The organism is Allosaccharopolyspora coralli, from assembly GCF_009664835.1.
GTDB classification, from domain to species: domain Bacteria; phylum Actinomycetota; class Actinomycetes; order Mycobacteriales; family Pseudonocardiaceae; genus Allosaccharopolyspora; species Allosaccharopolyspora coralli.
On the sequence record NZ_CP045929.1, the window covers coordinates 966,407 to 1,024,077 of the forward strand.

At 68.1% G+C, this 57,671-nt stretch carries 46 protein-coding genes, 1 tRNA gene and 1 pseudogene (2 of these 48 running past the window's edge); 34 read left to right on the forward strand and 14 right to left on the reverse strand.

Annotated elements, in window-relative coordinates; genetic code table 11:
* A protein-coding gene (locus GIY23_RS04585; protein WP_154075513.1) for a TetR/AcrR family transcriptional regulator crosses the window boundary here: on the reverse strand, positions 1–82 show its 5' portion. Its footprint begins 554 nt before the window's first position; only the first 82 of its 636 coding nucleotides appear in the window; its start codon is at positions 80–82; its stop codon lies beyond the left edge, outside the window.
* A 148-nt stretch (positions 83–230) separates the two neighbouring features.
* Between GIY23_RS04585 and GIY23_RS04590 the strand changes: the two genes are divergently transcribed.
* The 10 genes from GIY23_RS04590 to GIY23_RS04635 all read left to right on the forward strand — a co-directional run bounded on the left by GIY23_RS04590 (position 231) and on the right by GIY23_RS04635 (position 13,483).
* The gene (locus tag GIY23_RS04590) at positions 231–1,253 is read left to right on the forward strand and encodes an alpha/beta fold hydrolase (protein ID WP_228717546.1); all 1,023 of its coding nucleotides are present in this window, start codon (positions 231–233) and stop codon (positions 1,251–1,253) included.
* A gap of 87 nt (positions 1,254–1,340) precedes the next feature.
* Positions 1,341–2,369: a DUF3152 domain-containing protein gene (locus GIY23_RS04595; protein ID WP_228717547.1), complete on the forward strand. Its 1,029-nt coding sequence runs from the start codon at positions 1,341–1,343 to the stop codon at positions 2,367–2,369.
* A gap of 196 nt (positions 2,370–2,565) precedes the next feature.
* On the forward strand, positions 2,566–3,744 hold the full coding sequence (moeZ, locus tag GIY23_RS04600; RefSeq protein WP_154075514.1) for an adenylyltransferase/sulfurtransferase MoeZ: 1,179 nt from the start codon (positions 2,566–2,568) through the stop codon (positions 3,742–3,744).
* 177 nt (positions 3,745–3,921) lie between these two features.
* On the forward strand, positions 3,922–4,722 hold the full coding sequence (locus GIY23_RS04605) for a TIGR02569 family protein (RefSeq protein WP_154075515.1): 801 nt from the start codon (positions 3,922–3,924) through the stop codon (positions 4,720–4,722).
* A 102-nt stretch (positions 4,723–4,824) separates the two neighbouring features.
* The gene (locus GIY23_RS04610) at positions 4,825–5,646 is read left to right on the forward strand and encodes a uroporphyrinogen-III synthase (protein ID WP_154075516.1); all 822 of its coding nucleotides are present in this window, start codon (positions 4,825–4,827) and stop codon (positions 5,644–5,646) included.
* A gap of 20 nt (positions 5,647–5,666) precedes the next feature.
* Positions 5,667–5,960 (forward strand): MGMT family protein, encoded by a 294-nt coding sequence (locus GIY23_RS04615; protein ID WP_154075517.1) that lies wholly within the window; start codon positions 5,667–5,669, stop codon positions 5,958–5,960.
* Positions 5,961–6,346: 386 nt separating this feature from the next.
* Positions 6,347–9,508: an ATP-dependent helicase gene (locus tag GIY23_RS04620; RefSeq protein ID WP_407646861.1), complete on the forward strand. Its 3,162-nt coding sequence runs from the start codon at positions 6,347–6,349 to the stop codon at positions 9,506–9,508.
* A complete protein-coding gene (locus GIY23_RS04625; RefSeq protein ID WP_228717548.1) occupies positions 9,505–12,843 on the forward strand; it encodes an ATP-dependent helicase in 3,339 nt (1,112 codons plus the stop codon). The genes GIY23_RS04620 and GIY23_RS04625 overlap by 4 nt, the downstream gene beginning before the upstream one ends.
* A 40-nt stretch (positions 12,844–12,883) precedes the next feature.
* Complete coding sequence (locus GIY23_RS04630) at positions 12,884–13,153, forward strand: ribbon-helix-helix protein, CopG family (protein ID WP_154075519.1); 270 nt, start codon at positions 12,884–12,886, stop codon at positions 13,151–13,153.
* Positions 13,154–13,159: 6 nt separating this feature from the next.
* The gene (locus GIY23_RS04635; RefSeq protein WP_154075520.1) at positions 13,160–13,483 is read left to right on the forward strand and encodes a type II toxin-antitoxin system PemK/MazF family toxin; all 324 of its coding nucleotides are present in this window, start codon (positions 13,160–13,162) and stop codon (positions 13,481–13,483) included.
* Positions 13,484–13,647: 164 nt separating this feature from the next.
* Here GIY23_RS04635 and GIY23_RS04640 read toward each other — a convergent pair whose 3' ends face one another.
* Positions 13,648–15,030 carry a hypothetical protein gene (locus GIY23_RS04640; RefSeq protein WP_154075521.1) on the reverse strand — a complete coding sequence of 461 codons (1,383 nt, stop codon included), beginning with the start codon at positions 15,028–15,030 and terminating at the stop codon, positions 13,648–13,650.
* A 62-nt stretch (positions 15,031–15,092) separates the two neighbouring features.
* Entirely contained in the window at positions 15,093–17,210 is a 2,118-nt protein-coding gene (locus GIY23_RS04645; RefSeq protein ID WP_154075522.1) for a UvrD-helicase domain-containing protein, read from the reverse strand.
* Between the two features lie 135 nt (positions 17,211–17,345).
* Here GIY23_RS04645 and GIY23_RS04650 point away from each other — a divergent pair, with 135 nt between their 5' ends.
* From GIY23_RS04650 to GIY23_RS04685, 8 genes are all read left to right on the forward strand, one after another.
* Positions 17,346–19,199, forward strand: coding sequence for an N-6 DNA methylase (locus GIY23_RS04650; protein ID WP_154075523.1), 1,854 nt, complete (start codon positions 17,346–17,348; stop codon positions 19,197–19,199).
* Positions 19,200–19,266: 67 nt separating this feature from the next.
* Complete coding sequence (locus GIY23_RS04655; protein ID WP_154075524.1) at positions 19,267–21,273, forward strand: type I restriction-modification system subunit M; 2,007 nt, start codon at positions 19,267–19,269, stop codon at positions 21,271–21,273.
* On the forward strand, positions 21,270–22,499 hold the full coding sequence (locus GIY23_RS04660; protein ID WP_154075525.1) for a restriction endonuclease subunit S: 1,230 nt from the start codon (positions 21,270–21,272) through the stop codon (positions 22,497–22,499). The genes GIY23_RS04655 and GIY23_RS04660 overlap by 4 nt, the downstream gene beginning before the upstream one ends.
* A gap of 80 nt (positions 22,500–22,579) precedes the next feature.
* Entirely contained in the window at positions 22,580–24,793 is a 2,214-nt protein-coding gene (locus GIY23_RS04665; protein WP_154075526.1) for a DEAD/DEAH box helicase, read from the forward strand.
* A 24-nt stretch (positions 24,794–24,817) separates the two neighbouring features.
* Positions 24,818–25,717 carry a restriction endonuclease gene (locus tag GIY23_RS04670; protein ID WP_154075527.1) on the forward strand — a complete coding sequence of 300 codons (900 nt, stop codon included), beginning with the start codon at positions 24,818–24,820 and terminating at the stop codon, positions 25,715–25,717.
* 30 nt (positions 25,718–25,747) lie between these two features.
* Positions 25,748–28,837, forward strand: coding sequence for a type I restriction endonuclease subunit R (locus GIY23_RS04675; protein ID WP_154075528.1), 3,090 nt, complete (start codon positions 25,748–25,750; stop codon positions 28,835–28,837).
* A gap of 65 nt (positions 28,838–28,902) precedes the next feature.
* Positions 28,903–30,417 carry a serine/threonine-protein kinase gene (locus tag GIY23_RS04680; RefSeq protein WP_154075529.1) on the forward strand — a complete coding sequence of 505 codons (1,515 nt, stop codon included), beginning with the start codon at positions 28,903–28,905 and terminating at the stop codon, positions 30,415–30,417.
* Positions 30,418–30,573: 156 nt separating this feature from the next.
* Positions 30,574–31,188 carry a hypothetical protein gene (locus GIY23_RS04685; RefSeq protein ID WP_154075530.1) on the forward strand — a complete coding sequence of 205 codons (615 nt, stop codon included), beginning with the start codon at positions 30,574–30,576 and terminating at the stop codon, positions 31,186–31,188.
* Between the two features lie 4 nt (positions 31,189–31,192).
* On the opposite strand, the gene GIY23_RS04690 is transcribed toward GIY23_RS04685, so the two are convergent.
* Positions 31,193–31,729 (reverse strand): hypothetical protein, encoded by a 537-nt coding sequence (locus GIY23_RS04690; protein WP_154075531.1) that lies wholly within the window; start codon positions 31,727–31,729, stop codon positions 31,193–31,195.
* Positions 31,730–31,805: 76 nt separating this feature from the next.
* Positions 31,806–32,183 (reverse strand): DoxX family protein, encoded by a 378-nt coding sequence (locus GIY23_RS04695; protein WP_154075532.1) that lies wholly within the window; start codon positions 32,181–32,183, stop codon positions 31,806–31,808.
* 209 nt (positions 32,184–32,392) lie between these two features.
* Between GIY23_RS04695 and GIY23_RS04700 the strand changes: the two genes are divergently transcribed.
* Positions 32,393–32,833 (forward strand): hypothetical protein, encoded by a 441-nt coding sequence (locus tag GIY23_RS04700; protein WP_187352025.1) that lies wholly within the window; start codon positions 32,393–32,395, stop codon positions 32,831–32,833.
* On the opposite strand, the gene GIY23_RS04705 is transcribed toward GIY23_RS04700, so the two are convergent.
* Positions 32,826–33,866 (reverse strand): neutral zinc metallopeptidase, encoded by a 1,041-nt coding sequence (locus GIY23_RS04705; protein WP_228717549.1) that lies wholly within the window; start codon positions 33,864–33,866, stop codon positions 32,826–32,828. The two genes, GIY23_RS04700 and GIY23_RS04705, sit on opposite strands and share 8 nt — an antisense overlap.
* A gap of 355 nt (positions 33,867–34,221) precedes the next feature.
* Positions 34,222–35,229, reverse strand: a complete 1,008-nt coding sequence (locus GIY23_RS04710; protein WP_154075534.1) for a neutral zinc metallopeptidase — start codon at positions 35,227–35,229, stop codon at positions 34,222–34,224.
* A 71-nt stretch (positions 35,230–35,300) separates the two neighbouring features.
* Between GIY23_RS04710 and GIY23_RS04715 the strand changes: the two genes are divergently transcribed.
* The 4 genes from GIY23_RS04715 to nudC all read left to right on the forward strand — a co-directional run bounded on the left by GIY23_RS04715 (position 35,301) and on the right by nudC (position 40,987).
* Positions 35,301–36,989: a DUF2207 domain-containing protein gene (locus tag GIY23_RS04715; RefSeq protein ID WP_154075535.1), complete on the forward strand. Its 1,689-nt coding sequence runs from the start codon at positions 35,301–35,303 to the stop codon at positions 36,987–36,989.
* A gap of 62 nt (positions 36,990–37,051) precedes the next feature.
* Positions 37,052–38,371, forward strand: a complete 1,320-nt coding sequence (locus tag GIY23_RS04720; protein WP_154075536.1) for a M16 family metallopeptidase — start codon at positions 37,052–37,054, stop codon at positions 38,369–38,371.
* The gene (locus GIY23_RS04725; protein ID WP_154075537.1) at positions 38,368–39,732 is read left to right on the forward strand and encodes a M16 family metallopeptidase; all 1,365 of its coding nucleotides are present in this window, start codon (positions 38,368–38,370) and stop codon (positions 39,730–39,732) included. Before GIY23_RS04720 ends, GIY23_RS04725 begins: the two co-directional genes overlap by 4 nt.
* A 331-nt stretch (positions 39,733–40,063) precedes the next feature.
* The gene (gene nudC, locus GIY23_RS04730) at positions 40,064–40,987 is read left to right on the forward strand and encodes an NAD(+) diphosphatase (RefSeq protein WP_154075538.1); all 924 of its coding nucleotides are present in this window, start codon (positions 40,064–40,066) and stop codon (positions 40,985–40,987) included.
* 217 nt (positions 40,988–41,204) lie between these two features.
* Here the strand turns inward: nudC and GIY23_RS04735 are convergent, their stop codons facing one another.
* From GIY23_RS04735 to GIY23_RS23195, 3 genes and pseudogenes are all read right to left on the reverse strand, one after another.
* Complete coding sequence (locus GIY23_RS04735; RefSeq protein WP_154075539.1) at positions 41,205–41,525, reverse strand: XRE family transcriptional regulator; 321 nt, start codon at positions 41,523–41,525, stop codon at positions 41,205–41,207.
* 46 nt (positions 41,526–41,571) lie between these two features.
* Entirely contained in the window at positions 41,572–41,679 is a 108-nt protein-coding gene (locus GIY23_RS23190) for a hypothetical protein (RefSeq protein ID WP_267313235.1), read from the reverse strand.
* Between the two features lie 112 nt (positions 41,680–41,791).
* Positions 41,792–41,929 (reverse strand): annotated as a pseudogene (locus tag GIY23_RS23195) (type II toxin-antitoxin system RelE/ParE family toxin); the annotation flags it as partial.
* Between the two features lie 159 nt (positions 41,930–42,088).
* Here GIY23_RS23195 and GIY23_RS04745 point away from each other — a divergent pair.
* From GIY23_RS04745 to GIY23_RS04765, 5 genes are all read left to right on the forward strand, one after another.
* Entirely contained in the window at positions 42,089–44,191 is a 2,103-nt protein-coding gene (locus GIY23_RS04745; RefSeq protein ID WP_154075540.1) for an ATP-dependent DNA helicase UvrD2, read from the forward strand.
* A gap of 160 nt (positions 44,192–44,351) precedes the next feature.
* Positions 44,352–44,525, forward strand: coding sequence for a hypothetical protein (locus tag GIY23_RS04750; protein ID WP_154075541.1), 174 nt, complete (start codon positions 44,352–44,354; stop codon positions 44,523–44,525).
* Between the two features lie 117 nt (positions 44,526–44,642).
* Positions 44,643–44,993, forward strand: coding sequence for a WhiB family transcriptional regulator (locus GIY23_RS04755; RefSeq protein WP_154075542.1), 351 nt, complete (start codon positions 44,643–44,645; stop codon positions 44,991–44,993).
* On the forward strand, positions 44,990–45,214 hold the full coding sequence (locus GIY23_RS04760) for a hypothetical protein (RefSeq protein WP_154075543.1): 225 nt from the start codon (positions 44,990–44,992) through the stop codon (positions 45,212–45,214). Before GIY23_RS04755 ends, GIY23_RS04760 begins: the two co-directional genes overlap by 4 nt.
* Before the next feature lie 81 nt (positions 45,215–45,295).
* Positions 45,296–46,192, forward strand: a complete 897-nt coding sequence (locus tag GIY23_RS04765; RefSeq protein WP_228717550.1) for a class I SAM-dependent methyltransferase — start codon at positions 45,296–45,298, stop codon at positions 46,190–46,192.
* Positions 46,193–46,389: 197 nt separating this feature from the next.
* Here GIY23_RS04765 and GIY23_RS04770 read toward each other — a convergent pair whose 3' ends face one another.
* Both GIY23_RS04770 and GIY23_RS22605 read right to left on the reverse strand, forming a co-directional pair.
* Positions 46,390–47,703 carry an ABC1 kinase family protein gene (locus GIY23_RS04770; RefSeq protein ID WP_154075544.1) on the reverse strand — a complete coding sequence of 438 codons (1,314 nt, stop codon included), beginning with the start codon at positions 47,701–47,703 and terminating at the stop codon, positions 46,390–46,392.
* Positions 47,704–47,944: 241 nt separating this feature from the next.
* Entirely contained in the window at positions 47,945–48,094 is a 150-nt protein-coding gene (locus GIY23_RS22605) for a DUF5679 domain-containing protein (protein ID WP_187352026.1), read from the reverse strand.
* Positions 48,095–48,322: 228 nt separating this feature from the next.
* Between GIY23_RS22605 and GIY23_RS04775 the strand changes: the two genes are divergently transcribed.
* Positions 48,323–48,859 carry a M48 metallopeptidase family protein gene (locus GIY23_RS04775; protein WP_154075545.1) on the forward strand — a complete coding sequence of 179 codons (537 nt, stop codon included), beginning with the start codon at positions 48,323–48,325 and terminating at the stop codon, positions 48,857–48,859.
* A gap of 627 nt (positions 48,860–49,486) precedes the next feature.
* Here the strand turns inward: GIY23_RS04775 and GIY23_RS04780 are convergent.
* Positions 49,487–50,989, reverse strand: a complete 1,503-nt coding sequence (locus tag GIY23_RS04780; protein ID WP_154075546.1) for a zinc-dependent metalloprotease — start codon at positions 50,987–50,989, stop codon at positions 49,487–49,489.
* A 174-nt stretch (positions 50,990–51,163) separates the two neighbouring features.
* Here GIY23_RS04780 and GIY23_RS04785 point away from each other — a divergent pair, with 174 nt between their 5' ends.
* Positions 51,164–52,189: a YlbL family protein gene (locus GIY23_RS04785; protein WP_154075547.1), complete on the forward strand. Its 1,026-nt coding sequence runs from the start codon at positions 51,164–51,166 to the stop codon at positions 52,187–52,189.
* Between the two features lie 226 nt (positions 52,190–52,415).
* On the opposite strand, the gene GIY23_RS04790 is transcribed toward GIY23_RS04785, so the two are convergent.
* Complete coding sequence (locus tag GIY23_RS04790; protein WP_154075548.1) at positions 52,416–52,958, reverse strand: PPA1309 family protein; 543 nt, start codon at positions 52,956–52,958, stop codon at positions 52,416–52,418.
* Positions 52,959–53,168: 210 nt separating this feature from the next.
* On the opposite strand from GIY23_RS04790, the gene GIY23_RS04795 reads away from it, so the two are divergent.
* The 4 genes from GIY23_RS04795 to GIY23_RS04810 form a co-directional block, all read left to right on the forward strand.
* Positions 53,169–56,096 (forward strand): UPF0182 family protein, encoded by a 2,928-nt coding sequence (locus GIY23_RS04795; RefSeq protein ID WP_154075549.1) that lies wholly within the window; start codon positions 53,169–53,171, stop codon positions 56,094–56,096.
* 111 nt (positions 56,097–56,207) lie between these two features.
* Positions 56,208–56,284, forward strand: a tRNA-Met gene (locus GIY23_RS04800).
* A 63-nt stretch (positions 56,285–56,347) separates the two neighbouring features.
* The gene (locus GIY23_RS04805; protein ID WP_267313252.1) at positions 56,348–56,761 is read left to right on the forward strand and encodes a maleylpyruvate isomerase N-terminal domain-containing protein; all 414 of its coding nucleotides are present in this window, start codon (positions 56,348–56,350) and stop codon (positions 56,759–56,761) included.
* 474 nt (positions 56,762–57,235) lie between these two features.
* Positions 57,236–57,671, forward strand: partial view of a PadR family transcriptional regulator gene (locus GIY23_RS04810; RefSeq protein WP_154075551.1) — the 5' portion only. The gene runs 62 nt beyond the window's last position; the window shows 436 of its 498 coding nt (coding positions 1–436); the start codon lies at positions 57,236–57,238; its stop codon lies off the right edge, out of view.

The window sequence follows — 57,671 nt, forward strand, 5'->3', positions numbered from 1 at the left end:
GGAGTTGAGCTCTGCGTGCGGTCCGTGGGAGGCGGACGCCTCGGGCCGACTGGTCAACACCTTGCGCTGCAGCTTCCGTCATGCTCGCCTCCACCCGGTTCTCGACGCGAAGCCGGCAAGGGTGGCCGACTTCGAGCGCCCCTCACCTTACTCGCCGGTAGAGCCGATGCAGCGGGGACGGTTCCGATCGTCGGCATCGTCTCGCGGCCGATTTCCGGCATGCTGTCGGGGTGAGCACGAGACCACATCCCGATGTCCTTCCGGTGAACGGCGGCGGTCGAAATCTGACCCGGGTTCCGCTGCGCTGGGAGGACGTGCCGTCCGCGGTGGAGGCGGTCGCGCCCGCTCCGTTGCGCACGGTCGAACTCGACACGACCGTCGGACCGGTTCACCTCGGCATCCGGGACACGGCGGGCGATTCGGGGGCCGACGCGGTCGCGGTGCACCTGCACGGGCTGGCCGCCTCGTCGACGCACTGGACCGACCTCACTCGCATGCTCACCTCGCGGACGCGCTCGATCGCCGTGGATCTGCCCGGGTTCGGCTGGTCCGAGCCCCCGAACGGATTCGACTACCGGCGGCGGTCGCACGCCGACGTCGTGATCGCGCTGCTCGAGTCGCTCGGTGTGGGTGCGGTACACCTGTTCGGCAATTCCTTCGGCGGCGCGGTGGCGATCGAGGTCGCCGCACGCAGACCCGACCTCGTCCGCAGTCTGACCCTCGTCTCGCCCGCGGTGCCCGATCTCCGTCCGGACCCGCGCCGCGTGTCGGACCGGCGCATGCTGTTCACCTCGGTGCCGGTCCTCGGCAGGCGGATGCGGCGGCAACTCGCGGCCGCGTCGGCCAGGGAGCGGGCCGACAAGCTGATCCGGCTCTGCGTCTCCGACTCGTCGCTATTATCACCCGATCGTGTTGGCGACGTGGTGCGCGAACTCGAAGATCGCGCAGCGTTGCCTTGGGCCGCGACCGCGCTGGCGACCACCACGCGCGAGCTCGTCCGCTCCTGGATGGTGCGGCCGTCCGAGTCCCTCTGGTCCCTGCTGCACCAGGTCCAGGCGCCCGCGCTCGTCGTGTGGGGCACCGATGATCGCCTGGTCAGCGTCCGGAAAGCACCCCGAACGGCACGCCAGTTGCGTCGCGGCAGGTTGCTCGTGCTGCCTCGCACCGGGCACGTCGCGCAGATGGAGCGGCCCCGCCTGCTGGCGGCCGCCGCACTCGGCATGGTCGACGAGGTCGCGGCCGGCCGGTGGTGACTCGCGCGGACGTCGCCACGAGGGCATGATCACACCGGGTGTTCAGCCTGTCCGGGCGTGAATATCGGTTGTGGCACCCTGGGGCGCGTGCAACGGCCGACGTCCGGATCCCCCGACTCCAACGCGCGCCGCCGGGAGGCGGCGTCCGGAGGCGACCCCGGGTCCCGTGGCACCACCGCCGTTCGGGACGGCCGCGACCAAGCCGAGCCGCTCGCGGCCGCCCGCAACCCCGAGCCCGAGCGGCCGGCGCCGCCCCGCCGCCGCGGCCTGGCGTCGCGCTACGGGTGGCGCCTCTACGCGGTGCCGATGCTCGTCGTGGCCACCGCGCTCGCCGTTTTCCAGGTGGTCGAACCCGCCTCCGAGAGCCCGGGCGGCGCAGGCGCCGGAGGCGACCAGGCCGCCGACGTCCCGGAAGCGCCGGTGCTCGACGAGGCGCCGCCCGGTCAGCGCTACTCACCCGAGATGTTCTCGGCCGACCTGCCTCCGGGAGCGCCCATTCCCGAAAGCGGAGCCGGGACCTTCGACGTATTGCCCGGCAACTCGCCACAGGTCGGTCAGGGTGACATGTACCGCTACACGATCGAGGTCGAGACCGGGATCGAACTCACCGAGGGCAGGGACGCTTTCGGCAACCTCGTCGAACAAACCCTCTCCGACCCGCGCAGCTGGACGCACCCGGAAGCGGGCGGCATCGCCCTGCAGCGCGTCGACGACCAGGGACCGCCGCCGGACTTCCGGGTCACGCTGGTGAGTCAGAACACGGCACGCCAGGTGTGTGGCTACGGGCAGGGCCTACCCTTCGACACCTCGTGCCGGATCGACGACCGCGTCTACATCAACGCCGCTCGCTGGGTGCGTGGTGCCATCTCGTTCGAGGGCGACAGCGGGACCTACCGGCGCTACGCGATCAACCACGAGGTCGGGCACGTCTTCGGCAACCCGCACGTGCCGTGCGGCCAGGACGGGGCGCTCGCGCCGGTGATGATGCAGCAGACGTTCAGCGTCGCCAACGACGAGCTGCACGAGCTCAACAAGGCCGTTCCGCAGGGCGCCGACATTCCCAGGGACGGCAAGGTCTGCAAGTACAGCGCTTGGCCGTTCCCCGTCGCCGGGTGAATCTCCCGCATGGTGGGAGCACTTTCGGTGCGGGAAGACGGTCGGCCACGCTGACGTTGAGGGGTGTGGGTCGATCCGGTGTCCGGATCGACCGGACCAAGGGGATGCGCACGTGGGCCCGTGCGCCCGCGAACACACAGGGTGTGTGCACCCGCATGGCGGATAACGCGCGCACCGAGCACGAGGAGGAGCTGGGATGTCCGGCGACACAGCCATCACGCTTCCGCCGCTCGTCGAGCCTGCGGCGGAGCTGACCAAGGAAGAGGTCGCGCGCTACAGCCGCCACCTGATCATTCCCGACGTCGGGATGGACGGGCAGAAGCGGCTGAAGAACGCGAAGGTGCTGGTCGTCGGTGCCGGCGGGCTCGGCAGCCCTGCGTTGCTGTACCTGGCCGCCGCCGGTGTCGGCACCCTCGGCATCGTCGAGTTCGACGAGGTCGACGAGTCGAACCTGCACCGCCAGATCATTCACGGCCAGTCCGACCTCGGCCGGTCGAAGGGCGAGTCGGCGCGGGACTCCATCGCCGAGGTGAACCCGTACGTCCGAGTCAACCTGCACGAGACGCACCTGACCTCGGAGAACGCGCTCGACGTCTTCCGCGACTACGACCTCATCCTCGACGGCACCGACAACTTCGCGACCCGTTACCTCGTCAACGACGCGGCGGTGCTGCAGGGCAAGCCGTACGTGTGGGGTTCGATCTTCCGTTTCGAGGGCCAGGCCAGCGTGTTCTGGGACGAACACGGCCCGAACTACCGCGACCTGTACCCCGAGCCGCCGCCGCCCGGGATGGTGCCGTCCTGCGCCGAGGGTGGCGTGCTGGGCGTGTTGTGCGCCTCGATCGGCTCGATCATGGTCAACGAGGCGATCAAGCTCATCACCGGCATCGGTGAGACGCTGCTCGGGCGCCTGATGATCTACGACGCGCTCGAGATGAGCTACAAGACGGTCAAGATCCGCAAGGACCCGGACGCCGATCCGATCACCGAGCTGATCGACTACGAGGCGTTCTGCGGTGTCGTCTCCGACGACGCGCAGCAGGCCGCGGTGAACAGCACGATCACACCGCAGGAGCTCAAGGACAAGTTCGACCGGGACGAGAAGTTCGAGTTGGTCGACGTCCGCGAGCCGCACGAGTACGAGATCGTCAAGATCGACGGCTCGACGCTGATCCCGAAGGACCGCATCCTCTCCGGTGAGGCGCTCGCGGAGCTGCCGCAGGACCGGCAGATCGTGCTGCACTGCAAGTCCGGCGGTCGTTCTGCGGAGGCGCTCGCGGCGCTGCACAAGGCCGGGTTCTCGGACGCCGTGCACGTCGGCGGAGGCGTTCTCGGCTGGGCCAACCAGGTCGACACCTCCCTCCCCACGTACTGACCGCCCCGTCCCGTCCCGTCCCGCCGAGTTCCGTTCACCCCTGTGGACAACTCCCTCCCCCTGTGGACAGCGGGGTGGCAAATTCGCGCGAATTTGCCACCCCGGCTGGGCGGGGATGGGGGCTGACGGAGCGTCGGTGCCACGGAAACGGGTAGCAGCGCGGTAGCGTTCCGGCCCGTGAGTGCTACACCTGAGCCACCCCCGACGCATGTGCGTGCCGCCTTCGGCGCGCGTGGCGAGGAGGAGCCCGAACTCCTCGAGGGCGGGATCGCCTGGCGGTGCGGCGAAGTCGTGCTCCGTCCCGCATCGCACACCGCCGAGGCCGCCTGGGTGGCGCAGACGCTGGACCTGCTGGAACCGGAGGACGTGCGACTGGCCCGCCCGCTGCGGTCGACCGACGGGCGCTGGGTGGTCTCGGGCTGGTCGGCCAACCGCAACATCGACGGGAAACCGGAACCCCGTCACGACGAGGTGGTCGCCGCGTCGTTGCGGCTGCACGCGGCCAGTAGTTTCCTCGCCAAGCCTCGCTTTCTCGACTCGCGCCAGGATCTCTACTCGCTCGCGGACCGCATGGCCTGGGGCGAACAGGAGCACCCGCTGGTGCCGGAGAAGGGCGGCCGGCTCTACGACGTTCTCGAGGGCTCCCGCCGCAAGGTCCAGCTGCGTCAGCAGGTCGTGCACGGTGACCTGTTCGGCAACGTGCTGTTCGCGGGCAACGCGCCGCCCGGGATTCTCGAGTTCGCGCCGTACTGGCGGCCCGCCGAGTGGGCCGCGGCGGTCGCCGTGATCGACTCGTTGGCCTGGGGCGGTGCGGACCCGGCGATCGTGGAGCGCTGGTCGCATCTCGCCGAGTGGCCGCAGTCGTTGCTGCGGGCGTTGCTGTTCCGGCTCGCGGTGCACGCGCTGCATCCGGCCTCCACGACACAGTCGCTGGGCGGGCTGGAGTACGCCTCGCAGATGGTGCTCGAGGTCCTCTGATTCCCGTCCGGTGCTGGTACTCGGCAAGCTGCGACGCCGGTGAGCCACCACCACCGCAGATCAAGACGGCTTCTGATTCCTGCCGCGTGTGAGGATGGGGCCATGAGCGAGAACCTCCCGTTGAGCGGAGTCACCGTCGGGCTCACGGCCGAGCGCAAGGCGGACGAGTTCGCCGCCTTGTTGACCCGCCGGGGCGCACACGTCGTGCTCGGGCCGTCGATGCACACCGTGCCGCTGCCCGAGGACGGCGAGTTGGCGGCGGCCACGACCGACGTCCTGTCCGGGCCGGTCGATGTCGTCGTGGCGGTCACGGGCGTCGGATTCCGCGGCTGGGTCGAGGCCGCGGACCACAACGGGGTCGGCGACCGGCTCAGGGAGTCGCTGGGTTCGGCGACGCTGCTCGCTCGGGGTGCGAAGGCGCGCGGCGCCGTCCGTGGGGTGGGGCTCGCCGATCCGTGGACCGCGCCGACGGAGGAGTCGTCGGAGATCCTGGAGTACCTGCTCGCGGGCGGGGTCTCCGGCAAGCGGGTCGTCGTGCAGGTGCACGGTGATCCGATGACCGAGTTCCGCGAACGGCTCACGCAGGCCGGGGCGGAGGTTGTCGCCGTTCCGGTGTACCGCTGGACGGACCCGGTTGATCTGGCTCCGCTGGACGCGTTGATCGACGCGGTGATCGCCGGTGAGGTCGACGCGTTGCCGTTCACCAGTGCTCCGGCGGCGGCGAACCTGTTCGGCCGCGCGGACCGCACCGAGCGCGGTGCGGCGTTACGCCAGGCCATGCGCGAGCGGGTGTTGGTGGCGAGCGTCGGCCCGGTGACGGCGAAGCCGCTGGAGGCCGAGGGTGTCCCGTACTCGATGTCCGAACGCGCCCGGACCGCTTCGCTCGTGACACTCCTGGAGACCCGGCTGCCGTCCCCCGGGTGACGGCGCGCGAGACTCCGGGGGTGGATGAGGAGACGTTCGAGCGGGTGCGCGCCGTCGTGGAGTCGATTCCGAACGGGCGGGTGTTGTCCTACGGGGACGTCGCCGCGCTCGCGGGGTTGCGGTCGGCGAGGCTGGTCGGGCGCATCCTCTCGGAGGACGGTGCGGACGTGCCGTGGCACCGCGTGTTGCGTTCGGACGGCACCGTCGCGACGCATCTGCGCGAGCAGCAGCTCACCCGCCTTCGAGCCGAAGGTGTCCTGGCCGACCGCGACCGAGTGCCCATGCGCCGCTACCGCTGGTCCCCGGCACCTTAGAATTCCTTGCAGGGGGTTTGTTCGGTGGTCGGGTGGCGGAACCTCTCCCGCCCTCCTCGCTGCGGGATCGATTTCTTGAGTAGCGGCCTACGCTGCGAACTCGCTGTCCTCGCGAGGACGGTGCTGAGAACCCGCGGGTGGTCGGGCTGGGTTCGTGGTGACTGCTCAGCGGCTTCGCCGCTGACACGACACGACGACAGCTCAGGGGTCGCGGGCCGATCCGCGATGGGTGGTTCCTTGGCGGAACCTCACCTCGCGGCTGGCTGTGGGGTCGTCGTAGCGCCCTCCATCACGTCGACGCTGTTCTCGCGAGCCACCCTCGTGTACGTCGCGGCACACAGGGGGACCGGAGTGTCGGGGTGGCGTGATTCCATCGGGTCGTGCCGATCTCACCGCAGCTGGTCCGACGCGGCGTCCGCGCGCGTCCGGAACGCGAGTGGGAGCTGTCGGCTCGCCGGGCGTTCGACCACGACTCCGGGCTGTTGCGGGTGCTCGGCGGGCCGGGCACGGGAAAGACGACGTTGCTCGCAGAGGTCGCCGCCGACCGGATCCTGCGTCGTGATGCCTCGCCGGAGAACGTGCTTGTGCTGACCGCAGGCCGGAGGGCCGCGGCGACGGTGCGAACCGAGATCACCCGCCTGCTCACCGACGACGCCGCCCGGGCGGGTTCGGTGCACACGGCCTCGGAACCGATGGTGCGGACGGTGCACTCGTACGCGTTCGCGGTGCTGCGGCTGCAAGCGATGCGCGCTGAGCACCCGCCGCCGCGCCTGCTCAGCGGACCGGAGCAGGACACTGTGGTGCGCGAACTGCTCGCGGGCGACGTCGAATCCGGCGCGGGTTCGTGGCCCGCGTCGCTGCGTCCGGCGCTGACCGTGCCGGGGTTCGCCGAGGAACTGAGGGACCTGCTCATGCGCGCGGCCGAACGCGGGCTCGGTCCGGGCGATCTCGCCGATCTCGGCAAGCGGCACGAACGCCCGGAATGGGTGGCGGCCGGCGCGTTCTACGAGCAGTACGAGCAGGTCACGCTACTCAGCGGAGCGGGGGAGTCCGGCGCCGCACCGGCGCTGGACGCGGCCGAGTTGGTCGGATCGGCACTGCTGGCGTTCGACGCGGACCCGGGGTTGCTGGCCGCCGAACGCGAACGGGTGCGCTACGTCGTGGTCGACGACGCGCAGCAGCTCGATCCGCAGCAGTTCCGTCTCGTCGAGTCGTTGGGCTCGACCGCCACGGAGTTCGTCGTGGCGGGCGATCCGGACCAGACGGTGTTCTCGTTCCGCGGTGCCGAGCCGCGCGGGCTGGTCGAGGCCGACCCGACCGGGGAGCACACCGAGGTCCTCACGCTGGACCGACGCATGGCCACGCCCGTCCGGGCGGCCGTGCGCAGGCTGATCTCGCGGCTGCCGGGTGCGGGTGTGCAGCGTGAGCTGGATGGTCCGGAGCGCGACGGTTCCGTCCGGGTGCGGCTGCTCGCCTCGCCGGCCCAGGAGGCCGCGTGGGTCGCCGACCAGCTGCGTCGTGCGCATCTGCTCGAGGGTGTGCCCTGGTCGGAGATGGCGGTGATCGTGCGGTCGAGTGCGCTGTCGGTTCCGGTGTTGCGCCGGGCGTTGCTGGCTGCGGGCGTGCCGGTCGAGTTGCCGTCCGACGACGTTCCGTTGGCGAAACGCACCGCCATTCGTCCACTGTTGACACTCCTGCGGTGTGCCGCGCGCCCGGAGGAACTCGACGGTGCGGCCGCGGACGCGCTGCTGTCGTCGTCCCTCGGTGGTGCGGACCCGCTCGCGTTGCGGAGGCTGCGTCGCGGGTTGCGCCGTTTGGAGGTCGCGGCGGGAACGGATCGGCCGAGCAGCGAGCTGCTGGTCGAGGCGCTGCACTCGGGGGACCGGCTCACCGCGTTGGAGGCGTCTGCCGCGACTCCGGCGCTCAGGGTGTCGTCCTTGTTGCGCACCGTGCGGGAGTCGATCGAGGCCGGGGGCAGCGTGGAGGAAACCCTGTGGCAGGCGTGGGTTTCCAGCGGCCTTCAGGAACGGTGGGTGAGCCTCGCCGAGCGCGGGGGAGTGCAGGGTCGGCAGGCCGATCGCGACCTCGACGCCGTGATGGCGTTGTTCGACGCGGCTGCGCGGTTCGGGGACCGGCTACCCGGTGCCGACGTCGGTGGTTTCGCCGAACACTTGGAGAGCCAGCAGATCGCGGGCAGCTCACTCGCGCCGTCGGCGCCGCGTGGCGACGCGGTCTCGGTGCTCACCGCACATGCCTCCACGGGCCGCGAGTGGGAGGTCGTCGCGATCCCCGGGGTGCAGGAGGGAGTGTGGCCGGATCTTCGGCTGCGCGGGTCGCTGTTGGGCGTCGAGCGACTGATCGACGCCGTCTCGGGTGTCGAGGGCGGCGTCTCCGCGACCGCACCGCTGCTGGCCGAGGAACGCAGGCTGTTGCTCGTCGCCGCGAGTCGTGCCCGGCGGTCGCTGCTGGTCAGCGCGGTTCGGGGCGAGGACGAACAACCGTCGCGCTTCCTGGACGAGCTCGAGGGCGTCGTCACCGAGGCCGACGCGGCGGAGCGTCCGCTGGAGCGGCCCGAGCGTGGGTTGGTGTTGGCCGACCTCGTCGGCGAGTTGCGACAGGTGGTCTGCGACGCGAAGGAGGACGAGTCGCGCCGGAAACGTGCCGGACGCCAGCTCGCCCGGCTGGCCGAGGCCGGAATCCCTGGCGCACACCCGAACTCCTGGTACGGACTTGCGGAGCCGTCGACCGAGGCGTCGCTGGTGAGCGAGGGCGATCCGGTCCGCATTACTCCATCCACAGTGGACACTCTGAGTACGTGCCCGTTGCGGTGGATGATCGAACGTCACGGTGGCCAGGACGCGGCGGAACTGGCGTCGGTCACCGGCACCCTGGTGCACGCGCTCGTCCAGGCCGCGGCGGACGGCGCCGACACCGACGCGCTCCGGCGAGCACTCGACACCGCGTGGGAGACGGTCGACGCAGGCGCACCCTGGTTCTCCCGCAGAGAGAAGGCGCGCGTCGAGTCCATGATGGACTCGTTCCTGTCGTGGTTGACGCAGTCCCGGCACGAGTTGACCCAGCGCGGTGTGGAGCACGACCTCGATGTGGAGGTTCCCGCGCGCGAAGGTGGTCCGTGGCTGCGTCTGCGCGGCCGGGTCGACCGCCTCGAATCCGACGCGCAGGACAGGCCGGTCGTCGTGGACGTCAAGACGTCCAAGACGCCCGTGAGCAAGAACGACGCCGAGGAACACCCGCAACTCGCGGTGTACCAGCTCGCCGCCGCGCTCGGTGCGTTCGGTGAGTCCCGCGAGCCGGGTGGCGCGCGGCTGCTCTACGTCGCCAAGCCGGACGCGAAGACGGGAGCGGCCGAGCGCGGGCAGGGCGGCCTGGACGAGGAACGCATCGCGGTGTGGCTCGACGTCGTGCACGACGCGGCGGCGTCCAGCCTCGGACCGGCGTTCGTGGCCAGGGAGAACGCCGACTGCGACCGGTGCCCGGCACGGACGTGCTGCCCGGTGCATCCGGCGGGACGGCAGGTGGGATCGTGACGGGCCCCTCTCCGCACCGCATCGCACAGGCTCTCGGTCTGCATCCGCCCACCGAGGAGCAGGCAGCGGTGATCGCAGCGCCGCCGGAGCCGGCGCTGGTCGTCGCGGGCGCGGGCGCGGGCAAGACGGAGACGATGGCCGCGCGCGTGGTGTGGCTGGTGGCGAACCGGTTCGTCACCCCGGATCGCGTGCTGGGTCTGACCTTCACGCGTAAGGCAGCCCGGCAGCTCTCGGACCGGGTGCGTGCCCGGCTCCGCAGGCTCGCGGGCTCCGGGCTGCTCGACGAGGTGGATCCGTCCGGCGCGCTGCGCACCGAGGTACTCGCGGCGGAGCCGACGGTACTGACGTATCACGCCTATGCGGGGCGGCTGGTCGGTGAGCACGGTTTGCGCGTGCCGGTGGAACCGGGTGCCCGGCTGCTCACCGAGACGGCGGCATGGCAGCTCGCGCATCGCGTGGTGTCGGGGTGGACGCAGGACCTCGACACCGACAAGGTGCCCGCGACGATCACCCAGCACGTGTTGTCGCTGGCCGGAGAACTCGGTGAGCACCTCGTGGACCCGGAGCAGCTGAACGCACACGCCGACCGGTTGTGCGCCCAGATCGAGAACGCGCCCCGCGCCAAGGGGCAGCAGGCCGCCCTCTCGCAAGACATGCGGAAAATCGTTGCCGCACAACGTCTTCGGGTGGCGTTGCTGCCGTTGTTGGAGGACTACCAGCGCCGGAAGCGACGCGAGGGCGCGATGGACTTCGCCGACCAGATGTCGCTGGCCGCCCGGCTCGCCGCCGAGCATCCGGAGGTGGTGGCGGGGGAGCGGGAGCGCTTCGGTGCGGTGCTGCTCGACGAGTACCAGGACACCGGGCACGCCCAGCGAATCCTGCTGCGGTCGTTGTTCGGCCGGGTCGACGGCGACGACGCGCCGTTGCCGGTGACGGCGGTGGGCGACCCGGCGCAGGCGATCTACGGGTGGCGCGGGGCCAGCGCGGCGAACCTGCCGCGCTTCACGCAGGACTTCCCTCGCCGTTGTGGAAACGGAGCGCTCGCGCCCGCGGAGAAGTACGGGTTGTTGACGAGTTTCCGGAATCCGGCCGAGGTGCTCGACCTCGCGAACGCGGCCTCGGCCCCGCTTCGCCAGAACGGCCTCGACGTCGAGGAGCTCCGGCCCCGGGACGGAGCAGGGTCGGCGGACCTGCGGTGTGCGCTGCTCGACGACGTGCGCGCCGAGCGTGACTGGACGGCGGACCGTGTCGCCGCGATGTGGCGGGACACTGTGGACTCCACCGGTGCGCCGCCGACGGCGGCCGTACTCGTGCGGCGACGCGCCGACATGGCCGACCTCGCCGCCGCGTTGCGGGATCGCGGCCTGCCGGTGGAGGTCGTCGGTCTCGGCGGGCTGTTGGACGAGCCCGAGGTGCGGGACCTCGTCAGCGCGTTGCGGATCCTGGTCGACCCGCTCGCGGGTACCGGGGCGATGCGGCTGCTCACGGGTGCCCGGTGGCGGTTGGGCGCGGCCGATCTGGCGGCGTTGTGGGAACGTGCGCGGGAGCTCGGCACCGCGCCCGAGGCCGAGGGCGACGACGAGGACGGCACGTCGCTCGTCGCGAGTGCGCTGCCTGGTGAGCATTCCGAGCAGGCCGGTCTCGTGGACGCCTTGGACGATCCCGGCGACGCGCGCCGGTATTCCCGCCTCGGGTATCAGCGGATCCGCAAGCTGGGTACGGAACTGCTGGCGCTGCGCCGGAGGTTGGAGCAGCCGCTGCCGGAACTCGTCGCCGATGTCGAGCGGACGCTGCTGCTCGACATCGAGACCTCCGCGCGTCCGGCGGGGAGCAGTCGAGTCCACCTCGACGCGTTCGCGGACGTGGTCACCGACTTCGCCGCCGCCAGCCCGTCGGCGACGTTGCCTGCGCTGCTGGACTACCTCGCCGCGGCCGAACGAGCCGAGGACGGTTTGGAACCCGGCGAGGTCGAGGTCGCCGATGATCGCGTGCAGATCCTGACGGTGCACGCCGCGAAGGGACTCGAGTGGGAGGTCGTCGCCGTCCCGCACCTGTCGAAGGACGTGTTTCCCGGCAAGCGCAAGACGTCGTGCTGGCTGCGGTCGGTGACCGAGCTTCCGGCGGAACTCCGCGGCGATGCGCGGGATCTGCCGCACCTCGATCTCGACCGGCTCGACGGCATGGACCGCAAAGAGGTCAACGAGGTGCTCACGGCGCACGACGAGGCGTTCGAGCGGCGGCGGCTCACCGAGGAACGGCGGCTGCTCTACGTCGCGGTCACCCGTGCGGAGCGGGCGTTGCTGCTGTCCGGCCACTGGTGGGGTGAGTCGGGGACGAAGCCGAAAGGACCGTCGGAGTTCCTCACGGAGCTGGCGGAGGTGCTCGGTGACGGCGTCGAGGCCTGGGCACCCGAACCCGAGGCGGACACGGCGAACCCGCTCGCCGATTCGGTGCGCGACGAGCAGTGGCCTGCCGACCCACTCGTCCGTCGCCGCGAGGCGGTCGTACACGGAGCGGAGCTCGTGCTCGACGCCTTGGAGCCGCAGGACAGCGGCGACGGCGGCCTGTTCACCCTGCCGGACGGACATGCGGATGCCGGCTCCTCCGATGGTGAGTACAGGGAGGACGAGCCGGTCGCGGAGGACACCGAGACGGAGCCGGACGACGAATGGGCTCGCGACGTCGACGTGTTGCTGGCCGAACGTGCCGCAGCACAACGCCGTCGCGACCAGGTCGAACTCCCGGAGCATCTGTCGGTGAGCCAACTGGTCGAGCTGGCCTCGGATCCTGCCGGGCTGGCCCGCAAACTGCGTCGCCCGCTGCCGTTCCCGCCGAACCCGACGGCACGACGCGGCACGGCTTTCCACGCGTGGCTGGAGCATCGGTTCACGTCGAACGCACTGCTCGACTTCGACGAGCTTCCCGGCGCAGCCGACGATTCCGCCGCCGTGCAAGAGGACCTCGCCGCGCTGCAACGAGCCTTCCTCGCGAGCGAGTGGGCGGATCGGACACCGCACCGGGTGGAGGTGCCGTTCGAGACGCAGATCGACGGGGTCGTGCTACGAGGACGGATGGACGCGGTCTTCGGCGACGAGGACGGCGCCTGGACGGTCGTCGACTGGAAGACCGGTGCGGTCCCCGCCGCCGACGCGGTCCCTGCGGTCTCGGTGCAACTCGCCGCATACCGGCTCGCGTGGGCGGCACTGTCCGGAACCCCGCTGGATCAGGTCCGCGCCGCCTTCCACTACGTGCGCCACGACGAGACACTGCGCCCGGCGGACCTCCACGACGCCGACGGCCTCAAGTCCCTCATCGCCACCGTCCCCAAGGCATGACGGCGCTGGGAGCCCGTCGGCGACGGTGTACGATAGATGTATGACAGAGCGTGTGACAGTCGTGCAGGCTCGGTTGACCGAGGACGATGCTCGTCAGGTTGACCACGACGCTGCCGTGCTCGGGCTTCGAAACCGTTCCGAAGCTCTCCGGGAAGGGCTACGACTGCTCCACCAGCGCGCTGGTCACGCGGACCTGGCACGCGAGTACGACGCCTTCTACGGCACGTCAGAAGCGCCGATCAGTGACATCACCGCTGCCGGTGACCAAGTAGCGGCAGAAGTCATGAGCACCGATGACGACGGCCGCTGAACCCACATGTTCAGAGGTGACGTATGGGACGTGCAGTTTCCCTCACCGATAGGAGCACGACCCTGCGTCGTGCTGACCGTCAACGTGCTGATCCCACGCCTCGGAGCTGTCACGGTCGCTGAGGTCACCGGCACCGAGGGGCCCAGTTCGACCCACATTCCGGTAGGCCCGGAAGCGGGATTGACCGGCCGGGGTCAGTCGTACATCAACGCCACGGCCCTGCACACGATTTCGAAGGGGAAACTGCGGCGACAACGCGGACGTCTCGCCGTTCCTGAACTCCAGCAACTCACCAAGGCGCTCGCGCTCTACCTCGACCTCGAAACCTAGCTCGTCCTTTTGTTTTTTTTTCGGGGACTCATTCTGGGTCCGACATCGCCCATCATGAAAGCTGAGTGTTCGAACGCCATGGCGTGGCGTGCTCGCCGGGCCTCTGCACTCGAACGATCAAGAGTTTCTCATCGCGACGGTTCTCGAGGTCTGACGTGCGATCGCTACCGCGACCTCTTCTTGCCTTTGCGACGAGGAGGTTTTCCGCGTGCGCGCGACCGATTTTGACGGCTGCGAGCATTCTCATTCGAATGCTCGATTCCCACGACAACCGAGTGTCCTTGTTGTGCCCTCGATTCTACAATCGATCGTAGCTCTTCTATTGTTGTACCGACTGTGCCGCAAAGGCCGTGTTGAACGAGATTCGTGAACTGCGTTGTCACCATATAGCGGTCGATGGTGTCGTAACCCAGGATTTTCCCACCGTTTCTTCCGGTGATCCTATCGTCTTCTAGTAACAGTCGCACATAAGACAGGGGAAGGTACATGCCGTCTGCTGGTTGCCGCGGATCGTTCGGTCGATGAGTTGGCCAGTGAGCGAGTTTGACGAAGCACGGGTCCGTACCGAGCCGCCAGTCATCCGGGGTCCTGGGTTCGCTACTCAGGTTCGCGATTTCGCCCAGTCGGTCTAGTTGGCTGCGGAACTGTTTGTCAACATATAGATTCCTGTCGGTGCGGAGACGCTTGTACTGTACGAGAACGAAGCTGTTTGTTTGTTTGTGATAGTAGACCATGTCGGCACCGAGGCGACTCTCCACTGGCGTCGCGTTGACATTCGCGACCTCAAGGGTGCGACCATCCGAGGCTGCAAAGACATGTAAATCACAGCGGAATTTCGGATCATCCCGGATGCCCAGGAATTGGTAAGGATCAGATACTGTAGTCCGGGCGTCATGCTCGATCAGCGAACTTTCGGAGGGCTCGGGAATGAGTCCGGAGAGATACGGGGCATTTGGATTATCGGGACGGTTCCACGCGGCGACTGCGGAGACGGGAAAGTCAGCGGTTCGAACGAGTGTTCCGAGCGCGTCCTGTTGCTCTTGCCACGCTCTGTCTTCGGCAGTCCCGGGATCGAGTTTGCTCGGCGAACCTAAGGCGATCAGCCAATCCAACATGTAACTCATCGAGGGAGCATGGGCACGTAAAGCCTTGATTAATTCGTCCGTGGAGGCGCGGCTTATCGTGGTATCTTCCGCTGAATTTAATGCTTGGTGAACATCTTTTTGAGTTTGACTGGAAAGATGCCGAAGGATTCCTTGTTCTGATGTGAGGTCGATGGGCTCGTTGCAGCTCCGCAGGGGATCTATTGTTATGGTCTTGTCTACGGCGCCGACTTGATTTCCGCTGGGTCTTATCACCATCCCTATCCGGGCGAGATGGTAAATTTTTGGGGTGGTGTCGGACGCTGAGCATACCAGCGCCAACTGAGGCGAGCTGTCCACCGGGCGCAGAGAATAGCGAAGAGCCTTGGTGAGCTTTTGCTCGGCGTCGAGCTTCTTCTCGATACTCTCTAGTTCGGACTTAGATAAGACAACTACATAGGTCACAGGGGTACACTACATCTTGTTCGCGCTTGGTGTGACGATTTTGGCGAGTTCGTTTTCGACGCCTACGCAGGATTCAGCACGGGGCTGAGGAACCGGCTCGGTTCGCCGTGCCAGGACACCCACAGGTGTTCTCGCGCTCGCGTGCAGGCGACGAACAGCAAGTTGCGCTCGGACTGCAGGTCCTGTTGGTGTTGTTGCGGATCCCGCTCCGCGTCGGTGAGCGCGTTCGGTTGAGGAACGCTGCCGTCGGACACGTCCGCCACCGCCACGCAACGGAATTCGAGTCCTTTCATCTTGTGCATCGTGCCGATCCGAACTCCTGAGCCGTCGGAGTCGTCGAGGGGACTGTGCTCGATGCCTGCTTCGGTCAGCGCCGCACCCACGGCTTTGCCGAATTGGACGGTCCGGGCGGTAACGCCGATGGTGTCGGCGGGGAACTCCTGGTCGAGCCAGTTCCGGACCTGAGCGACTACGGCGGCGATCTCGCTCTGCTTGTCGGGGAATCCCTGCGATTCGGGTGGGTCGCCCCGGAACGAGGACCGGTAGCCGACGAGGTGCGCCTCGCCCTCGTCCATGTCGTCCACACGTTCACCGAGCAACAAGGCGGTGCTCCACAGCAGAATTTCCCGTGAGGTGCGGTAGTTGATCCGCAGCGTTGACGAGCGTCCGGTGACGTGAATACCGAGTTGGCGCAACGACACCTTGCTGTCGTAGATGCGTTGGTGGGTGTCCCCGGCGATGAACAGATCGTCAGGACGGGGCGGGACGAGCGCTCGAAGAAGTCGCCATCGAGACGGGTGCAGGTCTTGGGCTTCGTCGATGATGACGTGCTGGTACGGCGATTCCGCCCCGTCTCGCAGGGCGTCGGCCGCCCCGTCGGCGATCATGTCGAAAGTGCAGCGGTCCTCCTCCTGCAGCACATGCTGGAAGCTCTCGATGACTGCCCATACTTGGTCTTTGGCGGCTGGCCGGATCGCGAGACCTCGACCGCGGCGGTCGGCTGCACGATATTCCTCGGCGGTGGTGATTCGTTGCGCGAGGACTACTTGCCGCCACTCTTGGTCGAGGAACGTGTCGGGCTGGTCGAGACCGTGCTCGACGGCGAGGTTGCGCCAGTGTGCTCGACGGTCGCTGTCGTCGATGATGGTGGGCTGTCCGTGCACGGAGCGGTAATACCGGTGGGCGATCACGTCGACGTGCTGCACATCGATTCGTGCACGGATGACGGCATCGGTGACGAGCATGTCGAGGTTGCGAGCGAGTTCCTTCGCGAGGTTCTTGGTGAAGGTCGTGAGCAAGATCGACTTCTCGGGAAGTTCCGGGTTCCGGGCGAGGTGGTGCGCCCGGTGCAGCGCCACGACCGTCTTTCCGGTTCCGGCGCCGCCGGTGACGCGCGCGGGGCCTTTGTACGGCGCATGTGCGGCGATCCGGCGTTGCGTGGGGTGCAGGAATACGCGCCACAGGTCGAACGGACGCTCCAGCACTTCGGCGAGTTCGTCCGAGTCGTGCACCACGACGATGTGGCCCTGCGATCGCAACATCGCGTCGGTGAAGCTGGCGTCGTCGTCCTCGGTGGCGTGCGGGAAGTTCTGGGCGAGTTCCTGCCACACCGCTTCGGGGGTCATTCCTGCCGCGAGGCCGGTGAGCACGTCGTACTGCAACTCGGGGATGAGCGCCCGGAGTGCGTCGAGCTGGTCGACGTCGTGCAGGAGACGGCACAGCGTGCGGATCTCGTCGTCGATGCCGAGCCGCGTGAGATCCGCGTCGGAGATGTCGTCGAAGAGTTTTGTCGTGGGCGCGGAGGGTGCGGAGTCGAGCCGGCGGAAGCTGTTGGTGGCGGTGGCGAGTGCGACGTCGTTGCGTACCTCGATGCCTTTGCTGACTTTGTTCCGGGTGACCCTGCGATTGCGTGCCCACTCGATCGCTTTGTCGTGGGGGAGCACGGCGAGCAGCAGGTAGCCCCCGTCCCCGTCGTTCCTGACCACGACGCCGCGCCAGAACTTGGTGATCCGGATGGTGCGGATGTCGGGGTCGTGCGCACCGGTGATCTTTTCCAGGTGCAGCCCCGCGTGGGTGTGGTGCTCGAACTTGTCGAAGACTTCGTCGACGCGATCACGTACCGGCTTCTCCAGTTTGGCGTATTGAGGGAAGAAGTCGCGATGCACTCCCAGAGCGGTCACGGACGAGCTCCTTCACGTCGATCGGTCGGTGGATCCACCGTGCCACACCATGATCACGAGTTGGGTGCGAAATCGCTGAATCCGATCAGTGCGTTGACTTTGTCAACAGTGCGATCTCGCAGTAGTGTTGTCAACATGACAGAGGCGCTGAGTGCGGCGGAGATCGCGAGGCTGGCCGGTGTCGGTCGCGCGGCCGTCACCAACTGGCGCAAGCGCCATGAGGACTTCCCGCGGCCGCTCCCTGGGTCGACCGGTGCCGCGCGGTTCGACGCTGAGCTGACCCGCCAATGGTTGCGTGCGCACGGCAAGCTCGGTGAGCAACCGCTCGCCGACATCCTGCGGGACGCGGCGGAGCGTCTGGGAGATGACCTCGCCGTAGGCGACGCGATCATCGGTGCGACTCGCGCGCGGGAGTTGGAATCGACCGGGGCAACTGGCCGCGAGGATGATGTAGTGCGGCTGCTCGCTGACTCGGATGTTTCGACGATCGAGGAGTTCGTCGCGGACTGGGCGGCGCGGAGGGGCGTCGGGCCTTCGCCCGCGCCGGAGCTTGCCGATCTGATGTACCGACTCAGCGGCGGTGGTCGCGTGCTCGACCCCTTCTGTCGTGGTGGTGAGCTGTTGCGCCCGGCCGCTGCGCAGAAGTATCCGGTGCGAGGTCAATGCCTGGACGAGGTGTCAGCCCGGGTGACATCAGCGGTGCTGCGTTTGCATGCGGACGCGGCCAGGATCGACACGGGCCATGCGCTGCGCGCGGACGCGACCGAAGACGAGGTGTTTCCGGCGGTGCTCACGGTGCCGCCGTGGGGCGAGAAGGATTGGAGTGGCGAGGACGTACAGTTCGATGCTCGCTGGGAGTTCGGCTTGCCGCCTCGAACGAGCAGCGAGCTGGCATGGGTGCAGCACGCCGTGGCACACCTCGATGAGCAAGGCACGGCAGTCGTCGCGTTGCCTGCCGGGGTGGGCGTGCACCGGGCGGGTCGCCGCGTGCGTGCCGAGCTGGTGCGTCGCGGCGCGCTGAGAGCGGTCGTGGGGTTGCCGACGGGTGCCTTCCGGTCTTCCGCCGCGCCGTCGGTGCTCTGGGTGCTCCGTCGGCCGAGTGAGGCATCGGGTGTGCTCATGGTCGACGGAGCACACGCGCGAGCCAACGGCGCTCTGGACTGGGACGAGTTGCTCGAGACAGCCCTGCCCGCGTGGGAAGAGTTCGACGCGTCCGCTGACTGCCCCGAACAGCAGGGAGTGTGCGGCGTGGTGTCGGCGATCGACCTTCTCGACGAGGCCGTAGATCTCAGCCCGGCCCGCCACCTCGCCGCGACTGTCCAGACGGATGTTCCCGGCCTTCGAACGCTTCGCGGTCAGGTTGCCGACGTGGTGGGCCAGCTCCCGGAATTGATCCCAGCGATCGAGCCGTCATCCTCACCGCGCGGGCCCACGACCTCTGTCGGCGAACTGGGCAGCACGCCCGCTTTGACGGTGCATCGCCAGTCCGCATCGGTCCCTGACGGCAAGGAACTGCCCGCGTTGACGGCCCGCGATGTCGTGAGCGCCAGGGCGCCGTCCGGGCAATGGGGTGGGCGCGACCCGATCTGGCTGCGGCCGGACGACGTGGTGCTGCCGATGATGGGCGGGCGACTGACGAGTCGCGTGATCGACGACGAGAAGGGCGTGCTGGGGCCGCAGGTGTGGTTGCTGCGGGTTGATCCGGAGCTGGTCGACCCGTGGTTTCTGGCGGGCTTCCTGCGCTGTTCGGCGAACCTGGCGTTGACGTCGGGTTCGGTGACGGCGCGGCTCGACGTGCGCCGGGTGGAGCTGCCGCGGTTGCCGATCGACGAGCAGCGGGTGTACGGGGAAGCGTTTCGCAGCGCGATGCGATTGGACGAGGTCCTCGACGAGGCGCGACGGGTTGGCACGGACTTGGTCACCGGGGTAATCGACGGTCTGGCCGGTGGTGCGTTGAGGCCGGTCAGCGACAGCGGTGACACAGGATGAAACGTTCCTGACATGGTGTGCGACACGAGCAGTGATCGGGCAGTTGTCCGGTGGTGAGAGGTGGAACGTGAGTAGCAAGCATCAGGAGCTGGCGGGCTTCATCTGGTCCGTCGCGGACCTCCTGCGTGGTGACTTCAAGCAGTCCGAGTACGGCAAGGTGATCCTGCCGTTGACGGTGCTGCGCAGGCTCGACTGTGTTCTGGAGCCGACGCGGGCTGCGGTGCTGGAACGCTGGGAGAAGGCGAAGAAGGACGGGACCGGCAACCCGGAACGGTTGTTGACCCGGCTCTCGGGCTACAGCTTCTACAACACCAGCAAGTTCACCTTCCAACGTGGAGTGCCGGGGTTGACCTCGCTGCTGGCCGACCAGGACAAGGTCGGGAAGAACCTGAAGTCCTTCATCGGCAGCTTCTCGGATGAGGCGCAGGACATCCTGGACAAGTACGACTTCGAGACGCAGATCAATCGGCTTCAGAGCGCCGGGATCCTGTATCAGGTCGTCGGCAAGTTCGCCGAGGCGGACCTGCATCCGGAGGTCGTGTCGAACCACCAGATGGGGTACCTGTTCGAGGAACTGATCCGGCGGTTCTCCGAAATCTCCAACGAGACCGCCGGTGAGCACTTCACCCCACGTGAGGTCATCAAGCTCATGGTGAACCTGCTGCTCGCGCCTGACCAGGCGAAGGTCACGGCCCCCGGCGCGATGCTGCGGGTGCTCGACCCGGCGTGCGGAACGGGCGGGATGCTCTCCGCGGCCGAGGAGTTCATCACCTCGCACAACTCGAACGCGCACGTGACGGTGTTCGGGCAGGAACTCAACGCCGAGTCGTACGCGATCTGCAAGTCCGACCTCCTGATCAAGAACCAGGAGGCGCAGAACATCCACCACGGCAACTCGTTCAGCCACGACCGGCACTACGGCACGAAGTTCGACTACATGCTGGCGAATCCGCCGTTCGGTGTGGAGTGGAAGAAGGTCCGCGACGACGTGGAGCGGGAGGCCCAGCTCGGTCACGCGGGACGCTTCGGCGCAGGGTTGCCGCGGATCAACGACGGGTCGTTGCTGTTCCTGCAGCACATGATCGCGCACATGAGGTCGCCGGAGGACGGCGGTTCGCGGGTCGCGATCGTGTTCAACGGTTCGCCACTTTTCACCGGCTCGGCAGGGTCGGGGGAGTCGGAGATTCGGCGCTGGATCCTGGAGAACGACCTGCTGGAGGGCATCGTCGCGCTGCCGGACCAGTTGTTCTACAACACCGGGATCTCCACGTACTTCTGGATCCTGACGAACCGGAAGGCCCCGCAGCACAAGGGCAAAGTCACCCTGCTCGACGCGCGCGAGTACTGGGCGAAGATGCGCAAGAGTCTCGGCGACAAGCGAAAGTACGTCACCGACGAGCAGATCCACCAGCTCACCGAGCTCTACGAGCAGGCGTCGTCGGCGGCGACCGACGAGTCGCACCCGTTGCACGAGAAGGTGAAGGTCTTCGACACCACCGACTTCGGGTACCAGCGCATCACCGTGGAACGCCCGCTGCGGCAACGGTTCGAGCTCACCGAGGACACCGTCACCCAGGTCGAGGCGGCCAAGCCGCTCGCGAAGTTCGATGGCAGCGAGGCGTTGCTAGCAGCGCTGCGGACGCTGACCGGACAGACGTGGTGGAAGAAGGTAGACTTCGAGTCGGCGCTGCGCGGCGCACTCGCCGAGTCCGGTGCTGTCGCGAAGCTGCCCGCACCGGTGAGCAAGGCCGTCCTCGGCGCGGTCGCGGTCTCCGACGAGGACGGTGAGCTGCAGACCGACCCGAAGACCGGCGACGCGTTGCCCGACCCGGACCTGCGGGACAACGAGAACGTGCCCCTCGACGAGGACATCGACGTCTACGTCGCCCGCGAGGTGCACCCGCACGTCCCCGACGCCTGGGTGGACCACACCAAGACGAAGATCGGCTACGAGATCCCCTTCACACGGCACTTCTACAAATACGTGCCGCCCAGACCACTGGAGGAGATCGACGCCGAGCTGAAGCAGCTGGAGGGCGAGATCCAGCGCCTCCTGACGGAGGTGACGGAGTGAACGAGGTGCGGCTCAAGAACTTGGTGACCCACATCGTTGAAAAGAACGACGGTACCCTTCGTGAGTTCGTTGCGCTTGAGAACCTGCATTCGGGCAGTGGATCATTGAATTCCGGCGAGCTGGAATTTAAGGCGGCTGAGGACAGTCTTCAACATAAGAAGGGTGACGTTCTTTTTAGTAAGTTGCGTCCGTATCTGGCGAAGTCGCACCTTGCTAAAGTTGCTCGCACTGGGACAAGCGAGCTCATGGTGTTGCGTGCCGGTCGCGATCTTGACAGTCGTTACCTTTTTTACACCTCCTTGTCGCGTCCGTGGATCGACTGGGCTGTCGCGACTTCGTACGGATCCAAGATGCCGCGCACCTCCTGGGAGGGAATGGCGGATTACCGGCTCCACGTGCCGCCGCTGGAGGAGCAGCGCCGCATCGCCGACTTCCTCGACGCCGAAACCTCCCGCATCGATGAGCTTGTTGCCTTAACCCGAGTTCAGTTGACCGTCCTGGCAGAGCGGAGGATTGTGCAAGTTCGTCAGATGACCACACGTGGAGCGGCGAGAGTCGCCAGCCCGACCGGCGTTCCCTGGATGCCGAGGATGGCTAGCGGATGGACGCTTCGCAAGATCGGACGGACGTTCAAGACAGGAAGCGGAACGACGCCCCGTTTGGACGACGAACGGTACTGCGGAGACGACGTCCCATGGATTAACACGTCCGATCTGAGGGATGGGCTCGTTGACGTTGTAAAAAACAGCCTGAGTAATGAAGCGTTGCGGGATCACTCGGCTTTGCGCGTCTATGAACCGGGAGTACTTGTCGTCGCAATGTACGGAGCAACCGTCGGGCGGGTTGGAATAACGGGAACTTCCTGCTGCGTGAATCAAGCTTGTTGTGTCTTGTATAGCCCGGCAAGTTTGACGACCGAGTATGCATATTTTTGGCTATTGGGGTTCCGGGGGGACATTCTTAAAATGGCGACTGGTGGTGGTCAGCCAAACATTAGTCAAGATACGGTGCGTTCGCTCCGAATTCCGGCCCCGGATGTGAGTACTCAACGAGAAATTGTGCGGTTCCTTGAGCGTGAAGAAGGACTCTATCGGTCCAAGACCGAGCTACTGAACAAGAGGCTCGAACTCCTCGCGGAGCGGAAGCAGGCCCTCATCACCGCGGCTGTGACCGGGCAGATCGACGTGACGTCGGCGGGCCGGGCGACGGCGGATCTGCGGGCGTAGCCGGTCACTCGGATGGTGGATGTTGGTGTGCGGGTGTCGCGAGACGGTGACGGCACCACCGGCAGGACAGAGAGGCAGTGATGGGCGAACCACCGCAGGACACACCCCGCGCTGCCGCGACCGTGCAGCCGTCGCAGGCCGCGTCGGTGCTCGCCGCCGCGCGGTCCTTCCGGGACGCCGCCACCTGGTTCCTGGCCGAACCCGCACGCCTGCGCGAGCGCGCGCAAGAACAGTACCGAGCGCTGCGCCACTGGGCGGTCCACCAACGGCTGTCTGCCATGCCGGTTGAAAAGCTTCGGGACGCGGGAACCGGTGGCTTGCGTATCGGAAACCTGCGAAAGGCGGGCTACGACTCGGTTGGCGCCGTCGCCGCCGCTCGCCCCGAGCACTTGCTGGCGGTTCCGGGCGTGGGGCAGGCCACCGCACAACACGCGCAGCAGGCCGCGTGGAATCTCGCGGAGGCGGCCGAGCGCGAGATGGTCGTGCGTCTCGACCCCGACGCGCGTCCCTCCGCACAGACCGAGCTGATCGGGACGCTGCGAGCGCTGCAGGTCGCCGAGCACGAAGTGTCCGAACAAGGCCACACCACGCGTGCTGCACTCGACGAGGTCGAAGCCCTCGGCCCGCTCGCCCGGCGTGCCACTCACAAGGCGCGCATGTTCTTCGCCCGCAGACGGAAAAAGGACGAAGCGCTCAGCGCACTCGGTCGTCTCGATACCTTGCTCGCCGAACCACGTGTCGCGGACATCAACGCGGCGTTCCGTCGGGTCGCGGCGAGTACCGAGACGCGTGACCCGAACTCGCTGTGGCTGGACTACGAACATCGGGCCGCCGCCTACAACACCAAGCTCGCCGAACTCGCCGGCAGCAGCGCCGAGCCGGGAGGGTCCGCCACCGGCCACATCCCGACCGAACTCGAACGCGAGATCCGTGCCGTCCCGCTGGACACCTCGCTGCTGACTGTGACGCTGCGCGGTTACCAGGACTTCGGGGCGAAGTACGCGATCTCGCGGGAGAAATCGATCCTCGGTGACGAGATGGGGCTCGGCAAGACGATCCAAGCGCTCGCCACCATGGCCCACATCGCCGCCCACGGTCGCAGACACTTCCTCGTCGTCTGCCCCGCCAGCGTGGTCATGAACTGGGCCGACGAAACGGCCCGGCACAGCAAGCTGAAACCGTACACACTGCATGGAACGATGCGTCAGCACGTCATCCGAACTTGGCTCCGGGAAGGTGGCGTCGCCGTCACCACCTTCGAGACCCTGCAACGGCTGCGGGGTCTCGACGAGGTGCGCGTCGGACTCCTGGTGGTAGACGAGGCGCACTACGTCAAGAACCCCGACGCCAAGCGGTCCCGGGCGGTGGCGGACGCGGGCAGCCGGGCCGAGCGCACCCTGTTCCTCACCGGGACACCGATGGAGAACAAGGTCGAGGAGTTCCGGAACCTCGTCGACTACTTGCAACCCGCCGTCGCCGCGAAGGTCAGTGTCCAGGACACCCTCGCGGGCGCGACGGCGTTCCGCCGTGCGGTTGCGCCGGTGTACCTGCGCCGCAATCAGGACGACGTGCTGACCGAACTACCGGACAAGCTCGAACTCGAGGACTGGGTGGAACTCGGCCCCGCCGACCACGCCGCGTACCGGTCGGCGGTGCAGCGCAGCAACTTCATGGCGATGCGTCAGGCCGCTTACCAGACCGGACTCCAATCGGCGAAGATCGAACGGCTCCGGGAGATCGTGGAGGAATCAAGGGAGAACGGCTGGAAAGTCATCGTGTTCTCCTACTTCCTCGACGTGCTTCAGACGGTGCAGCAGGCGGTAGGCGAGGCAGCGATGTCCCAGCCGTTGACCGGAGCGCTCGGCCCGAACGAGAAACAAGCGCTGGTTGCCGAATTCGGCAATCGGGACGGCCATGCCGTGCTTGCCAGCCAGATCACCGCAGGCGGAGTCGGTCTCAACATTCAGGCCGCGAGCGTGGTCATCCTCGCCGAACCGCAGCTCAAACCCAGCACCGAAAACCAAGCCATCGCCCGTGCCCATCGCATGGGGCAGACCCGCAAGGTGCACGTCCATCGACTGCTCGCCAAGGACACCGTCGATCAACGGCTGATGGAGGTCCTCGAAGGCAAAGCCAGACTCTTCGACGCCTACGCACGCGAGAGCGCCGCGAAGCTCGCCGACCCCGCGGCCGTCGACAGGAGCTACCTCAACGCCGACCTGTTGCACGACGCCGACGTGCCCGTGGACCGGCGCATCGTCCAGGTCGAACGGCAACGACTCGGCCTGGACTGAACAACCCCGAGGGAAAGCGACACCATGGCTGTACCCGAGTTCCGGAGCATGATGCTCCCGCTGCTGAGTTTCCTCGGCGACGGCGAAGCGCGGCACTGGCGCGACCAACGTGACAGCTGCATCCGTGAGTTCGAGCTCACCGACGACGACCTTGCCGAAACCATCGCAAGCGGCGGATACCGGCTGGACGGTCGTGTGCAATGGGTGCACACCCATCTGTTCCAAGCTGGCCTCGTGGATCGACCGCGCCGAGGCACGGTGCAAATCACCGAACGAGGGCGAAAGGTTCTCGCCGACCCTCCGGATCAGATCGACGCGACCTACCTGTCCCAGTTCGAGGAATACCGGGAGTTCCGCAGTCGTACCAGGAAGACTCCTGACGATGCGAACGCCGACGAATCGACCGAGACGGCCACGCCCTGGGAGACGGTGGCAGCAGCTGTCCGGGAGAACGACGAAGCGCTCACCAGCGAACTCTTGCGCCGCGTCACGACGCAGGATCCGGCGTTCCTGGAAAAGCTCGTGCTCCGCTTGCTCACCGCGATGGGCTACGGCGGACGCACCGGCGCCACCGAACACTGGGGCCGTTCCGGCGACGGCGGGATCGACGGCACCATCCGCCAGGATGAGCTCGGGCTCGACCGCGTGTACGTGCAAGCCAAGCGCTACACCGACCACAGCGTCGGACGCCCCGACATCCAGGCCTTCGTCGGAGCCCTGCACGGGGTACAGGCCGATCGTGGCGTGTTCATCACGACGAGCCGCTTCACGCAGGACGCCACCTCCTACGTGGAGCGCATCGCGAACCGGATCATCCTCATCGACGGACATCGGCTCGCCGAGCTGATGCTGCTCTACAACGTCGGGGTCCAGGACGAACGAACCTTCGTCCTCAAACGCGTCGACGAGGACTTCTTCGAGTGACAACCACTCAACACGAACATGGGGAACAACATGAGCGCCGTGCACAGTGAAGCCGCTTTCGAGGCCGCGATCGAAAACCATCTGCTCGCCAACGGGTGGCGACAGGGAAGCCGGGACCACTACGAACCCGACGTCGCCATCGACACCGCCGAACTCACCGCGTTCCTCGGCGCCACCCAGCCGCGGGAATGGGACCGCATCCGCGACTACTACAGCGACGCCGACGAAGCACAGCGTGCTTTCGCGCGCCTGGTCGCCGCACAGATCGACGAGCGCGGCACGTTGGACGTACTGCGCAACGGTGTGAAAGACCGCGGCGTGCAGATCCAGATCGCGTTCTTCCGGCCCGCCCACACCGTCGCGGCCGATGCGCTCGTGGAGTACGAGGCCAACCGCCTGACCGTGACACGACAACTGCACCACTCCGCGAAGAACCCGCGCGACTCGCTGGACCTCGTGCTGTTCCTCAACGGGATTCCCGTCGCCACCGCGGAACTCAAGAACCACCTCACCGGCCAGACCGTCGAAAACGCCAAGCAGCAGTACCGTTCCGACCGCGACCCGACCGACCTACTGTTGTCGCGGCGCGCCCTCGTGCACTTCGCCGTGGACCCCGAGCTGGTGTTTCTCACAACCAAGCTGGAAGGCGAGAGCACCCGGTTCCTGCCGTTCAACACCGGATCCAACGGACCCAGTGTGTCCGGCGCAGGTGGCAACCCGCCCGCAGCTGACGGGGACTACCGCACCGCATACCTGTGGAAGCAGATCTGGCAGCGGGACAACTGGCTCGACCTGTTGCGTCGCTTCGTGCACGTGCAGGCACCTCAAGGCGGACGGGCCCGGAGTCGAGGTCGCAAACGCGCCGAACTCACCACGATCTTCCCGCGCTACCACCAATGGGACGCGGTGCTGAGGCTCACCGATCACGTCGCTCGCCACGGCTCCGGGGACAACTACCTCGTCATGCACTCGGCGGGATCGGGCAAGTCCAACACGATCGCCTGGCTCGCACACCGACTGTCCAGCCTGCACACACCCGGTGAGGCTGCGGAACTGGACCCGCAGGCGGGCCTGGGGCCCAACGAGCAGGTTTTCGACAAGGTCATCGTCATCACCGACCGCACCATCCTCGATCGCCAGCTTCAGGAAACGATCTACCAGTTCGATCACGTACCAGGTGTGGTCGAACGGATCACCGGGACCCGAGGCGGGTCCAAGTCAGCGCACGTCGCGTGGGCGCTGCAGGACTCGGGGGTGAAGGTACTCATCGCGACGATCCAGACCTTTCCGTTCGTCCTCGACCAGGTGCAAGCCGTCGGTCAACAACGGTTCGCGCTCATCGTCGACGAGGCGCACTCCTCCCAGTCCGGGGACGCTGCCAGCGATCTCAAGAAGGTGTTGCTCAAACTCGGCAGCGACGACATCGACGAAGACCTCGATCTGCTGACCGCCTCCGCCCTTGCGCGCAAGCAGCACCCCAACATGTCCTGGTTCGCGTTCACTGCCACGCCCAAGCCCAAGACACTGGAACTGTTCGGACGACGGAACGCGATGGGCAACCACGAGCCGTTCCACGTGTACTCGATGCGCCAAGCCATCGACGAAGGATTCATCCTCGACGTGCTGCGCAACTACATCACGTACAAGACGTACTACCGCCTCGCGACCGACCCTGCGAACGAATCGAAAGAAGTCGATGAACGCAAGGCCAAGGCGGCGCTCGCACGCTACGCCGAGCTGCACCCGACCAGCATGGAGCAGCGCGCCGAGATCATCGTCGAACATTTCCGTCACCACACGGCCAACCAGCTCGGAGGACGTGCCAAGGCGATGGTGGTGACCCGATCCCGCGAACACGCAGTGCGATTGTTCTGGGCGATCCGGAAGTACGTCGACATCCGTGGGTACAGCCAGCCCACTCCGCTCGTGGCGATCTCCGGCCAGCTCACCATCGACGACGACGAAGTCAGCGAATCCAGCCTCAACGGATTCAGCGACCGGGAACTGCCGAGGCGGTTCGCCTACACCAAGCTCGACGACCCGAACGCCGCGCACACCGACACGCAGGAATACCGGATCCTTGTCGTTGCCGACAAGTACCAGACCGGCTTCGATCAGCCGCTGCTGACCACGATGTACGTGGACAAGCAGTTGAAGGGCGTCGCGGCGGTGCAGACGCTGTCGCGGCTGAACCGAACCCATCCGCTCAAATCACAGGAAGACGTCTTCGTTCTCGACTTCGCCAACGAAGCGGAGGCGATCCAGGAGCAGTTCCAGCAGTTCCACGAGACGGCACTGACTCCGCCCACCGACCCGAACATGCTGTACACCAGTCAGCACAGCGTGATGGCGTTCGGGCTGCTCGTGGATTCCGAGATGCAAGCGTTCGCCGACGGTTACCTTGCAGCGCAACGAGATGCCGCCACCGACGCGGACTGGGCGAAGGCGCACGCCCAGCTCTACCGATTCACCGACGCCGCCCGCGACCGGTTCGTGCAGCTGCATTCCGAGGACCCCGAGGAAGCCGAGGAGTTCCGCCACGCGCTTCGGCAGTATGTTCGCCTGTACGCGTTCCTCGCACAGGTCGTGCCGTACCACGACGCCGAGCTCGAACGGTTGTACCTGTACGGCAAACACCTCCTGAACCGGCTGCCTCGGGACAAGGACGCCTCTGTGGACCTGGGGCCGTTGAACCTCACCCACCTCAAGATCAGCCGAACCGGGGAGCACGACGTCCGCGTGGCCCCCGAAGGCGACCAAGTGCTGCCGGGATTCGCCGGCACTGGTGCGGGGCGAGCATCCGAGCCGGAGAAGGCTTCGCTCGCGGACCTGATCGCAGCGTTCAACGAGCGATACGGGACCAACCTCGGAGAACACGACTTCCTCGGCGACGTCGAAGCCGCTGCGGACGACAACAGGATGAAGGCGTTCGCCCTGAACAACAGCGAGGAAGTCTTCGGCGACGTCTTCGACACGCACTTCAAGAACAAGGTCATCGAACGGCACGAAGACAACACCAAGTTCATGAACAAGTTCCTCGACGACGAGGACATGCAGGAGGAATACACCAAGCTTTGCCGACGTAGGGCGTACGAACTGATCCACCGCGAAGTCGCGTGATCGAAAAGGCTGCGCGGGATGGCCACGCGCGGGCACACTGATCGCCGACGATCAAGGAGGCGTCGGTGGCACAGCACAGAGTGATCGCAGGACGATACGAACTCACCTCTCCCATCGGACGCGGTGCGATGGGAGAGGTGTGGGCGGCCTATGACACGAGGCTGGACCGGCCGATCGCGGTCAAGCTGTTGCCCGCGACCAAGATTGCCGATACCGAGAATCCCGAAACCATTCGGCAGCGCTTCGTGCGGGAGTCGCGGCTCACGGCCCGTGTGGAGCACGTCGGTGTGCCTGCGGTGCACGACGCGGGCAGCGACGGCGACGACCTGTTCCTGGTGATGCAGCTGATCGACGGCATCGACCTGGCCGACCTCGTCGCTGAACGTGGCGCACTCGCCGAAGGATGGGCGGCCGCGATCGGTGCCCAGATCGCGGGTGTTCTCGCCGCTGCTCACGATGCTTCGTTGGTCCACCGGGACCTCAAGCCGAGCAACGTGATGGTGGACTCGCACGGGACCGTGAAGGTGCTCGACTTCGGTATCGCTGCCGCATTGGGAGCGAACGTCACCCGGCTCACCGCCACCCACGAGACGCTCGGCACCCCGGCCTACATGGCGCCTGAACAGGCCATGAGCGGCACTGCCACGCCGCGGAGCGACCTGTACTCGCTGGGCTGCGTGCTGCACGAGATGTTGTGCGGTGAGCAGGTATTCACGGCGAAACTCCCGCTCGCGTTGTTGCACAAGCACCTCGACGAGCCGCCCGCACCGCTGCGGCAGTGCGGTGTCTCGGTGTCCGAGGAGGTGGAAGAGCTGGTGCTCGACCTCCTCGCGAAGGATCCCGAGTCCCGGCCGGAGAATGCACACGAGGTCTACCGCCGCCTCATTCCGTTCCTACCTGTCCCCGAACACACGAGCAGCTCGGTTGAAGGCGATCCGACTGGGCCGTATCGGGCCCCGCTGGCGCCACGCGCCTCAACACGACGTCAGGAGCCTGATCTCGTATCGCCGCCCGCGACGAGTGTGAGCGAGGACCGCATTCGTGCAGACCAGGAGCGAGCCCACGAACTGGTAGACGACGGTCGCTACACCCAGGCGGCGGAGCTGCTGCGCACGTTGCTGGCTGACAGCGCGGCCAGTGCTCAGCTCAGTTTCGAGCGCGGGGTGAAGATCCGGAAGAACCTTGCCGGGTTCTCGTTCCTGGGCGGCGATTACCGGGCAGCGCTCCGTGAGTATCGCGTGCTGCTCGCGGACGCCGACCGCGGCGAGGTGAGCCCCACCGAGATACTCACGTTCAAGGAGATGATCGCGAGCTGCCGGGCCGAGCTGGGAGAACACACTACGGCTATCGCTGACCTGCGCGTTCTTGTCGACGAACATGCGCAGCTGTTGCCGGAACAAGTGGAACGATCCTGTGAGCTGCGTCTTCAGCTAGCGATGCTGCTCATCCACACCGATTCCGCTGACGAGGCACGGGAGCTGCTGGATGACGTGGTGCGGGTGGCAGACGAGGCACGGTTAGACGAACCCGCAGCCCGAGCAAGACAGCTGCTCCGTCGGCTCGACGCACTCGCCCAGTGACGCCACCCCCGCCGGGCTTTCTCGCGGGGCGAACGGCACTTTCGCCTCGTCTTGTGGGGCGAGAGTGCCGTTCGCCCCGCGAGGGTGCCGCCGAGATCCACACGTTCGGGTGGCGGCGGTTGTGGTGGGGTGCGCGCGGCTAGCAAGATCTTCGCGATGCTTGGGAAAAGGGAGTGGAAGCTCGCGTCCCCGCCGGAAACGGCGGTGGCGGTGGACTCGGACGTGCTCGCGATGCGGGCGCCGCTGGTGAGGGTGCGTCGGGACGAGGATGGCGCATGGTACTTCGACGGCCCGGGTGAGGCCCCGAGGTCGGCGACCACGACCACGCTCGCCGCCGTGGTGGGCGCGTGGCCGCACGTGCTCGCCCTGTCCACATTGGACGTCGATGATTCGGCGATCTGGTCGTGGAAGCGGCACGGCTGGACCAGCGAGACGGAGTGCGCCTGCGGCGAGTGCGACCTGCCCGTGGCGGCGGACCTCGATCGGGGCACCTGGCCGTCCGATCTGCGTCCGGACCGGGTCGTGAGCGTGGAGAACACCGCGCTGTCCGGGCAGGAACCGTTGACCGACATCCTGTCCACGCCGGGCGGGATCGCCCTGCTGGCCGCGGGCGGACATCACCGCACCAGTGACCAGATGGCTCCGGTTGCGCTGGCGAACGTGATCCGCCGCTGGCCGCACACCATGCAGGCGCTGCGTACGTTGAAGCCGAACCGGGGGATGCGGTGGAACTCCGAGGCGCTCAACTGGGCGGAGTACACCACGGCCTGAGCGGTCAGCGGGGGTTGTACTCCGCGAGTTCCGGACGGTTCGCCAGTACCTTCGAGTACAGGACCTCGAGCAGCCACCTGCCGAACAGCGATGACCCGAACTCGCCGGTCCGATCCTCCGGGGCGAGCACGAGGTCCGCGGGAGCGTCCGGGGCATCCGCGACGACGCCGATCCCGTAGTAGTCGAGCTCGCTCAGCGAGATCGTCTGCAGTTCGGCGTCCGCAGGCACGACGACGCTGCAAGGGGCGAGCGTCATGAGTGTGCCGCAGGCGCGCAGGGCGCGGCTGAGTTTCGGGACGGGCACGAGGATGCCGAGCAGGTCGACGGCCGCCACCGGCAGGTGGGCGTGCGTCGAGGTGTCCGACCAGGTACGGAACCAGGCCGGGTCGGGCTGCGGTGCCCACTCGTGTTCGAGACGCCACGCGTGCACGTCCGGACGGACGGCGGCGACGGCCGCGAAGCGGGCGCCGAGGATCTCGACGTCCGGGATCAGGTGTCCGTTCCACCCGAGCGCGTGGGCGGCGTGCTCCAGATGCTGCACCGGAGCATCTTAAGCACGATCGGAGCATCTTCAACAACTACACCGATCACGCAGCGTCCTCGCAGGTAAGGCCGCGTCACCGCTGGTTCGCGCTGCGAACACGCCAGGCCCACCGGATCAGCGGGAGCTGCAGCGGGAGCCGGGCGAGTGAGCCGTAACGCAGGGCCGGACGGGAGCGCCGGGTGTCCACGGCCATTTGTACGTTCGCCGGGAACACCGCCACGAACAGCGCCGCAGCGGCCAGCGCTCCCGTCGATCGCGTGCGCGGGTGCGCGACCGCGGCCGCGCACGTCAACTCGGCGACACCGCTGGCGTAGGTCCAGGTGCGCGGCGTGCCGGGCAGGGCGCGAGGCACGATCCGGTCGAACGGCTTCGGCTGCGCGAAGTGCAGTGTGCCCGCGGCGGCGAGGGTGGCTGCGAGGGCGAGCGCGGAACGAGTCTCGGAGGACGGCATGCGCGGACTCTGCCACCGGGGGCTGAACAGCCACAACGATCGGGTTCGCTTCGTCACCACCGGCGGGTGTCTCGTGTCCGGACGCGTGCCCGATCGTTGCGTTCTTCCGTTCGCGTCCCGGCCGCCAGGCAACCCTTGCGACGCGGAGTGATCACCCCGGGACAACAGGCACGTACCACGGCCTCGGGTGTTCTGGAATTATCAAGGTCGTGGCGCGGCGACGTGGTTCGGCATCGGTGGTGTTGATCCTCCTGGTCCTGGCGGCGGTGGGTGGTGCCGTCGCCGGAGTCGTGCTGCTCCCGCATGTACGGACGAGCGCTTCCGGTACCGAGTCCGTCGAGACCGTGGCCGTCGTCGTCGAGTCGACGCCGTGCGGAACGAACGGCAACGGTGATCTCGTCGAGGTCGACGTGAACGGGCAGCCGCAGCGGGTTCGGTTCGACGGCTGCGGGCACACCGTCGGCACCGAAATCACGGTCTGGTTGTCCCCGGGGCAGGACGACGTGACGGCCCGGCCGGTGGGAGCCGCGGCCCCGGCCTCGGATCAGGGGAACTTGAGAACGAGGGTGACCTGGGTGCTGTTCACTCTCGCCTGCTCCGCCGGAGCGGGCTTCGCCGCGCTGCTCGGGGCAAACCGCCGCGTCAGCTGACGTCCGAGTCGTCGGCCAGCCACGTGTTGCAGTCGGTGATCCGGTTGATCGAGAAGCCCTGGTTGACCCACGCGGCGTTGTTGGCCGGGCTGCCGTGGTCGCGTTCGCGGCCCGCATAGTCGCCGCGCTGCCCACCGTCCTGCACGGCGGTGAGGATGTGATTGTTGTTCACCCCGCCGTTCTGCAAGGACGCGAGCGCCATCCCGCCGAAGCAGGTGGCTTGCAATTCGCTGCGGCGGCTGAGCTCGAGCCCTCGGGAAGTCTCGGCTCCCGCGTCGTGGCGAGCGGTGCCGTAAGCGTTGAGGATGCCGGTCATGCCTTGCACGGCATGGCCGAACTCGTGCGCGAACTGCCCCAGGTAGACGCCGGGTTGGGTGTGCCCCTCGACGTCGCGGTAGTACGACGCGGTCATGTAGATCGTGTGGTTGGCGCTGCAATACATGGCGGTCTCGTCGGCGTCGCGTCGCCCGCAGGGGTTCGTCACGCTGCCGCTGTCGAAGGTGATGACCTCGGGCGCCACGGCCGGGAGGTTCGCTTCCTCCAGCGCCGGGGTCCACATGTCCATGAGGCACGGAGCGGCGGACTGGTAATAGGCCTCCTGTGCGTCGGTAGCGACGGCGAACGCGGCCAGGTCGCAGCCCGTCTCGACCGCTCCGTTGCCGGGAATGTTGAACGGGTGGTTCCCGAGCGCGTACACGGGCTCCGGCTCGGCCGGTTCCGGCGGAACGGTGGATGTCTCCGGCCGCTCGGTCGACGGTGTTGCAGTTTCCGATGTGGACGTGGGCGGGTTCGAGATCGTGCTGCTCGCCGTGCTGTCGGTGTCCTGGTCGGTGTCGCCGTAGGTCGGCTCGTAGCTGGGCGCCGCCGCGTCGTCGCCCGAGTCGGCGACCTCCGCCAGTCCGGCGGTGCCGAGCAGGCACAAGAACCCGGCACAGATCACGATGCCGATGATGCCGCCCTTGTCGGAACCGCTCTTGCGGGGACGGAGACCGGGCCTGCCCTGCGGAGGGATCGGTGGACGCGGCGTGGGCACCGGCTGGTGACGCGGGTGCGTCGGGGCTCGGCGGGCCACGTTCGGTGGGGGCAGCGGTGGCCGCGCGGCTGGCGCCGCTCCGGCGGGTGGCGCAGGCGCCGGACCCGGTGCGTGGCGGTGCTGTGCGTGGCTGGGCTGCACGGGGCTCGGCCGTCCCGGCCCTTGCTGCGGAGCGGGGCGAGCGGGCGGTGCACCCTGCGGTGGCCGTCCCGGCACTGACCCTCGACGTGGCGGCAACGGGCGGGCGGCCGGCGGCGGCGCGACCGGCCGGGCCGGGGGATGCCCGCTCCGGCCAGGGTGGTGCGGAGGAGTCATGCGGTCCTTCTACGTATCAGTGTGAAGGGGGAAGCCCGGGTCACCGGACGCGTGCGGAGTCGACCGACCAGGTGTCGCAGCGACTGGCGCTGTTGTCGTCGAAGCCGGTCTGCACCCAGGTCGCGTTGACGTCCGGCCTGCCGTGATCGGGCGGGCGTCCGTCGGTGTAGTCGCCGCGAGTGCCGGAGTCGCGCAGTGCCTCTTCGAGTGTGCTCGCGGCGACCGAGCCCCCGGTCACCGACGAGAGGAACATGCCCCCGTAGCAGGTGGCCTGGAGTTCGAACCGCCGTGCGGTCTCGAATCCGTCGGGCGTGCGCATGCCGACCGCCTGCCGTCGCTGCCACGAGGCGTCCATGATCCCGGCCAGCTCCTGAACGTGGTGGCCGTACTCGTGCGCCAACTGTCCGAAGTAGACGCCTGCGGTGTCGCCGTGGCCCTCGATGTCGCGGTAGTAGGCGGCGGTCATGTAGATCGTGCCGTCGCAGTACAGCGCCGTCTGCGTCGGCGAGCGTGATCCGCACGGTGTTCGCACGTCGGAGGTGACGACCTCGACGTCGGCGGGACGGAACGGCAGGTTCGCGGTTTCGAGCACCGGCCGCCACGCCTCGTTGAGGCACGGCATCACCTGCTCGAGATACGCCTCCTGCCCCTCAGCGGTCGCGTCGAACTCGGGAAGGGGGCAGCGGACTTCAGGCGCACCTGTGGGCATCGCGTTGAGCGGGTTGTCCGCCAACGCGACGACCGGCGTTGCCGGTGCGGTGCTCGCCGAGTTCCCACCGTCGGACTGTTCCGGCGTCGCGGGCGGTGGCGCGACGGAGGTGAGAAGGGGCGGTGCCGTCCGGTTCTGCGGCGCCGGAGAGTGCACGCCGAACGCTGCGATCACCCCGACTGCGCCCACCAGGACGCACACACCCAGCAGGATCCGTCCACGGCGACGGCGGGACGGGGACGGCTCGTCACGGAACAGCGAACGCTGCGCGGCCCGGTGCGACGTCGGACGGTCGGCGGGCCCGCGGGAGCGACGTCCCGGCCGGTTCGGGTTCGCCATCGCCGAAACCGCCTCCCGTCTTGTGTCGATTGCGGCGCAGAGCGTACCGCGCCTTCGCTAGGGTTCGGGCCGTGTCGAACAAGCGCGTCCTGATCTCCGCCGTCGTCGGCATCGTCGCGACGATCTTCCTGTGCCTTCCCGTTGCCGCATCCGCACAGGAACTCCGCGGCGCCGCCTCGTCCCAGGTGGACGTCACGGTGGAGCGCGACGGCGCGCTGACGGTGACCGAGAAGATCACGGTGCCGCCAGGGCAGACAGCGCACCGCACCGTGCCCCTCCGCGAGCCTGCCGACGACGGTGCGCGGGAACGCGTGCACGGCGTGCGAGACATCAGCGTCGACGGGCCGGGAACCGGCGAGACCGACGGGGAGACGTTCAGGCTCTCGCTGGAACCCGGCGAATCGACCGTGACGTACGTCGTCGACGGGACGGTGGCGCCACTCGGCGAGGTCGACGAGGTGTCCTGGCAGGTCGCCGGTGGTTGGGACGTGCCGCTCGAGCAGGTCGGGATCGACTTCCGGGTACCGGCGCCCAGCGAGTCGATCATGTGCACCACCGGCTCGGTCGGAGCGGGGACACCCTGCGACGAGTTCCAGATCACCCACACCCAGGAGATCCGTGGCAGTGAGTCGGACCTGGCCCCGGGCGATCGGATCGACTTCACCGTCCAGCTACCCGCGGCAGCGGTACCGGCGAACGCCGTCTTCGAGGACACCTTCAGCCTCACCCGGGCGTTCTCGCTGACCCCGGCCAGCGGCGCCGGGCTCGCCGGAGCCGGACTGGCGCTCGTCGGCGGGTTCGGCGTCCTCTGGTACGTGCGGGGCAGGGACACCGCAGCGCTCGTCGCCGACGTCGACCCGGTCGACGTTCTCGTCGACGGCCCTGACGGCGTCACGTTCGCCTCGCCCGACGGTGTCCTGCCCGGCCAGGTCGGCACGGTCGTCGACGAGCACGTCGACGTCGTGGACGTGACCGCGACGATGCTCGACCTCGCGGTGCGCAACTACCTGTGGATCGAGGAGATTCCCGGCGAGCAGGGCTCGCGCGACTGGCGGATCGTCGGGCTCAATCCGCCGGACGAGTCGTTGCGGGACTACGAGCGCGCCGTCTACGAACTGCTGCTCGGCACCGGCGAGGGCCAGCGGGAAGTGTTGCTCTCGCACCTGCGCGCGGGCGAAGCGCTGGATCTCACCCGGGTCCGTGACGCGCTGTACGCCGACGTCGTCGACCACGGGTGGTTCACCCGCCGTCCGGACACCGAGCGAAACCTGTTCTGGTGGCTGGGCGTCGGACTCGGGATCGCGGGCGTCGTGCTCACCGTGCTGCTCGCGGCGACCTCGGCGCTGGCGTTGCTCGGTGTCGCCGTCGCGCTCGGCGGCGTCGCGCTCACGTTCGGTGCCGGGCTCATGCCCGCCCGCACCTCCCGTGGCAGCGCCGTCGTCGCCCAGGTGCGGGGCTTGCGGGACTACCTGCACTCCGCGACCGCGGACGCCCTGCCCGCCGGAGATCGCGAGGTGGTGTTCTCCCGGTCCCTGCCGTACGCCGTGGTGCTGGGCGAGACCGCACGCTGGCTCGCCGAGTTCGCCGAGCTGGATCCCGGCGCCGACGGGACTCCCGGCCTGTACTGGTACGGCGAGTACGTGACCGAGGCCGGGCACGTGGTTCCCGACCTGCGCCGGTTCCGGACTCACCTGCCGCTGCTGATCGACGCGATGGACGGGGTGCTGGCTCAGGCGGGACATCTGCGTTCGCTGCGGTGAGCCCCGCGCGCGTTCGGGTGGGTACCCAGCGTGACCGTGCCGGACGCACGTAGGCTGCACGCATGGCGGAACCGCAGTTGCATCGACTCACCCTGCCCAACGGGCTGCGCGTGGTGCTGGCGCCCGACGACGCACCGGGGCGGGCGCCGGTGGTCGGCGTCAGCGTCCACTACGACGTCGGGTTCCGGTCCGAGCCGGAAGGCCGCACCGGCTTCGCGCACCTCTTCGAACACCTCATGTTCCAGGGCAGCGAGAGCCTCGAGAAGCTCGCGCACTTCCGGCACGTGCAGGGCTCCGGCGGCATCTTCAACGGATCGACGCACCAGGACTACACCGACTACTTCCAGGTGCTGCCCTCGGCGGCGCTGGAACGTGCGCTGTTCCTCGAGGCCGACCGGATGCGGGCGCCGAAACTCACCGAGGAGAACCTCCGCAACCAGGTCGACGTGGTCAAGGAGGAGATCCGCCTCAACGTGCTCAACCGGCCCTACGGCGGGTTCCCGTGGATCCTGCTGCCGCCGGTGCTCTACGGCACGTTCGCCAACGCCCACAACGGCTACGGCGACTTCACCGACCTCGAAGAGGCCACCGTCGACGACTGCGCGGCGTTCTTCGACACCTTCTACGCACCGGGTAACGCGGTACTCACGATCACCGGTGATCTCGACGTCGAGCAGACCACGGAGCTCGTGCACCGCCACTTCGGCGACGTGCCCGCCCGCGCGGTCCGGGAGCGTCCGTCGTTCGCCGAACCGTTCCCGGAGCGGGAACTGCGGGGGCATCACGCCGATCCGCACGCGCCGCTGCCCGCCGTCGCGATCGGGCACCGGCTGCCCGACCCGGTCGGCGAGCTCGACGCGTACCTGGCGAACGTCGTGCTGGCCGCGGTGCTCACCGACGGCGACGCCTCCCGGTTGCAGCAGCGCATGGTCTACCGCGACCAGCTCGTCGTCGACGTCCACGCCGGCTGCGGTCTGATGGGGGCACCGCTCGACGCGCGGGACCCCGACACGTTCACGTTCACCGCGATCCACACCCCCGAGGTCGGCGCGGACCGGGTCGTCGGGGCCATCGACGAGGAACTCGACGCGCTCGCGTCCTCCGGGCCGACCGCAGAAGAACTGTCTCGGGTCACCGCCCGCTGGACGGCAGGCCTGCACCGGGAGAACGATCGGGTCGTCTCCCGCACCCTGGACCTCGGCAGTGCCGAACTGGTGCACGGCAAGGCCGAACTGATCTCCGAACTGCCGCGCCGCATCTCCGAGGTCACCGTCGAGCACGTCGCCGAGGCCGCCAAGGCCCTGCGCCCCGACGCCCGGGCCGTTCTCGAACTCGAACCCGCAGGCTCCGACTCGGCAGACTCGGCTGGAGGAACCGCATGACCGCCGCACACCGTACCGCCGAGGAGATCGGCCGCACCGAGGCCGGACCGCGCCCGCTGCCGCCGTTGGGTGAACCGCGCTCCTCCCAGCCACCGGCCACAGTGGACACGGTGCTCGGGAACGGGCTCCGCGTCGTCGCCGCCCGCCACGGCGCCGTTCCGATGGTCGAGCTCCGGCTGCGCATCCCGTTCGCCGGGGAGGACACGATGCACCCGGCGCGGGCCGAGGTGCTCGCCGAAACACTGCTGACCGGCACCAGCACCCGCGACCGGGTGCGTTTCGACACCGACCTCGCCGCGGTCGGCGGCGACCTGCAATCCGTCGTCACGCCCGAGCAGCTCAGCATCACCGGGGACGCGCTCGCCGACGGTCTTCCCACGCTGCTCGACGTGCTCGCCGACGCGTTGACCGACGCGGTGTACCCGGACACCGAGGTCGCCGGGGAGAAGGACCGGCTCGTCGAGCGGCTCGCCGTCGCGCGCTCCCAGCCTCGTGTCATCGCCCGCGAAGCCCTGCAACGTCACCGCTACGGCGATCACCCGTTCGTCCGCGAGGTGCCCGAGGCCGAGAACGTCGCGCGAGTCGACTCCGCCGAGGTGCGGACGCTGCACCAGGAGTCGGTGCTGCCGCGCGGTTCGGTACTCGTCCTCGTCGGCGACTTCGACCCGGACACGGTCGTGGCGCAGGTCGAACGCGCGTTGTCGGGATGGTCCTCGCAGAACTCCGCCGAAAAACTGCCCGCGCTGCCGACGCTCGACGGAGGGGACGTGCAGCTGGTGCACCGGGAAGGTGCCGTGCAGTCCCAGATTCGACTTTCCGCCCAAGGCCTGCCGCGCACCGATCCCGGCTACGCGGCGCTGCAGATCGCGAACCTGACTTTCGGCGGCTACTTCTCCTCCCGGCTGGTCGAGAACATCCGGGAGGACAAGGGCTACACCTACGGCGCGCACTCGGCGTTCGAGTTCACCAGGGACAACGGCACCATCCTCGTCGACGCCGACACGGCCAGCGAGGTCACCGCCGCCGCACTCTGGGAAACCCGGTACGAACTCGGACGGTTCGCGTTGGTGCCGCCGACAGGCACCGAGATCGAGTCGGCCCGGCAGTACGCCATCGGGAGTTTGCTCACTTCCACCGCCTCCCAGACCGGACTCGCCTCCCAGCTCGCCTCGCTCGCCGTGCTCGGGCTCGGGATGGATTGGCTCGCCGCGCACCCCGATCGGTTGCGTCAGGTCACCGGCGAGCAGATCGCCGAGGCCGCCCGCTACTACGCGCCGACCGCCTTCACCGGCGTCGTCGTGGGGGATGCGGAAAAGCTCCTGCCGCATCTCAACGACATCGGCGGCGTCGTGGTGGGCTGAGCGGGCATTGGGGAGCTGGCTCTTGTGCCCGTAGGGCACGCCTCATGCGTGACCGGCCTCGGCAGGGTGAGGGGCTCCGGCGTTCGGAGTTCGTGCCTCGCAAGGCAGGGGTTCTCGCCGCGTACGGCCTGGTACTCAAGAGGACCCCAACGCAGCGAGGCGCGAACTGGGGCAGCGGTACCGGACCACTCACCCAGGTTCCACAACGCCCTCTCATACGTGACCAGCCGGGTGTGACCCGTGCCGGTGGTGGGTGTCGTCGCCAACGGGCGAGGCGTAGGTTGCTGACGGGCGGGGAGAAGTCGAGTGCTCCGCCCAGAAGTGGAGTGCGATGAGTACCCCGGACGTGGCGGGAGCGACAGGGTTCGGCCTGGACGCCGCACCACTGCTCTCCCGATCCACCGTGGACCGTTCGGAGTGGTTGCGCGACGAGGACACCGCGCAGCTGTGGGCGCACGGGCGGGTCCTGCTCGTCGACCGCAAGGGGCGAGCCCCGGTGCTCGAGGGCGACGTCCTCGACCATCGGCCTACGGCGGAGTTCGGTACGCAACCCCCTCCCGGCGCGGTCCTGCTCGGGCAGGACGACGGAGTCAGCTACTGGGCGTTGCGTGCCGGCCGGGACGGCGCTGAACTCGGCTGGCGCGACCTGCGGAACGCAGGCGCCCTCCTGGGTTCGGTCGACGCCGGGCTGCTCACCACGGCCGTCGGGCTACTCAGCTGGCACGACCGGTCTCGCTACTGCGCGGTGTGCGGCGCGGGCACCCGGGGCGTGCGGCTCGGGTGGGTACAGCAGTGCAGCGGATGTGACCGGGAGGAGTATCCCCGCACCGATCCGGCAGTGATCTGTCTCGTGCACGACGGTGGCGACCAGGTGCTGCTCGCTCGGCAACCGGTATGGCCGCGGGACCGGTACTCGGTGCTGGCGGGCTTCGTCGAGGTCGGCGAAGCGCTCGAAGCGTGCGTGCAACGCGAGATCCGGGAAGAGGTCGGCGTGACCGTCTCCGACGTCCGCTACCTCGGCAGCCAGCCGTGGCCGTTCCCGCGTTCCCTGATGGTCGGATTCGCCGCTGTGGGCGATCCCGAGCAGCCGTTGCATCCCGCCGACGGTGAGATCGAGGACGCGCGGTGGGTGCCGCGCGACGACGTTCTCGCGGCCCTCGAGGCCGAGGGAAACGCGATCAACGGTCTCCGCCTGCCGCCGGGCGTGTCCATCGCCTACCGCATGCTGCGCGGCTGGGCCAACACGCCTAGCTGATCGCTGAGAGGGCGTTGTGGAACCTGGGTGGGTGGTCCGGTACCGCCGCCCCAGTTCGCGCCCGCTGCGTTGGGTCCTCTTGAGTACCACCCGTACGCGGCGAGAACCCCTGCCTTGCGAGGCACGAACTCCAAACGCCGGAGTCCCTCACCCTGCCGAGACTGGACACGTATGAGGCGTGCCCTACGGGCACACAAGCCAGTTCCGAAATGCACTCTCAGGCCGCGCCGGGAACGTCCAACGCGACGTCGAGGTCTCCCACGTGGGCGACCATGTCGACCGTGCCACCGAGTGCCTCGACGTAGGCGCGGACACTGCCCACGGTCAGCGAGTTCAGGTCGCCGCGTTCGATCGAGCTGACCCGCGGCTGGCCGATCTCCATGCGCTCGGCCAGTTCCATCTGGGTCAACCCGGAGTGCCGCCGCAGCTCACCGAGCCGATAGCCGGTCACGTACGCCGCGGTGACGCGGAGTCCCGCTGCCCGCCGTTCCGTGTCGATGCCGAGTTCGTCCCGAACCTCGTTCCATGGCACTGTCATTCTGTTCACTCCTGTTCCTGTGCTGAACCTGCCCGACCACCCGTGTTCATGGATCGGCGATCCCGGCCACGTGTGTCCGATAGCGCTGCTCGGCAATCGGGATCGCCGCGCGATACCAACGCTCCCATCGACCAGCCTTGTCGCCGCCGATCAACAGAATCGCTCGCCGTTCGGGGTCGAAGGCGAACAGAATTCCGTACCTCTGTGCGCCCGCTCGAACCAGGACGAAGTTCTTTCAAGTTGTGTAGTTGCGATCCGTGCACCTTGTCGGCAAGAGGTCGCGACAGGCTCGGCCCGCGAAGCTGCAAAACCGCGACGGCACCGTCGATCGCATTCTGCGTGTCCTCGTCGAGGGTTCGTAGCCAGTCGACAACTTCTGGTACTGCTTCCACCGCCCATGTCATGATCACACGCTACTGCCTAAAAAGCATAATACCTGCACATCGCCGACTTTTCCACTCGATCGCGTGTTCGAATCACGCTTTCGGCTTGATCGACACGCGGGGGGTCCGCCAGCGGGGTGTGATCGAGTCCGGCGGGGCGCTTCTGCGAGGATGCTTCGCATGGCCGATCAACCGCGACGACTGCTGGAAGGACTCGACCCCGAGCAGCGGACGGCGGTGACGGCCCCTCGTGGTCCGGTGTGCGTGCTGGCCGGTGCGGGCACGGGCAAGACCCGCACCATCACGCATCGCATCGCCCACCTCGTCGAGCGCGGACTCGTCGCCCCGCAGCAAGTCCTCGCGGTCACCTTCACCGCCCGAGCGGCGGGGCAGATGCGCACGCGGCTACGGGAACTCGGTGCGGGCGGTGTTCAAGCGCAGACCTTCCACGCGGCGGCGTTCCGGCAGTTGCGGTACTTCTGGCCACGGGTGCACGACACCGGCGTGTGGTCGCTGGTCGACAACAAGTACCGCTTCGTCATGAACGCGGCGAACCGGCTCGGCCTGTCGACGGAGAAGGACTCCGTGCGCGATCTGGCAGGCGAGATCGAGTGGGCGAAATCGTCGCTCATCGCCCCCGACCGGTATCCGTCCGCGGCGGCGAAGGCCGGGCGCTCAGCGCCCACGGCGCCCGAGTCGGTGAGCAAGGTCTTCGCCGCCTACGAACAGCTCAAGACGCGTGCGGAGGCGCTGGACTTCGACGACCTGCTCCTGCACACCGCCGCGATCCTGGAGGAACACCCCGAGGTCGCCGAGGAGTTCCGCAGCCGCTACCGCTCCTTCGTCGTCGACGAGTACCAGGACGTCAACCCGCTGCAGCAGCGCGTGCTCGACGCGTGGCTCGGCCCGCGCGACGACCTCACGGTCGTCGGCGACGCCAACCAGACGATCTACTCCTTCGCCGGGGCCGCACCGCAATGGTTGATCGGGTTCCCGAGACGTTTCCCCGAGGCGACCGTGGTGCGCCTCGAACGCGACTACCGGTCGACGCCGCAGGTCGTGGCGCTCGCGAACCAGGTCATCGACGCCGCCAGGGAGCGTCCCGCCGGTACTCGGCTGACACTCGTCGGCCAGCGACAGGACGGGCCGAAACCGGATTTCGCCGAGTTCGACGACGAGGTCTCCGAGGCGCAAGCGGTCGCGCACAAGATCGCCGCGCTCGCGCGGGACGGCACACCGCTCTCGGAGATCGCGGTGCTCTTCCGCGTCAACGCGCAGTCCGAGGTCTACGAGAAGGCGCTCGCCGACGCCGAGATTCCGTACCAGGTGCGTGGCGGTGAACGGTTCTTCGCGCGGACCGAGGTGCGGCGGGCGATGGCCGCTCTGCGGACGGCGGGATCCCGCGACGACCTCACGTCCGGCGACCTGTGCGGCAGCGTTCGCGCGGTTCTCGCCGAGGTCGGCCTCACCGACGAGCCGCCTGCCGGCGGTGCGGCTCGGGAACACTGGGAGTCGCTGATCGCCCTGGTGGAACTCGCCGAAGAACTCGTCGCCGCCGTGCCGGACGCGGACCTGGCGCACTACAACGCGGAACTCGACGCACGCGCCGAGTCGCAGCATCCGCCGACGGTCGAGGGGGTGACGCTCGCGTCGTTGCACGCCGCGAAGGGGCTCGAGTGGGACGCGGTGTTCCTCGTCGGGCTCGTCGATGGCACCTTGCCCATCCAGTACGCCGACGGAGACGACGCGGCGATCGAAGAGGAACGGCGGCTGCTCTACGTCGGTGTGACGCGGGCGCGTGAGTTCCTGCGGTTGTCGTGGGCGCTGTCCCGGGGCGAAGGAGGCAAGCGGTTCCGGCGGCGGAGCCGGTTCGTCTACGCCCTCGTTCCCGACGACAGTCCGGCGGCCCTGCCTGCGCGCGTGCAGCAGCGGGAGGCCTCCCCGATGCGGTCGCAGGGGGGCGCCGTCACGCCGCGGTGTCGTACCTGCGAGACGAAACTGCTCGGGACCTTGGAGATCAAACTGGGGCGGTGCGGCCACTGCCCCTCCGATGTGGACGAAGGGCTGCTCGCCGAGCTCAAGGCGTGGCGCAGCGACCGTGCCCAACAGCTCCGGGTTCCCTCCTACGTGGTGTTCACGGATGCGACGCTGACGGCGATCGCCGAGCAGCGACCGTCCGACGAGGCCGCGTTGATCGCCATCTCGGGGATCGGCGGGACGAAGCTCGAACGCTTCGGCGCGGACGTCCTCTCGCTCGTTCGCGCCGAGCGATCGCGGCCCTGACCTGCGTCGGCACCGAGTCGCGAGAAAAATGTCCACCCGAATGCGGGGATCTGCAGAAATTCGGTTGCGGCGCCGGGTGCGCTGCACATAATCTGCAAGCGTCCAGGTCGAGGCGCTTCACGCGCGTCGGCGCGTACGACCCCGAGGGGAGGTGGCCACAGTGATCAGCACGCAGATGCTCGTTACCCCTGGCCACCCGCTGACCGGGGGTATCGAACTGCCGTACGCGCCGGCGGGGCCGAACGCGGCCGCCACGCGTCGCCGTGCGGGTTTCGCCGTCCCGACCGTGATCATCCCCGATGATCGCCGGTCCGTCCTGGAACGAAGTCCATGATCAACTAATCTGGACTCGCCACGACTCCCAGGCCGCGGACCCGCATCGGGTTCGCGGCCTTTTTGCGTTCGCGACCCGCTCGTCGCCCGAGAAGTCCAACCACTGGAGGAGAAGAAATTGTTGACCACCGGCGTACCGATACAGCAAACCGGTGAACCCGATGTCCTCGGAGCGCTGCTCGACAGTGCCCCCGGGGTCGGCCAGGACCTGCCGTGCAGGCGGGACCCCGACCTGTGGTTCGCCGAGAGCCCGGCCGAACTGGAGCGCGCCAAGGCGCTGTGCGCGGACTGCCCGGTCCGTGCCGAGTGCCTCGCAGGGGCGCTGTCCCGCGCCGAGCCCTGGGGTGTCTGGGGCGGGGAGATCTTCGAGCGCGGCGCCGTCGTCGCTCGCAAACGGCCTCGTGGCCGTCCACGCAAGCACCCGGTCGACGCGACCGGTGGACGCGATCGCAAGGAGCAGGCCGCATGAACGACACCCGTGTCCTCGCCACCCGACCGTTCGCGTCCGCTCGACCGAGCACAGAGGAGCACTCCGTCATGATGATGCCGGAAGAGATGTCGAGAATTCGACATCAGCAATTGCGACAAGAGGCCGACGAGCAACGGATGGCTCGTCGGTTGTGCGCGGGGAGGTGGTGGCGTCGGCTGGCGACGTACGCCGCTCGCCGCGCCGACCGCCTGCAACCCTAGAAACACGTGGTGCGAACGGCACTCTCGCCTCGTCTGCTGAGGCGAAAGTGCCGTTCGCACCGCCGGGCATAGGGTGAGGGCGTGACTGGGCACGGCAACGGACACGGGCATGGGCACTCCCACGACGGGATGGACTGGAACGCCCGGCTCGACGATCTCCGCCACGCGGATCGCCTCGTCGAGCCCGAACGCGCGACGCTCGCCGAAGCGCTCGTGGGCGCGGACACGCGCTCCGTCGTCGAGATCGGTTGCGGGGCCGGTGGCATGGCCACGGCGCTGGCCGCTGCGATGGACCACCGTTCCCAGTCGACTCTGACCCTCGTCGATTCGGCACCTGAGTTGTTGGGGGCCGCCGAGAGCCACGTTCGCGACTCCGGCTCCTCCGTGGACGTCCGAACCGTGCTCTGGGACGCGGCCGGCGACGAGGTCCCGTCCGCGCTCGAACCTGCCGACCTCGTCTTCGCCGGGATGGTCGTGCACCATCTACCGGACCAGGCCGCCGGACTCCGCCGACTCGCCGCGCTGGTCCGTCCCGGCGGCGCTCTCGCGATCGTCGAATCCGGGCTCCCGCAGCGGATCCTGCCGTGGGACGTCGGTGTCGGCGAACCGGGGCTCGAAGACCGGCTGTCCGGGTACCAGCAATCCTGGTTCCGCGAGATGCGGGCCGGCATCCACGGGTCGGTGCGGATGCCGATCGGTTGGTCCCGTGCACTCCGGGAGGCCGGGCTCGTCGACGTGCGCAGCTGGTCCTATCTCGTCGAGCGCCCGGCACCGGTTTCGGACCTGGTGATGCGCGCGGCGCTGCGCCGACTCCGCTTCCTGCGGGACTCCGCCGCGGAACACGGCACCGCCGACGATCTCGCCGCGGTCGACGCCCTGCTCGACGAGGACGGCCCGCACTACGTCGGTCACCGCGACGACCTGCACTACCTGCTGGCCGACACCGTGCACACCGGGCTCGCAGGGCGGGCGGGGTGATCTGGGTCGGTGGTTCCGCGGGGACACCGCACATCGGGGCGGCTGTGGGATCTCGACCGCATTCCTGCGCCCGCGCGGCCACTCAGAGGGCATTTGGGAACTGGCTTTTGTGCCCGTAGGGCATGGTCGCAAGTGACCAGCCTCGGCAGGGTGACGAGCCGGTACCGGACCCCCTACCCAAGTTCCACAATGCGCTCTCAGTCCTCGGCGAACCCCGGCTGCCAGCGTTCGATGATGCTCTTGGCCGCGACCGTCGCGTCGAGCTGGCAGAGGATGCCGGTGGCGCCCAGCGTGACGCGGTGGATCAGCAAGTAGTCCGGCGGCAGGTTCAGCGCCCGACCGGTCCGGAAGTCCGGACTGCGCAGGTCGCCGACCCGCTCGGCCTGCCGCTGCATCCACCGTCGGGTGAAGTGGAACGTCTCGCTGCGGCACGGGTCCACGAACGGCCCCAGATACGCCTGGACGTCCTCGGCCCGGAGTTCGCTGTCGGCGTGCACGAACCGGTCCGCTCGCAACAGCTGCAGCAGCTCGTCGGCGCGGTCCTCCAACGCCAGCCGTAGCATCCGGCCCATGGTCGTGGGCAGGCCGTCGGGCAGGCGCGCGACCGCGCCGAAGTCGATCACCGCCAGCCTGCCGTCTTCCAGCATCAGGAAGTTGCCCGGATGGGGATCGGCGTGCAAGAGGCCCGATCGCGACGGCGAGGAGAAGTGGAACTCGGAGAGCAATCTGCCCGTCTCGTCCCGCTCGTCCTTGCTCCCGTCGGCGATGATCGACGCCAGTGACGTCCCGGTGACCCATTCGGTGACCATCACCTTCGGCGAGCTCGCGACGACCTTCGGAACGAACAGCTGCTCGTCGCCGTCGAAGGCCGCCGCGAACCCGCGCTGGTTGTCGGCTTCGGTCCGGTAGTCGAGCTCCTCGACCATGCGGTCCTGCAGCTCGGCGAGCAGCGGTCGAACCTCCGTACCCGGCGCCAGCGACTCGAACAGCCGAGAGAACCTGGTCAGCTGGCGCAGATCCGAGCGCAACGCCTCGTCGGCACCCGGGTACTGGATCTTCACCGCGACCGTGCGGCCGTCGTGCCAGACCGCCCGGTGCACCTGTCCGATGCTGGCCGCGGCGATCGGTGAGTCGTCGAACTCGGCGAACCGGTCTCGCCACGAGCGTCCGAGCTGTTCGGCCAGCACACGGTGCACGCTCGACGGGGCCATCGGTGGGGCAGCGGACTGCAGTTTCGTCAGCGCTTCCCGGTACGGGCCCGCCATCTCGTCCGGCACCGCGGCCTCGAACACGCTGAGTGCCTGGCCGAACTTCATCGCGCCGCCCTTGAGCTGCCCGAGGACGGCGAACAGTTGCTCGGCTGTGCGCGCCGAGACGTCCGCGTTGATCTCGTCCGCGCTCTGCCCGCTGAGCCGTTTCCCCCAGCCCGCGGCGACTCGTCCCGCCATCCCCAACGGCAGGCTCGCGAGCTTCGCCGTGCGCTGGGCAGCCCGGCGGGGGATGTCGGCCACGGAAAGGCTCCTCTCGCACGCGGATCGGTACACCCCGTCGACACCCTGCCGGGGCGATCTTCGGGGTGCTGACGCACATGCTAGAGGTTTCCCGCGAGGCGCGGGGCGAGTTGATCGTGGAACGCGGAACCGCCGTGCGCAGCAGCGGACGAGCCGCATGTCCTGCGGTCACGAGGCGCCTGGCCATCAGCCCGGCGCACGAGTCCGCGGGTGGGCCACTCGGGCGGCCCACCCGCGCCGTTCAGGCCTTACCGAGGATCCGTGTCATCTTCGTGCCGCAGACCGGGCAGGTTCCCTTGGCCATGCGACGGCCGTTGGTCTCGGCGACCTCGCCGGAGAAGTCGCGCTTCTCCCGGCACTTCACGCAATAGCCGTTGTACGTCTCGGCCACGGCGCCCCTCCTTCGTGTCGTGAATCTGCGACCGGTACGGACCGGGTCTGTGCCTGGCCGCGGTCGCGTTGTGAGGAACCGTACCCGTGGAGTAATCGACACGCAGGCGTGTGGGGCACGGCGTGTTCCGCTGAACGGAGCAACGAATGCGCGTTCGGTGCATCGCGGGCTGGGGTGAAGCTCACAGGGGGCCCCGAACGTCCGGGGCACCCGTTAAGGTCCCGTCTCGTGGCGGAACCTCAGGTCGAAGTGCGGCGGAGCAAGCGTCGGAAGCAGACCGTGAGTGCCTACCGGGACGGCGAAAAGGTGGTTGTCCTGCTGCCTGCCCGAATGAGTCGTGCGGAGGAAAAGCGCTGGGTAGCGGACATGCTGAGCCGCTTGCAGCGCAGTGAGACCAAGCGCCGCTCGCCCGCGCGGGCCTCGGACCAGGCGCTCGCCGAGCGGTGCCGTGAGCTCTCGGCGCGCTATCTCGACGGGACCGAACCCGAGTCCGTCCGCTGGGTGCCGCCGATGCGCACGCGCTGGGCGTCGTGCACCCCTGCCGACGGCAGCATCCGCATCAGCCGCCGTCTCCGAGATGTACCCGGATGGGTGCTCGACTACGTGCTCGTGCACGAACTCGCGCACCTGTTGGTGCCGGGCCACGGCCCGGACTTCTGGGAATGGGTGACCGCCTACTCGAAGACCGAGCGGGCCATCGGTTATCTGGAGGGGCTCTCCGCCGCAGCGCACCTAGAACTGAGCCTCGACGACGACGAAGGCTGAGGTCTGTCTTTCAGTAGGTTTGTTAGGTGGTTCCGTGGCGGGACCTCAGCGCCCTCCTCGCTGCGGGATCGGTTTCTCGAGTAGCCACCTACGCAGCGAAACCGCTGTCCTCGCGAGGAGGGCGCTGAGAACCCGCGGGTGGTCCGGCTGCGTACCTGGTTGATCAGCGGCTGCGCCGCTACGACTCGAGGACGGGGCTCATGCTGAGAGTGCAATAGGGGTACTGGCGTGTGTGCCCTGAGAAGCTGTCTGTGGTGGTGGTCACCTGCCGGTGTCCCAGTTTGCCGCTCGCGGCGTTGGGGTCGCCTCGAGTACCAGTACGTACGCAGCGGCGGCCCCGGCCTTGCGAGCGACAACCTGCAACGCCGGAGCTTCTCACCGTGCTCGGGCTGAGCACGCGAGACCATGCCCTGACGGGCATCAGAACAAGAGCACAGACAAGCCCTTAGGGCACGCCTCATACGTGGTCAGCCTCGGCAGGGTGAGGGGCTCCGGCGTTCGGAGTTCGCGCCTCGTAAGGCAGGGCGTTCTCGCCGCGTACGCCTGGTACTCAAGAGGAGCTCAATGCCCGAGGCGCGAACTGGGGCGGCGATACCGGACCGCCTACCCCAGTTCCACAATGCCCTCTCAGTCCCTCGGGGTGTCCCCGGTCGAACCGTCGGCGTCCCCGTCCGAGTCGCTCTCGTCCGTGCCGTCCGAGTCGGTGCTCGCCGCACCCTCGTCGGCCCGCTCGCTCTCGGCCTGCTCGGCGCGACGGATCGCGGCGATCGGGTCGTCCAGGTCGGAGGACTCGGCGCCCCAGCGGTCCGCGAAGTCCAGCGGCTCGTCGAGGTCCTCACTGCCCGGCAGCAGGTCCGGATGGTCCCACACCTGATCACGGCTCTGGATACCGTGGCGCTCGGTGAGCAGCCGCCACAGCGACGAGGCGGCGCGGAGCCTCCGCGGCCGCAGTTCGAGCCCGATGAGCGTGGCGAAGGTCTGTTCCGCCGGGCCGCCGCTGGCGCGCCGCCTGCGTACGGTCTCGCTCAGCGCGTCCGCACCGGGCAGGCGCTCCCCGACGGCGTCGGTGACGACCACGTCGACCCAGCCCTCGACCAGGGCGAGCAGCGTCTCGAGACGCTGGAGCGCGGCTCGCTGCTCCGGAGTGTCCTTCGGCTCGAGCGGGCCGGAGTTCATCAGTTCCTGCATCGAACTCGGGTCCGACGGGTCGATCTTGCTCGCCATCTCCTCCAGCGAGGAGGTGTCGATGCTGATGCCGCGGGCGTACTCCTCGACGGTGGCGAGTAGCCGCTGCGCCAACCACGGCACGTGGCTGAACAGCCGGTGGTGTGCGGCCTCGCGCGCGGCGAGGAAGACGGTGACTTCGCTGGCCGGGCGTTCCAGCCCCTCCACGAAACGGTTGATGTTCGCTGGCAGCAAGGCGGCCGTGCCCTCCGGGCCCAGCGGCAGCCCGACGTCGGTGGAGGTGAGCACTTCACCGCCGAGCTGGCCGAGACCGTTGCCCAGCTGCGAGCCGAAGGTCAGTCCGCCCATCTGTCCGAGCATGCCCATCAGCGGGCCCGCCGCCTGCTTGGCCTCCTCCGGCATGGCTTCCAGCCACGCGTTCGACATCCGCTCCGCGATCGGGTCGGCGAGCCGCTTCCAGGTCGGCAGCGTCTTCTCCACCCAGTCGACGGACGACCAGGTCTGCGTCGCCCGGATGGCCGCGGGCAGTGCCGTTGCCGGGTCGAGCCACATCTCGGCGAGGCGGACCGACTCCTCGACGGCCTGCACTTCCTGCTGGCTGGGGCGTTCGGTGCGCTGGTTGCCGTGCAGCTGCTGGACGGCCATCTGCTGCGCGAGGTCGTAGTTGACCGGACTCTGGTCGCCGCCACCGCCGGACTGCGCATGGCTGAGTACCTGGCCCAGCTGGGTCAACATCTGGCCCAGCTGCGACATGTCGAAGTTCGGCATCCCGCCGGAGCCGCCCGGGCCGCCGGGCAGGCCCGGGATGCCACCGAAGCCGAAGCCGAAGGGCGGCTCGTTGCCGGAGCCACCTGAGTCGCCGGAGCCGGAACCGCCCTGCGACGACTCGCCCTTGTCGCGGTCGTCGGGATCTTGCGGGCTGAACCCGAACGGCACGTCGCTCATGTGGTCCACCGTACGCGGCAGGTCCAGGTCGGGCGTACAACACCGCCCCGTCGGGTGCCTGTTTCGGCGCTGGGCGAACGCCGCCGGCGGCGACCGGGCCGAGGACCGCAGGAGATCGGGGAATGCACCCCGCCCGAACCGGCCGGCGCGCCCCGGCACGTACCCTGTCGTCTCGTGACTCGCCGAACGTGGACGCTGCTGACGAGCGTCGTTCTGGTCGTGGTGTGCGGGCTGCTCGGCGCCTTCGTGCGAGTGCCTTTCGTGGCACTGGGGCCGGGACCGACGTACGACACGCTCGACGTCGACGGTGACGTGCCGGTGATTCGCGTCGAGGGTCAGCAGACCTTTCCGACGGACGGTGACCTGCGGATGACGACCGTGTCGGTCACCGACCAGTTGTCCCTGTTCGGGTCGCTGGGCCTGTGGGCGAGCGGACGGTACGCGCTCGCGCCGCGCGAGGTGTACTTCCCTCCGGGCAAGACCGAGGCCGAGATCGAGCAGGAGAACACCGAAGCGTTCAGCGACTCCCAGACGACGGCCGAGACCGCGGCACTCCGGCACCTCGGATACCCGACGAAGGTCATCGCGGGGGAGATCGTCCAGGGTAGTCCGTCGGCAGGCGTGATCGAACCGGGCGACGAGTTGATCAGCGCGCAGGGGCAGCCGGTGACATCGGCGCAGTCGCTGCGCGAGGCGATCGCCGGAGCGAAGCCGGGGGACCGGGTCGAGCTGCGGTTCCGGCACGCCGACGAAGCCGAACGCACCGCGCAGATCCAGCTCGCGCCCCGGGAGGACGACCCGTCGCAGGGCTTCCTCGGGATCGGCGCCAGTGAGCAGCCCGACGTGCCGTTCGACATCGAGATCAGCCTCGCCGACGTCGGAGGCCCCTCGGCGGGCCTGATGTTCACCCTCGCGATCGTGGACAAGCTGACGCCGGGTGCGATCAACGGCGGTCAGGCCGTCGCGGGCACGGGCGAGATCGACCCGGCGGGCAACGTCGGCCCGATCGGCGGGATCCCGTTCAAGATGCTCAAGGCCCGCGAGGACGGTGCGACGACGTTCCTGGTGCCCGCCGGGAACTGCGCCGAGGCCAAGGCTCAGACACCGGAGGGTCTGCAGCTGGCGAGGGTCGGCACGCTCGATGACGCGCTCAGCGCGCTCGAGGCGCTCCGTGACGGCCGCGCGCCCGCGAGCTGCTGACGTTCCCCACCGCAGAGTGTTCGAGGGTGCGCGGGTCGGTCTGCGTGGGTGGTTCTGTAGCGGAACCTCACCTCGCGGCTGGCTGCGGGATCGTCGACATCGAGTAGCGCCCTACGCCACGTCGACGCTGTCCTCGCCAGCCACGAGGTGAGAACCCGCCGGTGGCCGACCTGCGTAGCCGACGGGGAAAGCCGTGCCTGCGCGCAACTCTCAATCCGCGCGCCACCTATTCCGCGAAGGTGCCGTGCAGCGCGCGCAACAGGTTCGGTGCCAGCGTCCGGTCCTCGACGAGGTCCCCCGCGCCGTCGTCGCCGGGGGTGCGCAGCCGCATCAGGCACGCTTCCTCTTCGGTGCGGAGCACGCCCGCGACCAGTCGAGCCTCCTGCCGGTGCGGGTGCTCGGCCGCGACCTCCCGAGCCTGCTCGGGGTCCTCGGGCAGGTCTGACTCCGCTTCCGGAGGCAGCACGACGATCTCCTGCACCAGTGCACACCCGGCTACCTGCTCGGGCCAGCTGATCCGCGACAGCGCCTCCCCGAGGTCTTCCGACGGCAACGACTCCTGCGCGATCGGGGTCAGCTCCGTCGCCTCGCCGAGCTGATCGGCCAGCTCGGGTTGAGTCGAGAGCAGCTGCTCGGTCGGCACGAGAGCGAACATCTGGGCGGGCTGGTCCCAGCCGGCGGAGCCGACGAACTGCTCGATCTCCCGGATCGCGCTCGCGAGCGAGGACTGGCCGTGGGCAGCGGGGCCGTCGGGGGTCTCGGAAGGCATGGCCCGCATGGTCGCACTCCGGCGTGTCGGACCGGTGACCGGCACCGCAGCGCAGCGCCGTGTGTGGTGTCCGCTTCACCCCTTTTTCGTGGGGACGGTGCCGGGAACCCCACCCCAGGCCGTAGAGTTGACATCACGGGTGGCCTCGTGTGACCGCGGACACTCGGCACCTCGGTCCGACGAGCTTCATCTGGAGTGTGCGCTGTGGCCATGCGGCCCCCGGTAGGAATGCCGAAGTTGTCCCGACGGAGCCGGTTTCTGTTGATTCTGGGCGGTGTCGTGCTGCTCGCCCTGATCGTCGGATCCCGCCTGATCGGCACCTACGTCGACTGGTTGTGGTTCGGCGAGGTCGGCTACCGCGGCGTGTTCACCACTGTCGTGCTCTCGCGCATCGTGCTGTTCCTGGTGATGGGGCTGTTCGTCGGCGGGGTGCTGGCGCTGAACCTGTGGCTGGCGTACCGGTCGCGGCCGGTGTTCGTGCCCGTCACGGGCCCGGACGATCCGCTGGCGCGGTACCGCACCGTCACCACCGAGCGCTCGAAGCTCTTCGGCATCGGCATCCCGGTCGTCGTCGGCCTGCTCGCCGGACTCACCGCGCAGACCGACTGGCGGACCGTGCAGCTGTTCCTGCACAGCGTCCCGTTCGGCAAGACCGATCCCGAGTTCGGCCTCGACATCAGCTTCTACACGTTCCATCTGCCGTTCTACGGGTGGCTGCTCTCGTGGGGCTTCGTGGCCGTCACCGTCGCGTTCATCGGCGCGCTGGTCACGCACTACATCTTCGGCGGCATCCGGCTTGCCGGTCGTTCCGGTCAGCTCTCCAACGCCACGCGCGTCCAGCTCGCGATCCTCGCGGGCATCTTCGTCCTGCTCAAGGCGGTGGACTACTTCTTCGACCGGTACCAGCTGCTGCTGTCCAACCGGAACCAGCTGTTCACCGGTGCCACCTACACCGACCTGAACGCCCTGATGCCCGCGAAGCTGATCCTGCTGTTCATCGCGGTGTTCTGCGCGATCGCGTTCTTCGCGGCGGTGTTCCTGCGTAATCTGCAGATCCCGGCACTCGCGACAGTGCTGCTGGTGTTGTCCAGTGTGCTCATCGGCGCCGTGTGGCCCGCCCTGCTCGAGCAGTTCTCGGTGCGCCCGAACGCCAACCAGCGTGAGGCCGAATCGATCGAACGCAACATCGCCGCGACCCGGGACGCGTTCGACATCGGCAAGGACAAGGTCAACGTCCAGGACTATCCAGGCACCACCGAACTGGGGCCCTCGGAGGTCGCAGCCGACCAGGGCACGATCCCGAACATCCGGCTGCTCGACCCCAACGTGCTGTCCGAGACGTTCACGCAGCTGCGCCAGCAGTACAACTTCTACGGCTTCAACGACAAGCTCGACATCGACCGCTACCGCGACGAGAACGGCAGACTGCAGGACCACCTCGTCGCCGTACGCGAGATCAACACCGATGGCCTCGCCGCGAACCAGCAGTCCTGGATCAACCGGCACACCGTCTACACCCACGGCAACGGGTTCGTCTCCGCCCCGGCCAACCGCGTCGACCGCTCGCAGCAGGACGGCGAGGGCGGTGCCGCGACTCAGGGCGGGTACCCGGTGTTCAGCGTCAGCGACGTCGCCAACAACGGCCAGGGCAGGATCCCCGTCGACCAGCCCCGCATCTACTACGGCGAGTTGATCGACGACTACGCCATCGTCGGTGGTGAGCCGGGCGCCCCGCCGCGCGAGTACGACACTGATACTGAGTCCTACACCTATACCGGCCAGGGCGGGGTGCCGATCGGCGGCTGGTTCAACCGACTGGCCTTCGCCGCGTTCTACGGCGAGCGCAACATCCTGTTCAACCAGGCGATCGGTGCCGAGTCGAAGATCATCTACGAGCGCAATCCCCGGGACCGCGTCCAAGAGGTCGCGCCGTGGCTCAAGATCGACGGCGACCCGTACCCGGCGGTGGTCGACGGTCGCGTCAAGTGGATCGTCGACGGCTACACCACCCTGAACAACTACCCGTACTCGGAGCAGACCGAGCTCGGCGAGGCCACCAACGACACGCTCAGCGGCGTCGAGCGGCAGCCCGATCAGCAGATCAACTACATCCGCAACTCGGTCAAGGCCACGGTCGACGCCTACGACGGCAACGTCGAACTCTACGAAACCGACCCGAACGATCCGGTCCTGCAGGCGTGGAAGGGTGTGTTCCCCGGTGTCGTCAAGCCGGAGAGCGAAATCTCGCAGGAGCTGCGCAACCACTTCCGCTATCCCGAGGACATCTTCAAGGTGCAGCGCAGCCTGCTCACCGAGTACCACGTCGACGACCCGCAGGAGTTCTACGCGACGCAGACGTTCTGGGAGGTCCCGCCGGATCCGACCAGCTCCGGACAGGGGGGTGACGGCGACTCCGGCAACCAGCAACCGCCGTACTACCTCGTCGCCCAGGTCCCCGGTCAGCGAGAGCCGACGTTCCAGCTGACCAGTGCGCTCACCGCGCTGCGGCGACCGAACCTGGCGGCGTGGGTGTCGGCGTCGTCGGATCCGCAGACCTACGGGCAGTTCACGGTGCTGCGATTGCCCACGCAGACGCAGACGCCAGGACCCGTCCAGGTACAGCGGCAGATGGAATCGACGCCGCAGGTCAGCCAGAACCGCACGCTGTTCAACAACCCCGCCGTGCGGCCCCTGTTCGGCAACCTGCTCACGTTGCCGGTCGCAGGTGGGCTGCTCTACGTCGAGCCGATCTACATCCAGCCGAACAACGAGAACGCCTACCCGCAGCTCGCGCGTGTTCTCGTGTCCTTCGGTGGCAAGGTCGGTTTTGCCGAGACCCTCGACGGCGCGCTGGAGCAGGTGTTCGGCCCCGGCGCTGGGGACAACACCGGCGACACCGAACAGGGTGATCAGCAGGCCGGCGATCAACAGAACGGCCAACAGCAACAGCGCCCGCCGGGCACTCCGCCACCGAACCAGGGTGACCAGCAGACGCAGGCCTCGGTCGACGAGATCCAGAACGCGCTGGAGAGGGTGCGTGCCGCGCAGCAGTCCGGGAACCTGGGTGAGCTCGGTCAGGCGTTCCAGGAGCTCGAGGACGCGACGCGCCGGTTCGAACAGGCCAACGGCGGAGGCTGACGTCCGTCCGTGGTGGCCGTGGGCGGTGTCGTCCGCGTCCACCACGGTTCGGGCACCCCGGTGCGTCGGCCTTCGGCCCGTCGCGTAGGCTGGGGACACAACGCAAGACGGCGCGGGGTGGAGCAGCTCGGTAGCTCGCTGGGCTCATAACCCAGAGGTCGCAGGTTCGAATCCTGTCCCCGCTACCACAACGGAGGTCCCTCGCCACGGCGAGGGACCTCCGTTTCTTCGTGTCGATCCGTCGCGAGCCGATGATTCTCGGGTGCGCCGACGGCCGTCATCCCCGGAGGACGATTCCCCGGGAAGTCTCTGTGATCGACTTGAAGCCCGCGTGTACTGCGATGACGAGCGTGCTCGCGCACGACGGTGAGTCCCAGCTCGATGCCCGCACGCGCTGCACCGAGTTCGCGGTGCGTGACCTCATCGACCATGTTGCCGCCGTCGCACATGGATTCAGCGCCCTCGCCCGCGCCGAGGCCGACGCGACCACGATGCTCACGACCGCCGAACTCCGAGGTGCCTGGCTAGCGACCGTCGCCGAGCATGTGCGCGACTTGGGCGCGGCGTGGGACGACCGGGCTGCGTGGCCCGGAACCTCGACGGGCGGCGGCGTGGAACTGGCGAACGAGGTCTGGGGGCGGATCGCGCTCACCGGTGTGACGTAACGCTGGGGAAGCGTTGCCGGCCCACGCCTGAATGCAATGCGCGGAGCGTCCGTAGACCGTGCATTGGTCCGAAATGCGGTTGATCTGGCGGGACGCCAACGCCTGAGCTCGGTCGCCGGTTTCGCTTCCTCCGCGAACTTCGTTCGTAGCCAGCTCGTGCGCATTGCCGTTCCCGCTCGCTCGCTGTGCCGCCCGGCGTCCCGGCCCGGTCATGAGAAGGGTGCGGTGTGGGCCGTCCGGGTGGACACTGGAAGCAGCGGAGAACACCAGACCGGGCGGACAGGAGTGCCCGACCGGGGCATCGTGGCGCGTCGACGGTGGCTCGCTGTCATCGGAGGCTGTGCCGACCGAGGTGTCCGAGGCCGTGGACCGCCGAACGGGCGCCGACCGCACGGAGCAACGTCATCTCCACCACTGTGGACAGATCTGGCGACCACTGTGGACAGCATGCCGTCGGCGTGGCACTGTGAAGGGGTGACCGAGTTGAATGCCACCTCCGCCGCCCTGCTGGGACTACTCCACGAAGGTCCGAAGACCGGTGGGCAACTGGTCGCTGCCGCCACCGAACGCTTCGGGGGCTTCTTCAGCGTGACCCGCAGCCAGGTCTACCGGGAGCTGCCCTCGCTCACCGACGACGGCCTTCTCAGGCTGGGCAAGCAGGGACCGCGTTCCAGCCAGCAGTACGTGATCACCGCCGCGGGCAAGCGTGCCTTCAAATCGTGGCTGAACACGGAGCCGGGCCCGGACAACGTGCGCAGCCCGCTCATCCTGCGTCTGGTGTACGCGGCGTCGCTCACCCCCAAGCAGCGGGCGAGCCTGGTGGAGTCCGCGCGGGCCCAGTACACGGAGAAGCTCGACGCGGCCAAGGCCGCGGCCAAGGCCGCCGACGATCCGTACGCCAAAGCGGCGG

What these genes read in the sequence shown, in the direction of transcription:
- GIY23_RS04760 (WP_154075543.1), top strand. Translation starts at nt 44,990, where the DNA reads ATGAACGACACCCGTGTCCTCGCCACCCGACCGTTCGCGTCCGCTCGA.
- GIY23_RS04630 (WP_154075519.1), top strand. Translation starts at nt 12,884, where the DNA reads ATGACAGAGCGTGTGACAGTCGTGCAGGCTCGGTTGACCGAGGACGAT.
- GIY23_RS04685 (WP_154075530.1), top strand. Translation starts at nt 30,574, where the DNA reads ATGCTTGGGAAAAGGGAGTGGAAGCTCGCGTCCCCGCCGGAAACGGCG.
- GIY23_RS04650 (WP_154075523.1), top strand. Translation starts at nt 17,346, where the DNA reads ATGACAGAGGCGCTGAGTGCGGCGGAGATCGCGAGGCTGGCCGGTGTC.
- GIY23_RS04710 (WP_154075534.1), bottom strand. Translation starts at nt 35,229, where the DNA reads ATGGCGAACCCGAACCGGCCGGGACGTCGCTCCCGCGGGCCCGCCGAC.
- nudC (WP_154075538.1), top strand. Translation starts at nt 40,064, where the DNA reads ATGAGTACCCCGGACGTGGCGGGAGCGACAGGGTTCGGCCTGGACGCC.
- GIY23_RS04610 (WP_154075516.1), top strand. Translation starts at nt 4,825, where the DNA reads ATGAGCGAGAACCTCCCGTTGAGCGGAGTCACCGTCGGGCTCACGGCC.
- GIY23_RS04805 (WP_267313252.1), top strand. Translation starts at nt 56,348, where the DNA reads ATGATTCTCGGGTGCGCCGACGGCCGTCATCCCCGGAGGACGATTCCC.
- GIY23_RS04665 (WP_154075526.1), top strand. Translation starts at nt 22,580, where the DNA reads ATGGGCGAACCACCGCAGGACACACCCCGCGCTGCCGCGACCGTGCAG.
- GIY23_RS04780 (WP_154075546.1), bottom strand. Translation starts at nt 50,989, where the DNA reads ATGAGCGACGTGCCGTTCGGGTTCAGCCCGCAAGATCCCGACGACCGC.
- GIY23_RS04670 (WP_154075527.1), top strand. Translation starts at nt 24,818, where the DNA reads ATGGCTGTACCCGAGTTCCGGAGCATGATGCTCCCGCTGCTGAGTTTC.
- GIY23_RS04635 (WP_154075520.1), top strand. Translation starts at nt 13,160, where the DNA reads ATGTTCAGAGGTGACGTATGGGACGTGCAGTTTCCCTCACCGATAGGA.
- GIY23_RS04795 (WP_154075549.1), top strand. Translation starts at nt 53,169, where the DNA reads ATGCGGCCCCCGGTAGGAATGCCGAAGTTGTCCCGACGGAGCCGGTTT.
- GIY23_RS04720 (WP_154075536.1), top strand. Translation starts at nt 37,052, where the DNA reads ATGGCGGAACCGCAGTTGCATCGACTCACCCTGCCCAACGGGCTGCGC.
- GIY23_RS04695 (WP_154075532.1), bottom strand. Translation starts at nt 32,183, where the DNA reads ATGCCGTCCTCCGAGACTCGTTCCGCGCTCGCCCTCGCAGCCACCCTC.
- GIY23_RS04735 (WP_154075539.1), bottom strand. Translation starts at nt 41,525, where the DNA reads ATGACAGTGCCATGGAACGAGGTTCGGGACGAACTCGGCATCGACACG.
- GIY23_RS04790 (WP_154075548.1), bottom strand. Translation starts at nt 52,958, where the DNA reads ATGCCTTCCGAGACCCCCGACGGCCCCGCTGCCCACGGCCAGTCCTCG.
- GIY23_RS04675 (WP_154075528.1), top strand. Translation starts at nt 25,748, where the DNA reads ATGAGCGCCGTGCACAGTGAAGCCGCTTTCGAGGCCGCGATCGAAAAC.
- GIY23_RS04745 (WP_154075540.1), top strand. Translation starts at nt 42,089, where the DNA reads ATGGCCGATCAACCGCGACGACTGCTGGAAGGACTCGACCCCGAGCAG.
- moeZ (WP_154075514.1), top strand. Translation starts at nt 2,566, where the DNA reads ATGTCCGGCGACACAGCCATCACGCTTCCGCCGCTCGTCGAGCCTGCG.
- GIY23_RS04725 (WP_154075537.1), top strand. Translation starts at nt 38,368, where the DNA reads ATGACCGCCGCACACCGTACCGCCGAGGAGATCGGCCGCACCGAGGCC.